The sequence below is a fragment of the Thiomicrorhabdus sp. zzn3 genome (assembly GCF_029767755.1).
Lineage (GTDB): Bacteria > Pseudomonadota > Gammaproteobacteria > Thiomicrospirales > Thiomicrospiraceae > Thiomicrorhabdus.
In genome coordinates this window covers 1-57,671 of sequence record NZ_JARUQS010000002.1, presented here as the reverse complement: position 1 = coordinate 57,671, position 57,671 = coordinate 1, and the positions used below count along the sequence as shown (strand labels likewise).

49 protein-coding genes (1 of these 49 running past the window's edge) are annotated in these 57,671 nt (G+C 50.9%); 21 read left to right on the top strand and 28 right to left on the bottom strand.

Annotated features, from left to right (window positions below; all coding sequences use genetic code 11):
* Positions 1–513: the 5' end (the start) of a transcription termination factor Rho gene (gene rho / locus QCB44_RS07910; RefSeq protein ID WP_279409289.1), read on the bottom strand. It extends 744 nt beyond the left edge of the window; the window shows 513 of its 1,257 coding nt (coding positions 1–513); it begins with the start codon at positions 511–513; its stop codon lies off the left edge, out of view.
* A gap of 165 nt (positions 514–678) precedes the next feature.
* On the bottom strand, positions 679–993 hold the full coding sequence (gene trxA / locus QCB44_RS07905; protein ID WP_279409288.1) for a thioredoxin TrxA: 315 nt from the start codon (positions 991–993) through the stop codon (positions 679–681).
* A gap of 471 nt (positions 994–1,464) precedes the next feature.
* On the opposite strand from trxA, the gene uvrD reads away from it, so the two are divergent.
* From uvrD to QCB44_RS07885, 4 genes are all read left to right on the top strand, one after another.
* Positions 1,465–3,699 carry a DNA helicase II gene (uvrD, locus tag QCB44_RS07900; RefSeq protein WP_279409286.1) on the top strand — a complete coding sequence of 745 codons (2,235 nt, stop codon included), beginning with the start codon at positions 1,465–1,467 and terminating at the stop codon, positions 3,697–3,699.
* A 9-nt stretch (positions 3,700–3,708) separates the two neighbouring features.
* Complete coding sequence (locus QCB44_RS07895) at positions 3,709–4,332, top strand: ATP-binding cassette domain-containing protein (protein ID WP_279409285.1); 624 nt, start codon at positions 3,709–3,711, stop codon at positions 4,330–4,332.
* On the top strand, positions 4,329–5,123 hold the full coding sequence (fetB, locus tag QCB44_RS07890; RefSeq protein ID WP_279409284.1) for an iron export ABC transporter permease subunit FetB: 795 nt from the start codon (positions 4,329–4,331) through the stop codon (positions 5,121–5,123). The genes QCB44_RS07895 and fetB overlap by 4 nt, the downstream gene beginning before the upstream one ends.
* 81 nt (positions 5,124–5,204) lie before the next feature.
* Entirely contained in the window at positions 5,205–5,657 is a 453-nt protein-coding gene (locus tag QCB44_RS07885; protein ID WP_279409283.1) for a rhodanese-like domain-containing protein, read from the top strand.
* 58 nt (positions 5,658–5,715) lie between these two features.
* Here QCB44_RS07885 and QCB44_RS07880 read toward each other — a convergent pair whose 3' ends face one another.
* The 3 genes from QCB44_RS07880 to QCB44_RS07870 form a co-directional block, all read right to left on the bottom strand.
* The gene (locus QCB44_RS07880; RefSeq protein ID WP_279409281.1) at positions 5,716–6,975 is read right to left on the bottom strand and encodes a GGDEF domain-containing protein; all 1,260 of its coding nucleotides are present in this window, start codon (positions 6,973–6,975) and stop codon (positions 5,716–5,718) included.
* A 158-nt stretch (positions 6,976–7,133) separates the two neighbouring features.
* Positions 7,134–10,037, bottom strand: coding sequence for a methyl-accepting chemotaxis protein (locus QCB44_RS07875; protein WP_279409280.1), 2,904 nt, complete (start codon positions 10,035–10,037; stop codon positions 7,134–7,136).
* A gap of 423 nt (positions 10,038–10,460) precedes the next feature.
* Positions 10,461–12,197, bottom strand: a complete 1,737-nt coding sequence (locus QCB44_RS07870; protein ID WP_279409279.1) for a GNAT family N-acyltransferase — start codon at positions 12,195–12,197, stop codon at positions 10,461–10,463.
* A gap of 175 nt (positions 12,198–12,372) precedes the next feature.
* On the opposite strand from QCB44_RS07870, the gene QCB44_RS07865 reads away from it, so the two are divergent.
* The gene (locus tag QCB44_RS07865) at positions 12,373–13,686 is read left to right on the top strand and encodes a TlpA disulfide reductase family protein (protein ID WP_279409278.1); all 1,314 of its coding nucleotides are present in this window, start codon (positions 12,373–12,375) and stop codon (positions 13,684–13,686) included.
* Between the two features lie 34 nt (positions 13,687–13,720).
* On the opposite strand, the gene QCB44_RS07860 is transcribed toward QCB44_RS07865, so the two are convergent.
* Genes QCB44_RS07860 through pgm form a run of 3 tightly spaced genes read right to left on the bottom strand, consistent with a single transcriptional unit; the run spans position 13,721 to position 16,646 of the window.
* On the bottom strand, positions 13,721–14,059 hold the full coding sequence (locus QCB44_RS07860) for a hypothetical protein (protein WP_279409277.1): 339 nt from the start codon (positions 14,057–14,059) through the stop codon (positions 13,721–13,723).
* Positions 14,060–14,061: 2 nt separating this feature from the next.
* Entirely contained in the window at positions 14,062–14,994 is a 933-nt protein-coding gene (locus QCB44_RS07855) for a patatin-like phospholipase family protein (RefSeq protein ID WP_279409276.1), read from the bottom strand.
* A gap of 11 nt (positions 14,995–15,005) precedes the next feature.
* Positions 15,006–16,646: a phosphoglucomutase (alpha-D-glucose-1,6-bisphosphate-dependent) gene (pgm, locus tag QCB44_RS07850; RefSeq protein WP_279409275.1), complete on the bottom strand. Its 1,641-nt coding sequence runs from the start codon at positions 16,644–16,646 to the stop codon at positions 15,006–15,008.
* Positions 16,647–16,909: 263 nt separating this feature from the next.
* Here pgm and QCB44_RS07845 point away from each other — a divergent pair, with 263 nt between their 5' ends.
* The 7 genes from QCB44_RS07845 (at position 16,910) to sppA (ending at position 25,158) form a co-directional block, all read left to right on the top strand.
* Positions 16,910–17,161 (top strand): hypothetical protein, encoded by a 252-nt coding sequence (locus QCB44_RS07845; RefSeq protein WP_279409274.1) that lies wholly within the window; start codon positions 16,910–16,912, stop codon positions 17,159–17,161.
* A gap of 82 nt (positions 17,162–17,243) precedes the next feature.
* Positions 17,244–19,457 carry a TonB-dependent receptor gene (locus tag QCB44_RS07840; protein ID WP_279409273.1) on the top strand — a complete coding sequence of 738 codons (2,214 nt, stop codon included), beginning with the start codon at positions 17,244–17,246 and terminating at the stop codon, positions 19,455–19,457.
* A gap of 215 nt (positions 19,458–19,672) precedes the next feature.
* Positions 19,673–20,614, top strand: coding sequence for a J domain-containing protein (locus QCB44_RS07835; protein WP_279409272.1), 942 nt, complete (start codon positions 19,673–19,675; stop codon positions 20,612–20,614).
* 178 nt (positions 20,615–20,792) lie between these two features.
* Complete coding sequence (locus tag QCB44_RS07830) at positions 20,793–21,908, top strand: TRAP transporter substrate-binding protein (protein ID WP_279409271.1); 1,116 nt, start codon at positions 20,793–20,795, stop codon at positions 21,906–21,908.
* Positions 21,909–22,016: 108 nt separating this feature from the next.
* Entirely contained in the window at positions 22,017–23,186 is a 1,170-nt protein-coding gene (locus tag QCB44_RS07825) for a GGDEF domain-containing protein (RefSeq protein WP_279409270.1), read from the top strand.
* Positions 23,183–24,187 carry a 2-hydroxyacid dehydrogenase gene (locus QCB44_RS07820; protein ID WP_279409269.1) on the top strand — a complete coding sequence of 335 codons (1,005 nt, stop codon included), beginning with the start codon at positions 23,183–23,185 and terminating at the stop codon, positions 24,185–24,187. The genes QCB44_RS07825 and QCB44_RS07820 overlap by 4 nt, the downstream gene beginning before the upstream one ends.
* Before the next feature lie 11 nt (positions 24,188–24,198).
* A complete protein-coding gene (gene sppA, locus QCB44_RS07815) occupies positions 24,199–25,158 on the top strand; it encodes a signal peptide peptidase SppA (RefSeq protein WP_279409268.1) in 960 nt (319 codons plus the stop codon).
* Between the two features lie 71 nt (positions 25,159–25,229).
* Here the strand turns inward: sppA and QCB44_RS07810 are convergent, their stop codons facing one another.
* From QCB44_RS07810 to selD, 14 genes are all read right to left on the bottom strand, one after another.
* A complete protein-coding gene (locus QCB44_RS07810) occupies positions 25,230–25,985 on the bottom strand; it encodes a flagellar motor protein MotB (protein WP_279409267.1) in 756 nt (251 codons plus the stop codon).
* Positions 25,985–26,785, bottom strand: coding sequence for a MotA/TolQ/ExbB proton channel family protein (locus tag QCB44_RS07805; protein WP_279409266.1), 801 nt, complete (start codon positions 26,783–26,785; stop codon positions 25,985–25,987). Before QCB44_RS07805 ends, QCB44_RS07810 begins: the two co-directional genes overlap by 1 nt.
* 108 nt (positions 26,786–26,893) lie before the next feature.
* Complete coding sequence (locus QCB44_RS07800) at positions 26,894–27,961, bottom strand: ChaN family lipoprotein (protein ID WP_279409265.1); 1,068 nt, start codon at positions 27,959–27,961, stop codon at positions 26,894–26,896.
* Between the two features lie 18 nt (positions 27,962–27,979).
* Complete coding sequence (locus tag QCB44_RS07795; RefSeq protein ID WP_279409264.1) at positions 27,980–30,076, bottom strand: bifunctional diguanylate cyclase/phosphodiesterase; 2,097 nt, start codon at positions 30,074–30,076, stop codon at positions 27,980–27,982.
* Between the two features lie 37 nt (positions 30,077–30,113).
* Positions 30,114–31,364 carry a malic enzyme-like NAD(P)-binding protein gene (locus tag QCB44_RS07790; RefSeq protein WP_279409263.1) on the bottom strand — a complete coding sequence of 417 codons (1,251 nt, stop codon included), beginning with the start codon at positions 31,362–31,364 and terminating at the stop codon, positions 30,114–30,116.
* A 94-nt stretch (positions 31,365–31,458) separates the two neighbouring features.
* Complete coding sequence (locus tag QCB44_RS07785; RefSeq protein ID WP_279409262.1) at positions 31,459–31,896, bottom strand: hypothetical protein; 438 nt, start codon at positions 31,894–31,896, stop codon at positions 31,459–31,461.
* Between the two features lie 24 nt (positions 31,897–31,920).
* The gene (locus QCB44_RS07780) at positions 31,921–32,592 is read right to left on the bottom strand and encodes a nitroreductase (protein ID WP_347710094.1); all 672 of its coding nucleotides are present in this window, start codon (positions 32,590–32,592) and stop codon (positions 31,921–31,923) included.
* An 11-nt stretch (positions 32,593–32,603) separates the two neighbouring features.
* The gene (locus tag QCB44_RS07775) at positions 32,604–33,314 is read right to left on the bottom strand and encodes an SDR family NAD(P)-dependent oxidoreductase (protein ID WP_279409261.1); all 711 of its coding nucleotides are present in this window, start codon (positions 33,312–33,314) and stop codon (positions 32,604–32,606) included.
* Between the two features lie 138 nt (positions 33,315–33,452).
* A complete protein-coding gene (locus tag QCB44_RS07770; protein WP_279409260.1) occupies positions 33,453–34,082 on the bottom strand; it encodes a DUF47 family protein in 630 nt (209 codons plus the stop codon).
* The gene (locus tag QCB44_RS07765) at positions 34,075–35,121 is read right to left on the bottom strand and encodes an inorganic phosphate transporter (protein ID WP_279409259.1); all 1,047 of its coding nucleotides are present in this window, start codon (positions 35,119–35,121) and stop codon (positions 34,075–34,077) included. Before QCB44_RS07765 ends, QCB44_RS07770 begins: the two co-directional genes overlap by 8 nt.
* 150 nt (positions 35,122–35,271) lie before the next feature.
* Positions 35,272–37,344: a [FeFe] hydrogenase, group A gene (locus QCB44_RS07760; protein ID WP_279409258.1), complete on the bottom strand. Its 2,073-nt coding sequence runs from the start codon at positions 37,342–37,344 to the stop codon at positions 35,272–35,274.
* Positions 37,345–37,464: 120 nt separating this feature from the next.
* Complete coding sequence (locus QCB44_RS07755; RefSeq protein WP_279409256.1) at positions 37,465–37,860, bottom strand: hypothetical protein; 396 nt, start codon at positions 37,858–37,860, stop codon at positions 37,465–37,467.
* Positions 37,861–38,068: 208 nt separating this feature from the next.
* Entirely contained in the window at positions 38,069–39,184 is a 1,116-nt protein-coding gene (mnmH, locus tag QCB44_RS07750; RefSeq protein WP_279409255.1) for a tRNA 2-selenouridine(34) synthase MnmH, read from the bottom strand.
* Positions 39,184–40,254, bottom strand: coding sequence for a selenide, water dikinase SelD (gene selD / locus QCB44_RS07745; RefSeq protein WP_279409254.1), 1,071 nt, complete (start codon positions 40,252–40,254; stop codon positions 39,184–39,186). The genes mnmH and selD overlap by 1 nt, the downstream gene beginning before the upstream one ends.
* A 400-nt stretch (positions 40,255–40,654) precedes the next feature.
* Between selD and soxY the strand changes: the two genes are divergently transcribed.
* Together soxY and soxZ are read left to right on the top strand one after the other, a co-directional pair.
* Positions 40,655–41,122, top strand: a complete 468-nt coding sequence (gene soxY, locus QCB44_RS07740) for a thiosulfate oxidation carrier protein SoxY (RefSeq protein WP_279409253.1) — start codon at positions 40,655–40,657, stop codon at positions 41,120–41,122.
* A 55-nt stretch (positions 41,123–41,177) separates the two neighbouring features.
* Complete coding sequence (gene soxZ, locus QCB44_RS07735; protein WP_279409252.1) at positions 41,178–41,489, top strand: thiosulfate oxidation carrier complex protein SoxZ; 312 nt, start codon at positions 41,178–41,180, stop codon at positions 41,487–41,489.
* 100 nt (positions 41,490–41,589) lie between these two features.
* Here soxZ and QCB44_RS07730 read toward each other — a convergent pair whose 3' ends face one another.
* From QCB44_RS07730 to gpmI, 5 genes are all read right to left on the bottom strand, one after another.
* The gene (locus QCB44_RS07730; RefSeq protein ID WP_279409251.1) at positions 41,590–42,999 is read right to left on the bottom strand and encodes a glutamate synthase subunit beta; all 1,410 of its coding nucleotides are present in this window, start codon (positions 42,997–42,999) and stop codon (positions 41,590–41,592) included.
* 24 nt (positions 43,000–43,023) lie between these two features.
* Positions 43,024–47,514 carry a glutamate synthase large subunit gene (gene gltB / locus QCB44_RS07725; RefSeq protein ID WP_279409250.1) on the bottom strand — a complete coding sequence of 1,497 codons (4,491 nt, stop codon included), beginning with the start codon at positions 47,512–47,514 and terminating at the stop codon, positions 43,024–43,026.
* A gap of 233 nt (positions 47,515–47,747) precedes the next feature.
* Positions 47,748–48,491, bottom strand: a complete 744-nt coding sequence (locus tag QCB44_RS07720) for an endonuclease/exonuclease/phosphatase family protein (RefSeq protein WP_279409249.1) — start codon at positions 48,489–48,491, stop codon at positions 47,748–47,750.
* Positions 48,492–48,502: 11 nt separating this feature from the next.
* Positions 48,503–49,900 carry a cardiolipin synthase gene (gene cls / locus QCB44_RS07715; protein ID WP_279409247.1) on the bottom strand — a complete coding sequence of 466 codons (1,398 nt, stop codon included), beginning with the start codon at positions 49,898–49,900 and terminating at the stop codon, positions 48,503–48,505.
* A gap of 212 nt (positions 49,901–50,112) precedes the next feature.
* Positions 50,113–51,684 (bottom strand): 2,3-bisphosphoglycerate-independent phosphoglycerate mutase, encoded by a 1,572-nt coding sequence (gene gpmI, locus QCB44_RS07710; RefSeq protein WP_279409234.1) that lies wholly within the window; start codon positions 51,682–51,684, stop codon positions 50,113–50,115.
* Between the two features lie 104 nt (positions 51,685–51,788).
* Between gpmI and QCB44_RS07705 the strand changes: the two genes are divergently transcribed.
* The 4 genes from QCB44_RS07705 (at position 51,789) to QCB44_RS07690 (ending at position 54,196) form a co-directional block, all read left to right on the top strand.
* A complete protein-coding gene (locus tag QCB44_RS07705) occupies positions 51,789–52,229 on the top strand; it encodes a rhodanese-like domain-containing protein (protein ID WP_279409232.1) in 441 nt (146 codons plus the stop codon).
* 50 nt (positions 52,230–52,279) lie between these two features.
* Positions 52,280–52,534, top strand: a complete 255-nt coding sequence (gene grxC, locus QCB44_RS07700) for a glutaredoxin 3 (RefSeq protein WP_279409230.1) — start codon at positions 52,280–52,282, stop codon at positions 52,532–52,534.
* A 162-nt stretch (positions 52,535–52,696) separates the two neighbouring features.
* Complete coding sequence (gene secB / locus QCB44_RS07695) at positions 52,697–53,155, top strand: protein-export chaperone SecB (protein ID WP_279409228.1); 459 nt, start codon at positions 52,697–52,699, stop codon at positions 53,153–53,155.
* Between the two features lie 21 nt (positions 53,156–53,176).
* Positions 53,177–54,196, top strand: coding sequence for an NAD(P)H-dependent glycerol-3-phosphate dehydrogenase (locus QCB44_RS07690; RefSeq protein WP_347710093.1), 1,020 nt, complete (start codon positions 53,177–53,179; stop codon positions 54,194–54,196).
* Positions 54,197–54,268: 72 nt separating this feature from the next.
* On the opposite strand, the gene QCB44_RS07685 is transcribed toward QCB44_RS07690, so the two are convergent.
* Positions 54,269–54,733: a tRNA (cytidine(34)-2'-O)-methyltransferase gene (locus QCB44_RS07685; protein ID WP_279409223.1), complete on the bottom strand. Its 465-nt coding sequence runs from the start codon at positions 54,731–54,733 to the stop codon at positions 54,269–54,271.
* Positions 54,734–54,758: 25 nt separating this feature from the next.
* Here QCB44_RS07685 and QCB44_RS07680 point away from each other — a divergent pair, with 25 nt between their 5' ends.
* The 3 genes from QCB44_RS07680 (at position 54,759) to QCB44_RS07670 (ending at position 57,245) form a co-directional block, all read left to right on the top strand.
* Positions 54,759–55,706 carry a dihydroorotate dehydrogenase gene (locus tag QCB44_RS07680; protein WP_279409221.1) on the top strand — a complete coding sequence of 316 codons (948 nt, stop codon included), beginning with the start codon at positions 54,759–54,761 and terminating at the stop codon, positions 55,704–55,706.
* A 39-nt stretch (positions 55,707–55,745) separates the two neighbouring features.
* Positions 55,746–56,915: a tyrosine--tRNA ligase gene (gene tyrS / locus QCB44_RS07675; protein ID WP_279409219.1), complete on the top strand. Its 1,170-nt coding sequence runs from the start codon at positions 55,746–55,748 to the stop codon at positions 56,913–56,915.
* 159 nt (positions 56,916–57,074) lie between these two features.
* Complete coding sequence (locus tag QCB44_RS07670) at positions 57,075–57,245, top strand: hypothetical protein (RefSeq protein ID WP_279409216.1); 171 nt, start codon at positions 57,075–57,077, stop codon at positions 57,243–57,245.
* The last annotated feature ends 426 nt before the right edge of the window (positions 57,246–57,671 follow it).

Sequence of the window (57,671 nt, the reverse complement as noted above, 5' to 3'; positions counted from 1 at the left end):
CCCTTTACCGAAAGGCGCGGCGATATCGATAATCCGCGGGGTAATGTCTTCGGTACTACCGTTGCCGATTTCCATCTTCAGACGTTCCTGAGCATGCAGTGGCGTCAGGTTTTCGAAAGCGATCTTTTTGCGCGCCACTTCCGGCTCTTCAAAGTTGATTTTTTCAACTTTAAGCAAAGCGAAATAGCGCTCATTGTCTTTGGGGGGACGGATCTTTCCTTGAATGGTATCCCCTTTGCGAAGGCCGAAGCGGCGAATCTGACTTGGAGAAACATACAGATCGTCCGGGCCGGCCAGATAGGAACCGTCAGGGGTTCTTAGGAAACCGAAACCGTCTGGCAGGATTTCTAATACGCCCTGTCCGTAAATATCTTCTCCTTTCTTGGCATGGGCTTTAAGAATGGCGAAGATAATGTCCTGTTTGCGCTGACGGGCGACATTGTCAAGCCCCATGCTGTTGGCAAGATCTAGCAGAGAAGAGACGGATTGTTTTTTTAAATCGCTTAAATTCATAATGTAAATCTGAAATGTTGACTATATCGTTGTTTGACTTCTGTTTTGACGTTGTTGGCTAGGCCAATGAGATTCAAAAGAAGTTATAAGAAGATGGAAAAAAGAAAGAGAATGTGGGTGATGAAAACCGGCACTCTGAATCGGCTCAGAGTGCCTGGAACTGTCTTATAGGTTTCCGTCTAGGAAAGCGCACAATTGCGACTTAGACAGGGCACCGACTTGGGTTGCATCCACTTCACCGTTTTTAAACAGCATTAGAGTCGGGATGCCACGAACACCGTATTTTGGTGGAGTTGCCGGGTTTTCGTCAATGTTTAGCTTAGCGACTTTGACTTTGCCTTCGTATTCACTGGAAATTTCATCCAAAATCGGCGCAATCATTTTACATGGTCCACACCATTCTGCCCAAAAGTCGACAAGAACCGGGATGTCAGATTGCAATACTTCAGCTTCAAAATTTGCATCGCTGGTTGAGATCATGTTTGTACTCCTAATTATTTTTTTATTCTATACGAGTAGGTTGACACATACCCTGCCTGCGTCGGCACGGATAGAAGTCGTAGTAGATTCGTATGGAAATTATTTTTTGAATCGATGATGGACGCCCACTTTTTAAAAAGCTGGGTTTTAAAAAAGGCTATGGACGAACCCAAAAACTGTGTTTGAAATTTTGAATTTGGCTAATTATTACATTAAGAGAAAATAGATTGCAAGGTCTGTGTTAAAAAAAAATCTAAAAAATATCGGCATGAAATGACCAGGCCTGGTCATTTTGGGGAGACATGATTGTGTGGCCTCTTACCTCTGATATAGGCGCATTCAATGCGTGGCTTGCCAATGAAAAACGCCACAAAAAAGCCAAATTAGCGTAGGATATTGCACATTAATCTATTTTGCAGGCAGTGATGGTTTTGCTGTCTGATCGCACTGACTATTTCATATAAATGTTCTATGGATATTTCCTATATATTAAATGACTTAAATGATGCACAGCGTGAAGCCGTGACTGTTGAAGATGGCCATGCCCTGATTTTGGCGGGCGCGGGCAGCGGAAAAACGCGCGTGTTGGTCCATCGTATCGCCTGGTTGACCGAAGTGATGGGCCTGTCGGCCTACAATGTATTGGCGGTGACCTTTACGAATAAGGCGTCGAATGAGATGCGTGGGCGTATTGAAGCTCTGATCGGCCACAAGGCGCAAGGCCTGACCATGGGCACGTTTCACGGCATCGCCTATCGTATTTTACGGCAACACTATCAAGAAGCCGGGTTGCCGCAGAATTTTCAGATTTTGGATTCGGACGATCAGAAACGAGTAATTAAACGTTTGTTGAAAAGCATGGAATTGGATGAGGCCCAATGGCCACACCGTCAGGTTCAGGCGTTTATTAATGGTGAAAAGGAAGAAGGGCGCCGTTCTCAGCATATCGATCCCGGACACAATCCCTTTGTGGCGAAAATGGTACAGATTTACGCCGCCTACGAAGAGCAGTGTCAGCGTTCCGGGCTGGTGGATTTTGCCGAACTGTTATTGCGTGCCCATGAGTTGTGGCTCAAGCAGCCGCAGCTTTTGGCCCACTATCAAACACGCTTTCAGCATATTCTAGTCGACGAGTTTCAGGATACCAACAGTCTGCAATACGCCTGGTTGCGCGTGTTGGTGGGCGGGTCTGGCCGATTGTTTGTCGTTGGCGACGACGACCAGTCGATTTACGGCTGGCGCGGTGCCAAAGTGGAAAATATTCGCCAGTTCGATTCCGATTTTGCTGGCGTGAAAACCGTGCGCCTGGAACAGAATTACCGTTCTACGGGGACGATCCTTAAAGCGGCCAATGCGTTGATCGCACACAACACGACGCGTATGGGCAAGCAGCTATGGAGTGCTGGCGAGGATGGGGCTCCGGTGCGCGTGTATGAAGCCTTTAATGAACTCGACGAAGCCCAGTACGTTTGCAATCAGATTCAGGCGTGGTGTGATCAAGGCGGTTCACGCAGTGATATTGCGGTGCTCTACCGTTCCAATGCCCAGTCGCGAGTGATGGAGCAGGCACTGATGCAGGCGCAGATTCCCTATCGAGTCTATGGCGGATTGCGCTTCTATGATCGCGCTGAAATCAAAGATGTTTTAAGTTATCTGCGTTTGTTGCTCAATCGCGATGACGATGCCGCGTTTGAGCGTGTCTATAATCACCCGCCGCGCGGTATCGGTCAGAAAACCGCTGACAGTATTCGTGACCGTGCGCGCGAGAAACAGGTTTCTATGTGGCAGGCGGCCAGTGATTTGGTTGACGATGGCTTGACCGCCCGCGCCAAAACCTCGGTCAAAGGCTTTCTGGATTTGATTGACGATTTGGCAACGAGCAGTGCCGATAAAGATCTTCAGGATCAGGTGATGCAGGTGATCAGTCGATCCGGTTTGCAGACCCATTTTGAAAAAGATCGTTCTGAACAAGGGCAAAGTCGTCTGGAGAATATTGACGAATTAATCAACGCGGTGAGTCAGTTTAAGGCAAGCAAGCCGCAAGACGCCATTACTGAGATCGAATCTGAAGCGGCTGCGGCCGGTCAGGAAGAGTATGAATCGCCATTGGCAGAGTTTTTGGCTCAGGCCGCTTTGGAGGCGGGCGAGCAGCAGGCCGATCAATGGGAGTCATCCGTACAGTTGATGACGTTGCATGCCGCTAAAGGATTGGAGTTTCCTTTGGTGTTTATGATCGGAGTGGAAGAGGGATTGTTCCCCTCCCAACAGTCTCTGGAAGATCCGTCGAGACTGGAAGAGGAGCGCCGTTTGGCCTATGTGGGGGTGACGCGTGCCGAACAGCAGTTGATTATGACTTTTGCTAACCGACGCCGTTTGCACGGCTCTGAGTTTTACCCTTCTCCATCCCGTTTTATTAAGGAGATTCCGGCGGAGTGTGTCGATTTTGTCCGTCTGTCCGGCTCGGTGAGGCCGACGCTGGAGGGCAGAGATCATTCGGCTTGGGATAGTAATCTGGATGCGGTATTGGCTGCGGAAGCCGGCGGTCATTATCAGATCGGTGATCGAGTCCGTCATGAGAAATTTGGAGAGGGAATGGTGCTTTCAATTCAGGGAAGTGGCGACCATGCCAGTGTCAATGTGCACTTTGATGATGTCGGTTCCAAATGGCTGGTCATGGCGTATGCCAAATTAACAAAGTGTGGATAACGACGAAAAGTGACTTTATTAAAAGCGACTGCGGTGAAAGCCGCCGGAATGCTTGAAGCTGTAAATATGGAACTGGCACCCTATCAATTAGTCGTGCTGCATGGGCCTTCGGGAAGCGGGAAATCTGTGTTGATGAAAGCGCTTGCCGATTTGATTCCGCATGAAGGCGTCATCTCTTTGCATGGCGAAGAGCAGATGACCATGTGTCCGGAGCATTGGCGCAGACAGGTGATGTATTTTTCCGCAGAAACCGCCTGGTGGCGTGATACGGTAGAGGCGCATTTTGAGCAGGCCCCGTCTTCGGAGCTGTTGGCGCAGGTGGGGTTAAAAAGTGATTATTTGCAGCGCACGGTGAATAGCCTGTCCAGCGGTGAGAAACAGCGTTTGGCCCTGTTGCGAGGTTTGGTTTACCACCCCAAGGTTTTGTTGCTAGACGAAATTACCGCCAACCTCGACCAGCAGACCACCTTGCAGGTTGAGCAGTTGTTGCGTGATTATCTGGATCAGCATCAGGCGGCCATTTTATGGGTGACTCATGACGAGTCTCAACAGAAACGCTTGGTCGATGAAACCCATTGCTGGAGCATTGAGCAGCTCTACCAGCACAGTGTCGGTGAGGAGGAGAGGCTATGATTCATTTAAGTTATTGGGATCTGGTGACCCTTTCCGTTTTAGTGATCATCCTCGGCGGTTTGCTTTGGCTGAATGGGTTTACCCATGTTAAGCAGTACTGGTGGGCCAATGTGCGCATGGTTGCACAATTGTTGTTTATGGGGGTATGGCTTAGCTGGGTGTTTTATGCCGAAAACTGGATTTGGGTGGCCTTGGTGGGGCTGATAATGCTATTGGCGGCCGGGTATGAAATTGCCAAGCGGCAACATTACCGTTTTCATAAAGGGTTTTCTATTTGGATCGGACTGTTTTCCATCTCTTTGACGTCATTGTTATTATTGATTGGCGTGCTGACGATCGTCATTGAGCCGCAGCCATGGTATCAGGCGCAATATGCCATTCCATTGCTGGGAATGCTGCTCGGCAACAGCATGACGGCCATTGGCCTGGGGTTGGATACGTTGACGCGCAATTCGGTTCAGCTTAAAGCTCAGATAGAGGCCCAGCTGGCGCTGGGTAAGACCGCTAAGCAGGCGATGCAGTTTGTGCGTGAACAGAGTCTGCATACCGCGATGATGCCGGTGGTGAATATGCTGGTGGCCGCCGGTATCATCTCCTTGCCGGGCATGATGACCGGGCAGATTCTTGCGGGTGCCGATCCGGCCGAAGCGGTAAAGTATCAAATTATGGTGATGTTTTTGGTCGCTACCTCAACCGGATTCGGTACCTTGATTGCGGTGCATGTAGCCAGCCGAAGATTGTTTGACGGACGTCAGCGCTTGCAATTGGATCAACTTTATTCTGCTAAGTAATACCCAGTATTTTCTTGCTAATAAGCGATGGTTTCTGCTACATTCAAGCTTTGTTCAATCTTAAGGTAAGAGGAGGGGCAGATGCCTTTAAGATTAAAAGAGATGGTCATGGCGGCCAAAGCGAATATTAAAGAGATCGACTGTAAAGAAGCGCAGGATCTCTTTAAATGCGGTGGCTACAAACCGCTGGATGTGCGAGAAGCAGCCGAATATTTAGAGGGTACGATTCCTATGGCGGTGCACATCCCGCGAGGGATGTTAGAGCCTATTTGTGATGCCAATTATGCTTGCCACAAAGGGGAGATGGCGGATCTTGACCAAGGCTGGGTGGTTTTTTGTGCCGCTGGCGGTCGCGGCGCTTTAGCGACGGATACCATGCAAAAAATGGGCTACACCAATGTCGTGAATCTGGCCGGTGGCTTTGCAGCATGGAAAGAGTGCGAGGGGAATATTACGGTTCCGCCAGTCGAAGGTAGCTTAATGCGCTGCGATCATCCTTGGAATCCGGGTTATCAGGACGCATCCGAATCCTAAAGCCGAATGAAGCCTAAAGCCGAATTGAATGTTGCTGTGCTTTAGTCGAATTGTTCCATCAGCCGTTGCTGCTGGTACAGCAATTTCGTCCCGCATGCTTGGCATCGTATAGCGCCATATCCGCACGATGTAGAAGTTCCGATATGCTTTCGTCGGAACGCGCACACGCCAAGCCACTGCTTAATGTTATCTGTTCAACTCTCGGGAAGGTGTGCTGAGCAACCAGTTGGCGAAACCCTTCCGCCAGTTGTTCGGCGTCATGGATGTCGCCTTCAGGCATGACGACAATAAACTCTTCCCCGCCCCAGCGCCCGATGGCGTGCTCTTTTTGAAAGTAACTTTGCAGCAGCTCCGAGAAGATCTTCAAAATTTTATCGCCGGTGTGATGTCCAAAAGTGTCGTTAATGGCTTTGAAATGATCCAAGTCAATCAGCAGGACGCAGTAAGACTTGCGGTCTCGACTGAGGCGCTCGTGATGTTTTTCTAAAATCTGCTCGATTTTGAGGCGATTGAACAGTTGGGTTAATGGGTCTGAAATGGAGAGTTGTTCTAGCTGTTGGTTGCGTGTCAGTAATTTTTCCTGCGTATTGAGCAGGGCTTGAGTCCGATTCTTGACCGTGTTTTCAAGGTTGTCATTCGTCAGTCTGAGAGCGTGGTTAACCTGAGAGAATCTGCGGGCCAATAAAATGGAAAACAGCATGCTGACAATGATCAGTACCGCGGCCAGCAAGATGACTTTTTCCATCAGGGCATTAACTTGTGAACTCGCCAAGTCAATGGATTTCTGAATTTCTTTTGCCTGATAGAGAGAAAAATCATTCACCTTTTGGTTGAAGCGCTTGAGTTCATCCAGTGTCTGTGAAAACAGTAGCTCGGTTGCCGTTCTCTCTTCTTCATTGATGGCCAGGGTTGCGATTTGATCTTGAATCGGACCAATATTGCGGGCCATTTGATTAAGGGTTCTCAACCAGTTTTTCTCGTATTCACTATCGTTAATCAGAGCGCTTAATTGGTCACGATGGTAGGCGTACTCCTTTTCATTGCGATAAAAACCCATTAACGCTTCATCTTTGGCAAAAGGATCCTCTTCCAAAAGCATGGTTTCCAGAGCCACTGTCCGGTTTGATCCCGCCATATACATGTTCATTAAATGGTGCTGTTTTTGATACTGGCTCTCGACAAACTTGGAGGCTTTTTGCAGGGTGGCGTTGCTAACGATGTCCGCAAACAATACCAGGCTTCCGACCAGAAATATCGTAAGAATGAACGCGACGGCAATGATACGGTTGGTTGAGATACTTGACGGCTTCGTCTTCATTCTGGGCTTTTAAGAGGTTATGCGAATGGATTGCGATAAAGATCTAATACTACAGTACAATTTCTTTTTAAGTCAAGCAGTTACTTTAGGCTAATCATCACCAGTCCTGTTCAGAGTGAAATCGTAACAGGCCTGGTGGTGTTCTCGGATAACGGGTTTTAAGAACGCGGTGGCGCGGCCAATCGGAACTGGCTGACCGATTCTTGCAGTTGCTGTGCCGACTCCAGCAGAGCCTCGGTGGTGGCCGTGGTTTCTTCTACCAAAGCCGCATTTTGTTGAGTCGTGCCGTCGATTTGAATGATGGCACGATTGACTTCGTCCACACCGTGAGATTGTTCCTGAGAAGCCCGGGAGACTTCATTGATGACGTCGAGCACTTTTTGGGTTTCTCCGGTTACCTGCCCCAGAGCGAGGCCGACTTTATCGACCTGAGCAACGCCAATATTGATGGCTCCCGAGGTTTGTTCAATCAGTGTGCTGATCTCTTTCGCGGCTTCCGCGGATTTGGCGGCCAGGCTGCGCACCTCACCGGCTACGACCGCAAATCCCCGGCCGTGTTCACCGGCCCGTGCGGCTTCAACTGCGGCATTGAGTGCGAGCAGGTTGGTTTGGAAGGCGATGGTATCGATCATGGTGGTGATTTCTTTGATCTTGTCGGACGCTTCCTGAATATTGTTCATTGACGTTTTTGTTTCTTGCATGACTGTGTTGGCATCTGCCAGCAGCGAGCTTTGCGTCTGGGTGATCTGTTGCGCCGCGTGCGTGTTATCCAGATTGCTGCGAATTTGCGCAGTGGTTTGTTCCATGGCGGCTGACGTCTCTTCCAAAGAAGCGGCCTGTTCCTGAGTGCGCTGATTCAGGCTTTGTGTGCCTTCCACGACACTGTGTATGCCTTCTCTGACCAGGTTGGTTACCGAAAGTACTTGGGACAGGGTGTGGGTGAGGCTGCTGATGCTGTCATTGATGGCCTGTTTTGCTTCATTCAAGGTGTATTCATAGGGACGGGTAATTGGCTGGGTAAAGTCGCCCGCCGCGATGCTTTGCGCGGCAGAAACAATTTCTGAAAACCCGGATTCCAGTGTCTCTAGAGATTGGTTGATGGTGATTTGCAACTGTTTAATGTCACCGGAAGAGAGGGTGTGAATGCGTTCGTCGAATTTACCGCGAGCCGCATAACTCATCACCTGGTTGATCTCTTTAAAGGCTTGTGAAAGGCTTTGCATCGCAAAGTTGCAGTCCTCAATGACGCGCGCATATTCGCCTTTAAGTGTGTTGGTCAGCGGCGTGTCAAACTCACCATTACGCAAGTTGTCCATGGCGTGGCCAATGATGTCGAAGGTGGATTTCAAGCCGTCAGCCGTGGCGTTGATGCGGTCTTTCAATAAGCCAAAATCCGATTCGAATGGAAAAGAAATTTTGTGGCTAAGGCGTCCGGACACCACTTCTGTCATAGCGGTATTGACCTCGGATATCACGACCTGCGCCATCATTGACTGACGATTATAGGCCTTGGCCATTTGGTGGATTTCGTCGTTGCCATAGGTGTGGATGCGGGCAAACAGGTCGGTGTTTTCTACGGCGTTTTCCATTGTTCGCTGAGTGCGGCGAATCGGGTTGATGACTTGCATCATCAGCAACAGCATAAACAGCGCAAACATGGCGACAATGCTGATTAAAATGCCTAGAAAGGTGTTTTCAGCCACTTCAAATTGTTTTGCAATCATCGCCCGGTACTCGGCGACAGGTTCAGAAATGACATGGTAGCCGATCAACTGCTTATCAAAGTCATAAATCGGTTGCGAGTAGTGGAATTGCTCAGGGGTGATCAAGTACCCCCGTTTGAATAGCTGATTAAGGTCGAGTGTCCGCAAGGTTTCGATTTGCGCCCCTGACTTTTCCATCGAAAAATGTTGGTTATGTCCCACTACCCACTTCTTATCTGCAGAAACCGGAATGTTGTTCGCGTTTTGCGCCCGGTACTTGTCGCCGGCCAAAGCGTAATCGGCAGAGACGGCGAGCAAATACTGCTGGCCCTGACGTGCAAAATCACGGCGAATGGAGCCCAGCCCCTGGATAAATTCGACCGCGCCTTCATAACGCCCGTTTTCGATCAGGGGAACAATCGATTTGATGTTAAACCCTGCCGAACTGACGGCATTGACGACCATCGGTTTTTGCTCTTTGGCGATGGCTTGCAAATAGGGGCGGTTAGACAGGTCATCAATGACCTGTCCATCCAAAGGTTTCCAGGACTTGTAAAACGACTGCATTTTTTCATTGGTAAAGTGCAGCTTGATGTTTTTTAAATCCGATAGGCTACGGTAATGTTGGCCGATATTGGCTAGGTTGTTGGCCAAAACGGTTTGGTTTTCTGCCGCCGCCGCCCGACGGATCTCTGCGGCAAAGGTTAAGCCAACGGCATTGGTCAGACCGATTTCCGACTTTTTCATCATGAGTTTGTTTAAGTAAGCGGCCAACAGTTTACTATGCTGTCCGGCGGCCTCTTCTTCAATCAAACGCTTTTCATTCTGTTCGTATAGATAGGCGCCGCCCAAAATCAGCAGCGCAATAAGCAGCAGGGCGCTAAAAATTTTTTGACTTAAAGTGGCTTTGTGCAGTCCCAGGAGGGAGTAGAGTCGGTGCTTGGTTTTTGAAACCCATTGGCCGTTATAGTAAACCATTTTGCCCTGGTTGATTTTGCGGTAAAGGGCTTGGGCCTGGCGGATTTGCTTTGGGTCTTCGATCAGGCGTTTGACAGAGGTGTATCCCTGGTATTGTTTATTTTCGAAGACTGGCTGAATGGTCATGTTGACCCAGAAGGTTTCTCCGTTGCGTTTTTTTTCATGGATGACAAAATCCAGCGTTCGATTTTGCCGGCATTCATGGCGAATGGTCTTTTGGATGATTTCAGGCACATTGTCAGCGCGTAAGATTTGGGTGGGTTGGCCCTTGATCTCATCAAGCGAGTAACCGAGCCATTGCTGGTAGTCTTCGTTGATAAAGGTGATATGGGCATTCGCATCCACGTTGGTGATAAAACGAAGATTTTCTTTGGACGTCATATTCATAGTTTTTTAGATCATATGTCATACAAGCGGCGCGCTGCTCAGGCGTTTTTATGAGACAGGGCTCTGTGTTAAGGAATTCCATCAATTTTGTATAAATATTGTAGCGGTTTTTTAGCGGATTGAAAGTCGGGCTTTTAAATTTATTAAAAGTCCGTAAAGACAATTAATTACAGTTATTTCGGTCGATTATTTTTTTGAAGTTCTGTTGGGGGGCGTCAGATCAGTGGTGTGTTAATCCGTATTGATGGTTTATCTGTATAACTCTTTTGTACATTAAGATGGGCGATCACGTTTGCAACAGAAGTGCGATTTAATGTAGCGCTGTCAGGAGGTGCGCTCAAGAAAACCCGGCGCGGCGCTTTTGTGCGCGCCCCGGGTGGCCGTCATCGTGAACAAGTTATTGGAGTGACGCTTGCTTTAGACGCCGATGGGTGTCAGGTAACGCTGCTTTTTCTTCGGCTTGATTTTATCGAGTTCCACTAGAATTAGGCTGTCAATGCAGTCGCCGAATTCGGGGTCGATGCTGAAGTCGATAAAGCGACAGCCTTTGTCGTCACATAGTTCGGCATACTGTTTAAACAGCGTCGGCACCTTCACCCCTTCCAGATCCAGCAGGGCGTTGAGTTTTTTAAAGCTGGCTTTGTACTCCTCGCTGAAGACGCTTTCAGCAATTTTTCGGTTCTCTTTGCTCAACTTAACCGGGCGTTTTCCTTTGGCCAGATCCTGGTGTGAACCGAACTGTTGCTGATAAAAGCCGATAATCAGTTCTTTGGCGTTTTGCGGGTAAGCGTCGCTGAGCGAGACCGGCCCGAACAGATATTTAATTTCCGGGTGTTGGGCAACATAAGCACCGATGCCGTACCACAAATAATCCAGGCTGCGTTTGCCCCAGTAGCGCGGTTGCACGAAGCTTCGCCCCAATTCAATCGCTTGCGGCAGGTAGGGTTTGATTTCCGGTTTCAGGTCAAACAGGGTGCTGGTATAAAGGCCCTCGATACCGTATTTTTCGACCAGGGCCTTGCCTTCGCCGATTCGATAGGCGCCGACGATCTCCAAATCTTCATCGTCCCACAAGACCAGGTGGCGGTAGTCGCGATCGTATTTGTCCAGATCCAGTGGTGCTCCGGTGCCTTCTTCTACTGAACGGAACGTCAGTTCGCGCAGCCGCCCGATTTCATGCATGACTGGAGAGTCGTCTTCAAAATCATAGAGATAGATTTTTTTGCCATCCTGAGTCTGACCCAGCAGTTGCGCCTGCTTAAGCGTTTTTTTCAGTGCTTTTCTGTCTACCGGATGCGCCACCGTTTCCACGGTCTCAAACAGCGGTTTTTTGCCTTTTTTCGCCGCTCTGGCTTCCTTGTCGAGTTTATAGAGGTGCTTGCGGAAACGGTTCGCCAACGCCTTCGCGGGCATGTCCATTTTGGCGATCGATTTCCACGGAATCGGTTTGCCGATGTGGAACTGAATTTCCTGATGATCCTTGTTGAACATTTCCTGCACCAGCATCAAGGTGCCTAAAGGTTTGTATAGCGCCGACAGGCTGTAAAACAGCGCCGAATTACGCGCATCCACATAGATCGGCACAATTGGCGAGTTGGATTTTGCCGCCAGTTTCAAAAACCCGGCTTTCCACTTGCCGTCGCGCACCCCGTTAGGGCGGATGCGCGAGACTTCGCCGGCCGGAAAAATAATCACCGCTTCGTCGTTTTCCAGTGCCTGTAAAATCGCTTTAAACTGGGTCTTGTGCGAACGTTTGCCGCTGATATTGTCCACGCCCAGAAACAGATTTTGCAGAGGTTCGATATGGTTAAGCAGATCGCTGGCGACAATGCGCACATCCGGGCGCACGCTGCGTACCATTTTCAACAGGGCCAGACCGTCCAGGGAGCCGATCGGATGGTTGGCGGCGAGGATGACCCGACCTTCGGCCGGAATGCGGTTCAGCGAGCGCGAGCTGACTTTGTAGCCGAAGTTGAAATGCTTGAGAACCTGATCCAGAAACGCAAAACCGCGCAAGTGCTGATGGCTGAGAATGAACTGGTTGATCTCTTCTTCGTGGGTCAAGGCTTTGATCAGCTTAATAATCAATTTGCCGCCCATTTTATTTGGCAATTCCGGAAATTTTTCGACCAGGGCTTTTTCTAAATTCAGCATTCGCGTTCTCATACTTACTTGAAATCACTGTGTATTATTTCGGTCAAGTTTGAATCTAATGTGACACTGTGGTGATGTTTTTTTGAAATAAGCGAATTTTCGTAAGGTGTTTTTGACGTACAATCACCAGACAAGGACAACCAGATGAAAACAGCAAGGCAAAGAGAGGCTGGAGATGAGTGTATTGGCACAATCACGCACCTGTAGAACCGAGACAACAACTCAGAGTGAAAAACCGTTGGTTGTGTTGCTGATGGCTTGGGCGATGAGTCTGTTTGCCGTGTTGATGGCGACGCCTTTATGGGCCGACGAGTCGCTTGAACTGGAATCGGTCTCCATGCCGTTGCAGATTGTGCCAGCCTCAAACAACGCTCAGGCGCGCCTGTTGTGGTTGCCTTCCGAATATGGCGGTTTGCCTGAAGAAAAACAGATTGCGCAGCAACTGGCAGACTCCGGTCTGGAAAGTTGGTTTCCTGATCTGTATGAACCGCTGTTTTTGCCGCCGACCCCGAGTGCGGTGGACAAGGTGCCACAGCAATGGCTGAGCGAATTAATGATTAAAGCGTTGGAAGACGGCAAGCCGCTGTGGATTGTGGCGCCCAATAAAGCCGCGCAGCTGGCTGTCAGAGGCTTGACCGGTTTGAACAGGCCTGTTCAGAATCTGGCGCTGTTGATGATCAACCCCAATCTGTATGTGCAGACCCCGCAGCCGGGCGAGACGGCACAATATTGGCCTCAGACTAAGACCATCAATCTGCCGGTGGCGGTTCTGCAAGCGGAATTGTCGCCGTGGCGTTGGCGTTTAGACGCGCTGTCTGCTGAATTTCAGCAAGGGGGCAGCGAAGTGTTTATGCAGGTGTGGCCCAAGGTGCGCGACCGCTTCTATTTCCGTCCGGACGCTCTGCCGGTGGAGCGTCAGGCATCGATGCAGCTGGCGGATCGGATGCGTCGTTTAATGGCTTTGCAACTGCCTTATCTGTCTCATCCCAGAGAGATGGCCAAGATTCAAATCCCTGCGCCAGCATCCCCTAAAGCTCCGCGTTCAACGCAATTACAGCCCTATCAAGGCAGTCAGGATCGCATTCTGAAATTGCACACCTTAGAGGGAAATCCGGTCTCTTTGGAGGATTTTCAAGGCCAGGTGGTCCTGCTGAATTTCTGGGCAAGCTGGTGTCCGCCCTGTGTCCATGAAATGCCTTCCATGGCGCGTTTAAAGGAGGCGTTAAAGGAACAGCCATTTGAAATTCTGGCGGTCAATTTGGCGGAAGAGGCCGCGGCGATTGACGCGTTTTTACAGCAGCGTCCGGTGAACTTTCCCGTTTTGCTTGACCCGTCAGGGAGTGCGGTACAGTCCTGGCAGGTGTTTGCTTACCCCAGCACCTATCTGATCGATAAGCAGGGCCGGATTCGTTTTGCCTTGTTCGGCGGCACCGAATGGGATCAAACAGAACATCTGCAGGTGATTCGTTCATTGCTGCAAGAACCGTAAGCGGAATGGACGGGGCAATCTTTATGAATAAGTGTTAACTATCAAAACCGTTTAGATTTTTAATTGGCTTACCCACCCTTTTTTGGGTAAGCTGACGCGGTAATCTGAAGCCTGTTTGGCTGATTACAGGTTTGGCAATATTCGGTAGCTGCTCATGTGAAGAAGCTGGACGCTTCAGGAAGCATAGTGTTGCCGAAAAGAGATGGTTTGGCCGGCTGTTAGCCAAGGATGCGTTTTCTGTCCATGTCTCTATAACACCCAGTGTCCAAGGTTGTATGGCCATCATCTCAAATCCCCAGTTTTGGCTCTGTGATACAGAGCCTTTTTTATTTGTGGGATCGGAAAAAGACAGAGAACAGGCGGTGCGTGCCACCCCTATTCGTTGTTGGACAGGCCTGTTGGGTTGGTGTGATTCAGGGTCTGTTCCGCCATTTGGTATCCCAGCGCCACCATTTGATTGACCTGGGTAAACTCCAGCATGCCGCAGGCATTGCGGGGAATGTCGATGGTGATGTCCGGCGGATAAGCGGCCAGTTTCTGGCGGGCAATGGTGTTTTGCATGCTGTCGAACGCCTTGTTGCTGATCTCGTAAACATCCCAGTCAAACGGTGTTTCCAGTTTTTCCTTTGAGCTGAGAAAGCGCGCCTTTAGATCGTCAAACAGTTCGCTCAAACTGTTGAGCCATGACGCGTCACCATCGTTCTTTGCCGGTGTTTTTAGCAGCTCTTTGGCGATGTGCGCGGGTTTGGCTCCGAGGTTAACCGCGATTTTCAAGTCGGTATGATCTCGGAAAGTGGGTGCGATCGGCACCGGATTGAGTACGCCGCCGTCAATCAGGGTGCGCCCCTGACGCAGGTGCGGCGTGAAAATCATCGGCAGTGCGATGGAGGCGCGGATCGCTTCAAGCATGGGGCCAGATTGAAGCCATACCTCTTTTTCCTGTTCAATGTCGGTGGCCACCGCGGTAAAGCGGATCGGCAGGGAATCGATCTCGGGGTCACCGATCATTTCCTTGAGTATCGAGAATAGCTTGTCGCCCTTAATCAGGCCACTGCGATCCCAAGCGATGTCCAGCAGGCCGAGAATATCGGTATTGGTCAGGGTTTTGAACCAGTTTTCAAACTCATCCAGTTTGCCGGCGGCATAGACACCGCCGATCAGCGCGCCCATGGAGCTGCCGCTGATGGAGGCAATGTGATAGTTGTGCTCTTCCAGCCAGCGAATCACCCCGATATGGGCCAGCCCGCGGGCACCGCCGCTGCCCAGAATCAGTGAGACGCTTTTTGATTGATCGGAATCCTGAGTCATTTGGTGCCTATTTATTTCAATGCGTCATCGACGATCGCTTGCGCTTCTTCCAGCAGAGTGTGCAGATGGGCGTCGTCTTTGAAGCTTTCGGCGTAGATTTTATAGATGTCTTCGGTCCCGGAAGGACGGGCCGAAAACCAGCCGTTTTCGGTGGTGATTTTCAGACCGCCGATCGCCGCACCGTTCCCCGGGGCATGGGTCAGTTTGGCGGTAATGGGTTCGCCAGCCAGGGTGTCGGCGTGGACTTTATCAGCGGACAGAGCACTGAGAATGGCTTTCTGTTCGCGGTTCGCCGGGGCATCAATCCGTTTGTACACCGGGTTGCCGAATTGTGCGGTCAGATCCGCATAAAGCTCTCCCGGGTCCTTGCCGGTCACGGCGGTGATCTCTGCCGCCAGCAGGTTCATAATGATGCCGTCCTTGTCCGTGCTCCACGGACCACCGTCAAAGCGCAGGAAGGAGGCACCGGCGGACTCTTCGCCGCCAAAGCCGAAGGTGCCGGTGTGCAGGCCGTCTACAAACCATTTAAAGCCGACTGGCACTTCGCATAGGTTGAGATTCAGGGCTTGGGCAACGCGGTCAATCATCGAGCTGGAAACCAAGGTTTTACCCACCGCGGCATTTTGCGGCCAATTCGGGCGGTGTGTGAACAGGTATTGAATCGCCACCGCCAGATAATGGTTCGGATTCATCAGTCCCGAGGAGCGGGTGACAATGCCGTGGCGATCCACATCTGGATCGTTACCGAAAGCCAAGTCGTACTGGTCTTTCAGGTCGATCAAGCCGGCCATCGCATAAGGCGAGGAACAGTCCATGCGGATTTTGCCGTCCTTATCCACCGACATAAAGGAGAAGGTCGCATCCACTCTCGGGTTGACCACGGTCAGATCCAACCCGTAACGCTCGGCAATCGGCTTCCAGTAGTGCACGCCCGCACCGCCCAGAGGATCGACGGCCAGCTTCAGTCCGGCGTCTTTGATTGCCTGCATATTGATGACTTTGTCCAGATTGTCCACATAAGGGGCAACCAAATCGGTTGGGGTCACAAAGTTGCTTTGCATCGCCTGACTCAATGGCTGACGCTTAACCTCTTTCAAGCCGTCGGCGAGGATGGCATTGGCGCGCTGCTGAATCCAGTTGGTGGCGTCGCTGTCGGCCGGACCGCCGTGCGGCGGGTTGTATTTGAAGCCGCCATCCTGTGGCGGATTGTGTGAAGGGGTGATGATAATGCCGTCGGCCAAACCGCCTTGGCGACCTTCGTTGTAGCTCAAGATGGCGTTGGAGATGACCGGGGTCGGCGTATAACGGCCGTTGCTTTGAATAATCAGTGAAACTTGGTTGGCCGCCAGCACTTCGATGGCGGTGGCATGCGCCGCTTCGGACAGCGCGTGGGTATCCATGCCCAAAAACATTGGGCCAACGGTGTTGTTGAGGTGGCGGTATTCGACAATGGCTTGGCAGATCGCGGCAATATGATCTTCGTTAAAGGTGGTTTGGCTGGCACAGCCACGGTGGCCGGAGGTGCCGAAGCTGACCGCCTGCTCCGGATTGTTCGGGTCTGGTTTCAAGTGGTAGTAGTCGGCCATCAAGTGCGGAATGTTTTCCAATAGATCGAATGGAGCGGGTTTTCCGGCGAGGGGTGAAAGTGCCATAAACAGTTCCTTTTTTGCGAGATGCTTGGATTCAAAAGCGTCGATTTCGAGTACAGTTATTAACTACGATTATAAACAGCCCGCATGATAAAAAAATGAAAATTCTAAAATCAGCAGGCCTGTTAAGTGCGGAATGACAGAAATAGTTGATAATGAGCGGTTCCTGTTGGCGATAAGTTGTCTATAATTTAACGATGTTTGCGAATCGATGGTTTGATTGGAGTCTGTTTGGCCTGAAGGGTTCTTTAAAAAGTACTCTTGCCGTGGCCGTGCTATCGCTGTTTGTCTGGGCACAAACAGCGACGTTGCTGCATGCTGAAATTCATCCATTCCATCAGCACACCGCCGAGTGTGATATTTATCAATATCTGGGCCAGCCGAGCGCCGCCTCTTCCGATACGGTTCCGTTGGCGGAAACCGTCTGGATTAGCCAGCAATTGCCGGTGCTGGCGCCATCGTATCCCTTAGTCGCCTACCAAACGGTTTATTGGGGACGCGCCCCGCCTCAAGCCTGATTTTTTCGTTATTACGTTTATGTATTCGTTTTCGCCCGATCCGTCGGGATGAGATGCAATTGTTTAAAATCAGGAACAAACTATGAAAATTAAATCTTTAACGCTGGCTATTTGGGCGGCCAGCGGCGTGCTTTCCGTGCACGCGCAAACCGATCAATCCGCTTCTTCTACTTCTCTGGCACCGGTCACGGTGTCGGCTTCGCCGATTCATGAGCATGAAACCTTTGAGGTCCCGTCGCAAATCGATGTGTTGTCGGGTCAGGAAAAAATGCAACGCGATAGCGGTTCCCTAGGGGAGATGCTCGATGGCATTCCCGGTGTGAACAATATGTCGGCCGGTACTCAGTCGGGCAAACCGGTAATCCGAGGGTTGACTGGTAATCGCGTCAAGGTATTGTCCAATGGCCAAACCACTGATTATCAGGCGTACGGTACGCGTCATCTGCCTAACGTGGATCCGTATCTGGCCGAGCGGGTTGAAGTGATTCGCGGCCCGCAGAGTGTATTGTATGGTTCCGAAGCCATGGGCGGCGTGGTCAATGTCATTCAGTCAGACATCCCGTATGGTCGTGATACCCACGGGGAGGTGGCCGCAGAGTACAACACCAATAACCGTGAAACCCAAGTGGGCGCCAAGGTCGGAGCCGGTTCGGAAAAGTTTGGTGTCACCGCCGGTATTTCGGTGCGTGAAGCGGATAATTTTCGTGTGCCGGATGTGAGTTCGGCAGAAGGCGCGACGCCATCCTCGGCGGTGAGTGACAAGCCGCTGTTTGTCGGAGAGGTGCCGTTTACCAATTTCGAGAACCGTTCGGCGAATATCGGCGTGGGGTATCAGGACGATTGGGGGCAAATCGAACTGCGTCATACTCAATGGCTCTCCAAGCAGAACTATCTCGGCATTGAAGCCGAAAGTGCCGTTTCGGAATATGGGCCGGTGGCCGCCGGTCAAAAACTGCAAAACGATGAAACCCAATTGAGTGCGGAATTTTTCCTGGATGGCGACTGGGTGCTGAAACCGAGCTGGACGCATACGCGCAATAGTCGCGAAGCGACGCACGATTTGCCGTATGAAACCATGAGCGAAGACGAAGGCACCGATCACTATCTGGATCTGGTCGTGCACCGCGATGACGTCAAACTCGCGTTGGAACATCCGAAACTGGGCGATTTTGAAGGGGAGATCGGGGTTGAATTGTCCGAAAAACAGCAGACATTGCGTTCCGGTCATCTGACGCCGTCGGCGGATGTCAGCAAGCGCGCGATTTACCTGTTTGAAGAGGCGGATTACGACCGCTGGCTGGTACAGTTCGGTGCGCGTTACGATACACACACGGTTGAAGCCCCGATCAATGACGACAATGAGCATTTTGAGGAACTTGGCTTCTTTGATGAGACCAATAACGAGCGTGACTTCAGCGTTTTCAGCGGTTCTTTGGGGGCCACTTATCGCTTGAACGAGGAGTGGAGTCTGGCGGCGAATCTGGCACGCGGGTTCCGTGCGCCGAGCATTTTTGAGTTGTATGCCGGTGGCGAGCACGGAGGGGTGCAGGCCTTCCAGATCGGTAATCCCGATTTAAATGAAGAGATTTCGTTGAATACCGACCTCTCTTTGCGCTGGCAGACGGACAAAGCGCAGATGGTGGCGACGGTGTATCAGAACCGCATCAGTGACTACATCTATCTGGCGAACACCGGTAAATACCGTTACAGCGAAGCGGCGATTGAAAGTAATGATGCGCTGGACGAGGAAGATCTAGCCACGCAGTTTGATACGCAGGTACCGGGAACCTTGCCGGAGATGCAGGCGCAGCAGACCGATGCGGAAATCCGCGGGTTGGAATTGAGTTATGCGCAGCGCTTCAATGCGCGCTGGTCAGGCGATCTGGCCTTGGAGATCATTGACGGTCAGGACGTATCCAATGATCAGGAGCTGCCGTTGATTCCGGCCAACAACCTGACATTGAACGGTCACTATCACCCGGTTGATCAAGGTAACTGGCACAACCAGAAGGTGTCGCTGGGGGTCAAACTGGTAGCGGAAAACGATGCAGCCGGGCTGTATGAGCCGTTCTCGCAGTTTGACAATATGCCGATCGGTACCGCTTCCACCGACGCTTATGCGTTGTGGAACCTGAGTTATGTGGCGGATGTGAAACTGAATCAGCAAACCCTCAGATTGGGTGCCGCGGTGGAAAACCTGTTTGATACCGCCTATGTGGATTTCCTCAACACCTACAAGGGTTATACGTTGAATTCGGGGCGCAACTTCAAACTGACGGCGAGAGTCGATTTTTAATCGGCGAGAGCTCGAATGCAGGTTTGGCGAATTCTGACCAGGCCTGTTCAGTTTGCAAAAACGTTAAGGCGCGAAGAGTACAACTCTTGGCGCCTTTTTGTTTTCAGAGGGTTTGATAAATTGCTACGCGGCTTGAAATCGACCAGGCCTGTCCCTATTTGAATTACAATAAGTGACTATAACCAAAGGTGAGTTGAAAGGATTATTAAAGCGTTATGAGCAAAGATTATTACGCGTTATTAGGGGTCGGTCGCGGCGCGGACGAGGCGGAAATTAAAAAGGCCTACCGTAAGCTGGCGGCCAAGTATCACCCGGATAAACCGACGGGAGACGAAGCCAAGTTTAAAGAGATCAGTGAGGCTTATGAAACCTTGAGCGATCCGCAAAAACGCGCCATGTACGATCAATTTGGCGCCGATTATGAGCATCACCGCTCTTCCGGTTTTGGCGGCTATGGTGGCGAAGGGCCGGATTTTTCCGATATTTTCAGTTCCATGTTTGGCGGCGGCCAAGGCTTTGGCGGTCAGGCAGGAGCCGATTTTGGCGGCTTTGGTGGAGGATTCGGTCAGCAGCAAGCGCGTCCGCAAAAAGGGGACGATCAGAAGGTTGCGGTGATGGTCACCTTGCAAGAAGCGATTGAGGGGGTCGAAAAAACCATTAATGTGCAGACCGGTGATCCGCGTTCACAAAGCTATTCCTATGATACCAAACCGATTAAGGTGCGTATTCCGGCCGGAGTGATTCAGGGACAGAAAATTCGGGTCAAAGGCAAAGGCTTCAGCGGGTTTAACGGTGGGCCGAATGGGGATGTGATCATTGAGATCAATCTGCAGAAAGATCCACGTTTCCGTGTGGAAGAAAAGGATCTGTATCTGGATCTGCCGGTGACCCCTTGGGAGGCGGCTTTGGGTGCCAAGGTGGCGGTGCCGACCCTGAAAGGCAAAGTCATGCTGTCGATCGCTCCGGGCACGCAATCCGGCGCCAAGTTGCGCATTAAAGGTCGGGGTTTAGGCGGCGCTCAAGGCAAAGAGCCGGGCCATCAGTATGTGATTGTACAAATTCACACGCCGCCGGCGGAGACCGATGAACAAAAAGCGTTTTACGAACAGATGGCGCAACAGATGGCATTTAATCCACGCGAGCTTTTAGAGGACTAAAGAGCAGTTGCGTTGAGGCCGAAAATAACCCGGTTAATTTGAGATTGACCGGGTTTTTTTATGTCTGTTTGCAAGCGATGACATAAAACACAAGAATCCCTCCAGCTAAAAAAATTTTATTGAACGCAGGCTTTTGCATAAAATGGTGGTCAATATTTTTACTTAAAGAGCATAAAACATGAAACAGAGTTTAGGACGCAGAGAATTATTGGGGGCGGTGGCCGGAGCAACGGCGGCCACCGCTTTGACGGCATGTGGTCAGCAGGACGAAAACCAGCCAGCGGCTGCGGCACAACCGCAGAAAACCTATGAATGGAAAATGGTCACCACTTGGCCGAAGAATTTTCCGGGATTGGGAACGGGAGCCAATAATGTCGCGCGTTTGATCAATGAAATGTCCGGCGGGCGCATTAAAGTCAAAGTGTATGGTGCCGGTGAACTGGTCGGTGCGTTTGAAGTGTTTGATGCGGTCTCCCGTGGTAATGCGCAACTGGGGCATGCCGGAGCTTACTACTGGAAAGGCAAAATTCCATCGGCGGCGTTTTTCTCGTCGGTGCCGTTTGGCCTGACCGCCAACGAAATGAACGCCTGGCTGTACTACGGCGGCGGCATGGAATTGTGGGAAGAGGCTTACAAGCCGTTTGGCCTGATTCCAAACCCGGCGGGAAATTCCGGTACGCAGATGGGCGGTTGGTTTAATAAAGAGATCAACAGCCTCAAAGATCTTGAAGGTTTGAAAATGCGCATCCCGGGACTGGGCGGTGAAGTCTTCAAACGTGCCGGCGGTGTACCGGTAACGCTTCCGGGCGGGGAAATTTTCCCGTCATTGCAGTCTGGCGCCTTGGATGCGACCGAGTGGGTTGGACCTTATAACGATCTGGCATTTGGTTTGTATAAAGCGACTAAATACTATTACACACCGGGTTGGCATGAGCCAGGTACGACGATGGAGTGCATGATTAACGAAAAAGCCTTTAATGAATTGCCGGCCGATCTGCAAAGCATTGTGCGCAATGCCATCAAGGTGGCAAATCTGGAAATGCTTTCCGAATATACCGCGCGTAATCAGCAGGCGTTGCAAACCTTGATTAAAGAACATGGCGTGGAATTGCGCCGCTTCCCGGATGAAGTGCTTAAAGAACTGAAAGCACTGTCGGAACAAGTGGTGGAAGAGGAAGCCAAGCAGGATGAACTGTCCGGGCGCGTGTGGGCGTCGCAAAAAGCGTTCCGCGATCAAGTGGTGCAATGGACAGAAGCCTCTGAGCAGGCCTATTTGCAGGCTCGCGAGCTGTAAGGTCTGGCCTGTTGTGTTGACCCAGAAAAAAGCACTGAATCTCAGTGCTTTTTTTGTGTTTGGCCGCTGTCAAAGCGTATACTCTCAGTAAAAGGAACTGAGTAATTGATGAAAAATAACTCTCCTCAAAACAAAATGGAACGTTTGCGCTCGCAACATTCCAGGGGTGAAGACCTGCACCGCGCATCAAGGCTTTTCTTATCCAAGATACTGCTGTCGACTGTGGTGGCCGTTTTGTTCGGTTTTGTGCTGTTCCACTATTTTTATACCGGCAACATGGCGATTTTGAGTGCCGATTTGGTGGCGTTGATGATCACGGCGTTGCTGTTATTGGATCTGTTCAAGCGGCGCAACTGTGTGCTCACCGGACATGTCGCCAGTATCGCCGTCTTGCTGTTTTTCCCGGTGTATATGCACCTGAATCAAAACCAGGATTTTGGCCTGCTGTGGTTGATGTTTGTGCCTTTTGTCATAGTGGCGCTTAATGGTTGGCAAGTGGGAGTGCGTTATCTGTTAGTGTTCTATGCGGTAGTCTTTTCTCTGGCTTATTACGGCATTGACCATTGGCAACAAAGCTGGAGCGAACTCAGTTTTGTGCGTTTGGTAATCGCCTCGATTTGGGGGGCTATGATTGCGGTGGTGGTGGATATGACCCACAGCCGTTTAAATGAACAGATTCAGCTGCAGCGCAATAAAGAACAGCGCTATATGCAGGAATTGCAAAGACTGTCGACTACCGATGGCTTGACCAAGCTCTATAACCGCCACTACTTCAATAAAGTGGTGGTGCAGAAGTTGGCCGAATATAAAAACAGTGAGCTGTATTTGGTCTTTTTTATTCTGGATATTGACCAGTTTAAACTTTATAACGACTATTTTGGTCATGACAAAGGCGACGAGGCCCTCAAGAAAGTGGCCAAAACCGTGCGGAATTACATTCGCCGACGTGAGGATTTGGTGTTTAGGCTTGGAGGTGAAGAGTTTGCCGGCTTGCTGTTTTCGGAAAACCCGCATGAAAGTGCCCAATGGGTTGCGCAGATGGTTCAGGAGATAGCAAGCCTGAAGATTGAACACGCCCCGGACGCTTCAAAACCGTATTTAACCATCTCGATGGGAATCCATTTCATTCGGCTGAATCAACTGCGTAGTTTTAGAACGCTGTACAGCATGACCGACAAGGCGTTGTATCAGGCTAAACATTTGGGACGCAACCAGGTTGTCATTAGCCAATCCGAACCTTCTTCATCCCCCCAATTACTAGAGCAGGTAAATGTATGAAAACGGTGGTTTACAGTACTAAAATCTATGACCGTCAGGCGTTGTGCCGAACCTTTGAACCGGAATGGAATCCGCTGTATCTGGAAGTGCCGCTTGATTTGAATACGATCGCCTATGCCGAAGGCGCCGAGGTGGTCAGTGCGTTTGTTAATGACCGCCTTGACCTCAAGGTACTGGAAAAGTTGGCTGAAGGAGGCACCAAGCTGATTGCTCTGCGCTGTGCGGGGGTTAACCATGTGGATCTCAAGGCTGCACGCTTGTTGGGGATTCAGGTAGTGAACGTGCCCGCCTATTCTCCTTATGCCGTGGCTGAACATGCCATAGGGATGATGCTTGCACTGAACCGGAAACTTTATCGCGCCTACAACCGGGTCCGTGAGGGCAACTTTTCGCTAAACGGCATGCTGGGGTTTGATATGCACGGTAAGACGGTTGGGATTATCGGCGCCGGTAAGATCGGGCGCATTGCCGGTCAGATTTTAAAGGCGTTTGGCTGCCGGGTTCTGGTGTATGACCCATACGAATGTGAAACCTGCAAAGAGTTGGGTCTGGAACAGGTGGAGCTGGATACCATCTGGAGTGAATCGCATATTATCTCCTTGCACTGTCCATTGACTCCGGAAACGACGCATATGATCAACGCGGTGACCATCGATAAGATGAAAAAAGGGGTGATGCTGATCAATACCGGCCGCGGTGCGCTGGCGGAAACTCAGGCGTTGATTGACGGGCTGAAGTCCAAGCAGATCGGTTATCTGGGGATGGATGTCTACGAAAAAGAGGGCACGCTGTTTTTTGAAGATCACTCATGCGAGATCATTGAGGATGACCAGTTTGAGCGTCTGCTGACCTTCCCGAATGTGCTGGTGACCGGCCATCAGGCTTACTTTACCGAAGAAGCTTTGAGCCACATTGCCGAAACCACCACGGAAAATATCCGCGCCTTTATGGGCGGTGAACTGCTCGTCAATGAGGTCAAAATCGGGGAGGAACCCAAGTGAGAGTGGTCGCCATGAAGCCGCTATTAGCACTGGTGTCAGCGCTTCTGTTTTCTGGCTGCGCGAATATTCATTTAGGTCCCGATTACGGCAAGCCGTTTAAAGAGCAGGTGGTGTCGGAAACGCCAGGTGCTCAGGCCAAGGTACTGTTGATTGAGGTGCGCGGCAAGATCAATGATCAACCGGATTCTGGCTTGTTTTCCAAGGCACCGAGCCTGTTAGATTCAGTCTTGATGCAGTTGAAAAAAGCCGAAGAGGATGAGCAGATTAAAGCGGTGGTGCTTAAGCTCAACACGCCCGGTGGCGGCGTCACCGCCAGTGATATTCTCTACCATGAACTGCTCGCCTTTAAAAAACGCAGCGCCAAGACGCTTTATGTGCAGATGATGGATGTGGCCGCATCCGGGGGCTACTATCTGGCGATGGCCGCAGATCATATCCAGGCACATCCGAGTACGGTAACCGGATCGGTGGGAGTCATTTCGGTGACCGCCGATCTCTCCGGTACCATGGAAAAGATCGGTGTCGGCGTGAATGTCTATAAAACGGGGGTCAGTAAGGACATGGGGTCTCCTTTCCGCCCGGCTAATGAGCGCGATCGCCAATTATTTCAAAATTTGGTGGATGAAATGGCACAGCGCTTTTATCAGTTGGTGCAACAGCACCGCCAACTCGATAATCAAACGATGAAAGCGGTGCAGAGCGCGCGTATTTACACCGGGATGGCGGCTAAAGAGATCGGTTTGGTGGATTCTTTAGGGTACCTTTCTGACGCCACCCAGCAGGCCTGTGAGCTTGCCGGAGAGAAGCAATGCAATGTGGTGACCTATCGCTATAACCGTAATGCCAATGCGTCGGTCTATTCGCCTAATATGTCGGTCGAAGTCGGGCAGACGCAAGCGCTTGTTGATACGCCGTTGCTAGGAAACGCTTTGCAGCTGGAACCAGGACTTTACTATCTCTACCTGCCTTGATGTTTTCGGGAAGAAATCGGCCTGTGCAGCCAGGCCTGTTCACGTTATTTGAAAAGGTGACCAAGCCCTTTTTACTGGGCAATCTTAGCGACCTTGATCTCGACCCGGCGGTTTTGAGCGCGATTGGCTTCGATAGGCAGGCCTCTAAGATCACGGTTTGGCACTTTCGGGCGGGTGTCGGCATAGCCCACCGCTTTGAGACGATCGCTGTCGATTCCAGCCTTAAAGAACAGGCTTAAAACGGAAATGGCGCGCCCTGAAGAGAGTTGCCAGTTGGAGGGGTAGCGCAGTGTGCTGATCGGCACATCGTCCGTATGGCCTTCGATTTCAATGGCGTAGTTCTGTAATGGAAACTGTTTGATCTTTTGTGCCAGCGCTTCAATCAAGCGCACCGATTCGGCCTCCAAATCGGTGGAGGCGCTTTTAAACAACAATTCGCCCGGCAGATCGATTTTCAGTTCATGGTCGGTGACCGTAACCGCCTGTAGCGGATCAATGCGGTGTTCCTGCAAGATGCCTGAAAGTGAAAGCTGCAAATCATTAAGCGGGTTTTTAACCTCTTTTTTATGCAGCAGCGTCTGTCCGAGTGAGGTTTGCAGGGATTCAAACTGCTGTTGCCGGACCTCGGACACGGAAAAGATCAAGACAAAAAAGGCGAGAATGATCGTGACCGCATCGGCATAGGTCACCAGCCAATCATCGCCGTTTTCTTCAGAGGGACGTTTGCCTGGATTCAGAGGCGTCGGGCGGAGCGTTTTTTGCTCCATCCAGCGCTCCAGCTCTTCCGAGGTGGGCGGCTGCATGGCCTTATCTGTATGGGTTTCCATTATCCGCGCTCGGCTCGTTTAAATTGAAAGTTGGGTTCCAAGAAGGCGTTCATGGAATCCTCAATACGCGATGGCGCGACCCCTTCGGACAGTAAGACCACGCCTTCGGTAAGGACCTGGTTACGATAGGCTTCCAGATCCTGCTTGTGTTCGACTTTTCTGGCGGCCGGTTTGAAAATCAGCTGGGCCATGAGCACGCCGTAGAGCGTCGTTAATAAAGCCACCGCAAGTCCGGAACCGATCTTAGAAGGGTCGCCGTTCATGTTGTTAAGCATAATAATCAGCCCGACCAGGGTTCCGATCATGCCAAATGCGGGCGCGGCGGAAGCCATGGTCATCAAGACCTTTGACGGTATCATATTGCGTTCGTAAATTGAGTTGCGGGTATGATTGAGTAACAAACGCAGTTTGTCACCGCGGTAGCCGGAAAGCAGATACACGAACGATTGACCTAAAAAGTTCTTGTCATCGTAGGAAGAGAGCGCGACTGAATTCTCCAGTTTTTTCAGGCTTTCCCGGCGCACGATCTTCGACCAGTCAATCAGGACGCCGACGTCCTCGTACAAGGTGCGTAAGTCGACTTTGGCGGAGCTCAGGGTGGCCACAATTTCTTTGACCGCCTGCAAGACACTGCGGCCGTCATAAGAGATCATGGCGGCGGCAAGCGTCCCTCCCAAAACCATAAGCAGGCTGGAAAGACTGAAAAACATCAAGTAATTATCGGTGTTCAGGTAAACGGCCAAGGCAAACAGGCCAAGTCCGAGAAAGAACCCCATCAGGGCGGTCATAGAAATACGCATCGTTTCCTCAAATGTGATTTTGCATACTACGATATGCAAGCAATAACTGAGCCGTTCGGCCTCTGTTTCTGTTTAGCTTAACGGCCATGTTTAAAATAGGTTGAATATTTACTCTTTACAGGGTTTTTCTTTGGCCTGTTTAAACAGGCGTGTCATGACTTTTTGTCGGTATGGCACCGAACGGTATTTTTCCGGTTGTGGCTGAATCAGATAAAGGTAATCCCCTTTGTTTAACTCTATCTGCGGGTAATTCGGTTGTTGAGGATTGTCAACCGCGATCGGACTGATCACGGTAATGTTTAAGTCGGGACGCAAGCGTTTCAGCGCAGCCACCGTTCCCAAACCGTAATCACTGTGAAAGGCGCCATTAAGATGAATGACTTGGTGATCCGGGTGATCTGCCAAGGCCCTGGCGATGCTTTCCGCCATGGTGTTGTCACGGCTCAACTGCGCCAAAAAACTGTTATGCATCCGGTTGCCGGAAAGGTGACGCGCGCCGCTTAACCAGGCCTGGTAAGTTTCTTGGTAGCCGGGAATGTCCGCAAAAGGTCGGTCTGCAATGGAGCGGCGCTCCGTGGCATCCAACTTGGCTAAATAAGCTTCGCCCTGGCGGCCAATGCAGCGCACAATGCTCACCGGGGCATTGGCGGCGACGACAGGAAGCCAGTGCTGTTTGGCAAATTCCACCAAGGGGCGGTAGGAAGCGGCATAATTTTCCCAGGCCGGTGCCTCATTAATGAGGTGAGCTTCGCCGATTTCGTTATCGAGATAACGGTTGAGAATGGTCTGCTGATCGCGCTCAAACTGTTCCATGGAAAGAATCTGTTTGGGGTTTTGTTGGAATAGCCGCGCTTGCAGCTGAGCTTGCAGAAAATGAGAGGCGTGGTTGCCGTGAAACTCACCGATAAAGATGACATCGCTGTCTTTTAGAGCTTTTACCAGATCGGGCAGTGAGATGGGCGTTTTACGATGAGTATCGATAAGAATGCTGTCATACAGCGTCGTCAGCGTAGGCGCTTGAGCTTGGGAGGTTGGTGCCGGGTCTGAAGTCTCCCCGGTTTTGAGTGGGCTGGCGCAGCCGCTTAACCCCAAAAGGACACTCAATGCGAGCGCAGAAACGAGCGAGTGGCGGCGGCATCGGTTAGGCATATTGAGCGTTGAGCGACATCGGTTCATGGTTTCTACCAGGCCTGTTTATTCCAAATGAGGTAATTGCGTCAGTTCCTGAATTAATTCGTTAAACGCTTTCGGTTGGCTAAGCAGGTAACCTTGGAAATACTGGCACCCTAAATCGGCGAGGGTAGAGAGTTGTTCCTGTGTTTCTACGCCTTCGGCGACCACCCTTACCTCAAGTGCACGGACGATTCCCAAAATGGAAACGGTAATTTTGTGGGCTTTATGGGAACGGATGTGCACATGATCGATAAAGCTTTTGTCTATTTTGAGCTCATCAAACTCCAGTTCTGTCAGGTAAGAAAGCGAGGAGTAGCCGGTTCCAAAATCGTCAATCGAGAGTTTCATCCCCATCTCGCGAATCGCGGAAACCTGCTGTTTAACGAGCGCGATGTCCTCGATAAAGGCCGTCTCGGTAATTTCCAGCTTTAGGTGTTCGGCCACCCACGGACAAGGGGCGATCAGGGTTTTCAGATCGCTAATAAAGTTCTCTGAAACGAGCTGTTTAGGACTGATATTGACGGAAACTTCGGAGTAGTAAGCCAATAAGCCTTGTTCTTGCAGCTCGACAATTTGTTCAATGGCTTTTTTCAAGACCCAATGACCGATCTTAGGCATCAGCCCCGCCGATTCGGCAAAAGGGATAAACACATTGGGCGGAACATAGCTGCCGTTATGCTTCCAGCGAATGAGGACTTCACCCCCCGTGATCTGATGGCTGTTGTTAAACTGCGGCTGGTGGTACAGCTCAAATTCTTCCATGTCTTGGATGGCGCGGCTCAGCGCTTGTTCCAATTTGTAACTTTCCTGAGCGATTTTTTGCGATTCTTCGGAGTAGAAGTGGTATTTAAGTCCCTGGTCGATTGCCTCAAAACTGCTTAAAAGTCCGTGCTCCAGTAGTGTTTCGGCACGACCATGAAGATCCTCTTCTTCTGCTGAGGGGTAAAGTACAATGCCTATTCTCGGATCTAAATCGGTGATTTCGTGTTCCTGCGAATGGTTCAGGGTTTGGGTGGTTTGAATGATTTTTTCCGCTTGTTCCTGAGCGAACTTAACCAGGTTTTGACTTTTAGGGTGTTCGATGACGATAGTAAAGTCCGAGCCAGAAGTGCGTCCGGCAATAAACGTTTGCTGATTTAATAATTCCGTCAAGCGCTGAGTAAATTGAGTCAGCATTTGATCGGTGGTACTGATGCCCAGTTGGGTATTGAGTTTGGACAGTTTATGCAGACGGATGTGCAGCACAACGAGTCCAAAAGACGACTTGTGCGGTTTATCGATCAGTGTGCGCAATAATTTAATGAAATAGGTGCGGTTTGGCAGGCCGGAAATAAAGTCGTAATTGGCCAGGTACTGTACCTGACGTTCGGCGTTCTTGATTTTGGAAATATCGGAAAAGCTGGCCACATAGTGAGTGACTTCGTGATGATCGTCATATACGGCACTGATTTTGAGGTATTCCGGATAAATTTCGCCATTTTTGCGTTTATTCCAGATTTCGCCGGACCAGAACCCCCGTTCGGACAAGCCTTCCCACATCGCTTCATAAAACTGAGCGTCATGTTGTCCAGAGCTGAACAGGCGCGGGGTTTTGCCGATGACCTCTTCTTCACGGTATCCGGTGACCTCGGAAAAAGTCCGGTTGGTACGGATAATGACCCCGTTTTTATCGGTAATAATCAAGCCTTCGCCGCTCTCCATCGCCTTGGCGGAAATCGCTAGATATTCATTGGTTTCCACCTGTTCGGTAATGTCGGTTCCGGTGGCGACCACATATTGAACCTTGCCATCGGCGTCGGTGATGACGCTGTTGTTCCATTTTATGGAGCGCGTTTGACCGTTTTGGGTGACCCAGTGATTAATGCGCGTATTAGGAAAGTCACCGGCTTTAAGTTGATTAAAGGTATCAAAAACTTGAGGGCGTTCATCTTCCGGCACCAACATGCTCCAATGGGCATGTCCAATCAGATCTTCCGCATGGTAGCCGGTTAACTTTTCTGCCGCCGGGTTGAATTGGCGAATAATGCCCTCTGCATCAAGCAGGATAATGATGTTTTCCACGGTTGCCATAATTTTCTTGGCAAGCTGGTTCAGGGTCTCATTGGGCAGTGTATTCATAACAGGTAATATCGAGTCCGTTTTTGTGTTTAGTATTTTAAATAAAGTCTTCTGTCGGTGAGTGTTGCAAATGAGTGCGTGCGACGCCCGAGCGAATGGCCGCTTCGCTGACCGCCTGAGGAATCACATTGATGAGTCTCGGATCGGTGGGTTTGGGCAAAATATAATCGGTGCCAAACTCCAAAGTCTTCAGGCCGTAAGCGTGTAATACTTCTTTGGGTACATGCGTCTGGGCCAGCTTTTGCAAGGCATAGACCGCGGCCTTTTGCATTTCCATATTGATTTCACTGGCACGCACATCCAAAGCGCCGCGGAACAGATACGGGAAGCCCAGCACATTGTTGACCTGATTTGGAAAATCGCTGCGTCCGGTCGCAATAATCAGATCCTGACGGGTATGAAACGCCAATCTTGGATCAATCTCCGGATCGGGGTTGGCCATCGCAAAGACAACTGGGCGGCTTGCCATGCTCAACAGCATTTCCGGGGTTAGAACATCCTTTTCCGAGACCCCAAAAAAGACGTCGGCGTCCTTTATGGCCTCCGCCAAAGTCTCGCATTCGGTCTCCCGCGCAAACGGTTGTTTATAGATATTCAAGTCGCGACGCCGTGTGCTCACCACGCCTTCGCGATCCACCAAAAGAATGTTTTCCGGTTTAGCCCCCAGTTCAATCAGCAAATTCATGCTTGCCAGACCGGCGGCGCCAGCCCCCACGCAGACAATTCTGGAGGTTGACAGTGTTTTGTTTTGCAGTTTGAGGGCGTTGAGCAGTGCAGCCGCGGCAACAATGGCGGTGCCATGTTGATCGTCGTGAAAAACGGGAATGTCGAGCTTTTCCTGCAGGGCTTTTTCCACTGCAAAACACATCGGAGCGGCGATGTCTTCAAGGTTAATGCCGCCAAAAGTCGGGGCAATGTTCACGATCGTTTGAATCAGATCCTGCGCGTTATCCGCGTCGACTTCGATATCGAACACATCAATATTGGCAAAACGCTTAAACAGCATCGCCTTGCCTTCCATTACCGGTTTGCTGGCCAAAGCCCCCGTGTCGCCGAGTCCCAGAACGGCGCTGCCATTGGAGATCACCGCCACCAGATTGCCTTTATTGGTATAACGGTAGGCGTTTTCCGGATTGGTTTGAATTTCGCGTACCGGTTCGGCCACCCCCGGGCTGTAGGCTAGGCTCAAATCGCGCTGGGTATCGCACGGTTTGGTGAGGTGTATTTCCAATTTTCCCGGATGGGGGCGTTCATGGTAATGCAGGGCGTCCTGGCGTAAATCGCTCATAATTTGCTCGCTTGGTTACTTAGGCCGGTTTTCTGATTGTAAAACAAAATGGTTAGCATGACACGCTATTGTACGTATTCTGTGGCCGCCAAAATCAGGGGGCGCTTTGTGAAAGCTTTACGTCTTTCATGCCTCCCGACAGCCAGCCATGCATTGTGGTGCCGGTGAGCTGAATGCAGGGCCACTGCAGCAGCAACAGATTGATCAGCAGCAAATCGCCGGGAAACCAGACCCAGAACAGCAGGGTCGAAAAACTGGCGCTATAAAGCAGCGCATGCACTAGTTGATTCGGCAGTGGATAGGGGTGTTTCCATTGGGTGTTTTGTACGACCATGCCCGGCAAACGGTAGTCAAAGAAGCTGATGGCGACGAGGTTTTGCAGCAGAAACAGGCCGATAAAAATCCACTTCAATTCTAAGGCGGAGAAATCGACCCAGAAAAACGGCACTAGAAATACCAGTGCCACAGCCACATTGATGGCCGAGGTGAACAGTTTTTCTAAGGGCCGTGTGTCTCGCAGGCTGATCGCCATCGGTGAGAGCTATCTTATGTCCGCTTATTCAAAAAAGCGGGTAAAGGTTTCCACCGGTTCACGGTCGGTGCGGTATTGATTCACCGGATGGTTTGAATCCTCGTACCCCAAGGCCATGCCGCCGAGCAGAATTTTGTCGTCGCCATAACCCAACTGTTGCCGCGCAATGTCCGGGTATTCGCCAAGTGCGCCTTGCGGGCAGGTGGCCAGGCCTTGTTCCACCGCCAGCAGCATAATGTTTTGCAGAAACATCCCGTAATCCAGATAGGAACCGGTTTGCAGGCAGTCGTCCAGCCAGAACAGCAGCATTACCGGCGCATCAAACGCGCGGTAATTCGCCGCCCATTGCGCCAGTTGGCGTTCTTTGTCCTGACGGTCGATCTGCAACGCGCCGTAAAGCTGTTTGCCGGTTGCGACGCGGCGCAATTTGTAGGGCGCTTTCCATTCGTCGGGGTAGTAGCTGTAATCCATCTTGCCGCGCTCTCCGGCGTGGAACTTATCCAACATCGCCTGTTGCAGACGCTGTTTGCTTTCGCCTGTGACCACCGACACCTGCCACGGCTGCATATTCACGCCGGACGGCGCCCAGCGCGCGCATTCCAGAATGTTGTGAATGGTTTCTTTTTCAACAGGCCTGTTCAAAAAGGCCCGCACCGAATGACGTTTGTGGATGGCTTTTTGTACTGAAATGGACATTTTTAATTTCCCTATCTTGGTAAGGACCCATTATTGATGTCAATGCAGACACCGTTAATGTATTCCGGCGAGTCGGTGGCGAGCCAGAACATGGTATCGGCGACTTCCTGTGCGGTGGCGAAACGGCCGCTGATGGTGTTTCTCAGAAACGCCTTCTGACGGTGTTCGGGAATGCTTTGCAACAGGTCGGTTTCGGTCGGGCTGGGGGCGACGGCGTTGACGATGATCTTGCCCTGGAACGCTTTTGAGAACGCTTTGGTGGCGTTGATCAGTCCGGCTTTGGCGATGCCGTACCAGATGTCCGGATGGCCGATCTGGCCGGCGATGGAGGCGTTGTTGACGACGCGCGGCGTATAGTCGGACGGTGCCGTCAATTTGGCTTCGAGCATGGTGGTCAGTTTGACCGGTGCGATCAGGTTGAGGTTCAAGGAATAATCCATGCGGTCGTCGGGATAGTTCTTGTAGGTGATCGGTTGCAGCAGTCCGGCGTTATTGATCAGGACGTCCACTTGGTCGATCTGTGCCACCAGTTGCGGCAGCTTTTCCACTTCGCTCAGATCAAAGGCAATGCATTGCACTTGTGGGTGGTTCTGGTAATCAAAGCGTTCCTGGTTGCTGAAATCGCGCGCCACAATGATCACGCGATCGCCGTTGTCCACAAATTTCTGGGTTAACGCCAAGCCAATGCCTTTATTGCCGCCGGTGATCACCACATGTCTCATTGTCTGTTTTCCTTGTTGCTGAAGTGAGATGCCTGAATTAGACATAGATAGTAACAAAAAAGCCCGCAAAGGCAATTGCTCGATGGGCGCAGAGTTTAACGTTTGCGGTTGGTCATCAACAGCGCTTTTCGCCAAGGGTCAGCTCATTTTGACCAGAATGTCTTCCAGCGAATTGGCGCAAATCTGCAGGCGTTTGCCGATTTCTTTAAGCTGCAGCAACAGTTCGCGGTGAATGAACATCTCCTGCAGGTTGTTGCTTTTGGAGAGCATGGCCATTTTTTCGACATAAATATCCACCAGCGCATCGTAGCTGTCCCTAACATTTTGCGCTTGAGCGGCCACTTCCAGATGTTGTTTTTCGATCAGTTTTTCGAACCCGTTGGCGAGATAATCCGCGCTTTGACAGATTTGGTGAAAAATCTCGCTGTAGCCATTATGCAGTTGTTCCACCTCATAGGCTTTGGCTTCGATAATGAAGTGGCGAATACTCACCGCCAGCCAATCCAACTGGCTGATGACGCGAAAAATCGATTCACGGTCGACCGGGGTGATGAAACTGTTGAGCAACTCGTTCATATTGCTCTCTTTGATGCTTTTGGCCTGATGCTGGTCTTCGACGACCGCCTGGCAGCTGGTTTCATTGCCCTCGACAAAGCAGGCCTGCAGATCATGGGTGATGCGTTTGATCGCCTGGGCGTGTGCGTTGAGTCCCCCAAGAAAGTCGACCTCTGCGGGTAACACATACTTTTGTAACAGAGACTTAAACATGATGACCTCCAATCAGGTAGAAAATAAGCGTGGCGTAGAACGCGCCCAACACCATGGAAATGGGGACATTGAGAAACCAGCCGAGCACGATCCCTTTGGCTTTTAGCCAGTTAACGTGTCGCGGTTTTTCCGCCGCACCGTTACCAATTAACGACGCGGTGACCACCTGGGTGGTGGACGTGGGGGCGCCGATTACGGTTGCCAGCGTGTTCACCACGGAGGCACTGATCTGGTTGGCGACCGAGTGCACCACGCGCACCCGGTAGATTTCAAATCCCAGCGTTTTGATGATACGCCAGCCTCCGAAAAAGGTGCCCAGGGTGATCGCGCCGGTGCACAGCAATACGGCCCATAGCGGAACTTCGAAACTTTGGGTTTGCCCGGAGGCGAGCAGCATCATGCCGATAATCGCCATCCCTTTCTGCGCATCGTTGGCGCCGTGCGAAAAGCCAAGCCAGGCGACACTGAAATACTGCGAGACGACGAACAGGTTGCGGATGCGGTAGGTGAAGTTTTTAAACAGAGCCAGAATCAGTTTCATCAGCAGAAAACCGATCAGCAGCCCCAGAAAGGGAGAGGCAAACAGCCCCGCTACAACTTTCATCACCCCTTCGAGATGGCCGTTAAGCAGGGCTTCCAGCCCCCAGTTGATCTGTTGGCTGCCGAGCAGGGTTAATCCGGCGCCGACCAAACCGCCGGCCAGTGAATTGGAGGAGGAGGAAGGGTAGCCCAGCTTCCAGGTGATTAAATTATAGGAAATGGCCGCCAGCAGGGCGCCAATGACCAGGCTTTGCGCAAGGTGAATGTGGCTGCCTTCAATATCGACAAAGGTTCCAACCGTATCGGCCACCGCCAGCCCCATTAACAGCGGTCCCAAAAAGGTAAAGAATCCGGCGATGATGATCGCCACCGACGCCTTCATGGCGCCGGAGGCGATCGCGGTGGCCACCATGTCGGCGGCATCGTGAAAGCCGTTGGTAAAGTCGTACAGTGCGACGGCGACCACCACTAAAATCAAAAGAAAAAGGCTCAGTTCCATAAGATGCAATTAGGTTGGATTTACTCGGGTTTTAGATCATTGACGAGGAATTGGCGCAGTTAAGGTGCGAATGACACCCATAGTAACAAAAAAATACTCTGAAAAACCGCACAGGCCTGTTCAAAACTCACTGAGTTGAATCGGCCTTCTTCAGAGCGCTTCTCGCACCAGTTTCTTGATCACCGTTTTGGATTGGGCGCCAGCTTGCAGGGTGGCGGTTTCCATGGTAAAACGGCAGCGCTCTCCCGCAGGGGTGATCACCGTCAGGTCGTCAATGTCGGCGGCGGTTTGCATGCGGTGACGGGCATAGTTCGGCCCATATTGACGGGGTGGCAAACGGTCTTCAATAAGCGCTTTGATCTTGGAAACTCCATGAATATCTCCGAACGGCGAGGCGGTTGACCATACAGCGTCCGGATGAAACAGGCTAGCGGCTTCTGTGGCATCCCGTCGGTCAACACTGTCAAGAAAGCGCATTAAGAGTAACCGTTTGGAGTGGCGAGCGGCATAGGTGGTATGCAGGAGTTTGTGCGCCTTTTCGGAATTCGGTGTGTCGAGTTCGGTCGCATACAGTTGTTGTACGTCGCGGTTTTCATAGGAGCGTCTTCGTGGTGCCTGTTTGTCGATTGCATAGATGGCCTGCATGCGTTTTTCCAATACCTGCGGATCCATCGACTTGGGTTCTCCGCCGCCGCCTAAGCAGCCGCCCACGCAAGCCATGACTTCAATCGCTACATACTCGTCGCGCCAGCTCTCTGTGGCCAGCAGGTTTTGTGCGGCGGCGATGCCATTGCAGATCGCGATTTTGCCGATGCCGGGAATATCAGCGGTTTTAATGCCTGTACTGACGCCGCGCAGCTGATGCCATTCCAGTGGCAGATCGTCCTCTTTGCCAATGAAATGGGTGGCGGTACGCACCACGGCTTCCATGACGCCGCCGGAGGCACCGAAGATTTGTGCCGCGCCGGTGCTTTCCCCTAGTGGGTTGTCGAATTCGCCGTCTTCCGGCAAGGCGTTGAAAGCGATTCCGCGAGCCTTAATCATTCGCGCGAGCTCGCGGGTGGTCAATACGTGGTCAATGTCTCCAGCCCCGCCTGGCCGATGCGCTTCGTCTTTTTTTGCGGTACACGGCATGACACTGACCACATAAGGTTCTTCCTTGCCCTCTACAAATTCCTGGCCGAGCGAACGCGCAAAAGCCCCGCGTTTGGTTAAGGCTCCATGCATTTGTTGTGGTGATTTGGTGGTGCTCAGGTGCGGTAAGAGGTCGGGGCGGTTGATCTCCACCCAGTTGACCCACCCCGGGCAGCAGGAGGTAAACAGCGGCAGATTTTTTTGCGCGTTAAGGCGCGACAGAAATTCAGTGCCTTCTTCCATAATCGTCAAATCGGCCGCAAAGTTGGTATCAAACACATAGTCGAACCCGAGTTGTCGCAGAGCGTTGACCATTCTGCCCGTGCTGATGGTGCCGGGTTTCATGCCAAACTCTTCACTGATGGCCACGCGCGTGGCCGGGGCCACCTGTACTGCTGAGACGCGGCGGTGGGCATCCAGGGTATGCAGCACGTCGTGCCAGTGTGGCGCTTCAATCAATGCGCCGGACGGGCATGCCAGTGTGCACTGGCCGCATGAGATGCAGTTGGTCTCCGCCAGGGATTGATCGAAAACCGTCACCGGCAGTCGTCCTGAGCCATGTTCGGCAAAGCCAATAATGTGTTGCTGCTGTCCGGCGTCACCGCAGGCTTCAACGCACAGGCCGCATTCGATGCATTTGGATAGGTCGCGCCAGATGCTTGGGGAGGTGTGATCCGTCAATTTGTGTTCGGGGTGTGCTTCCGATCCTCTCGGCAGTTTTTCCCAACGGTCTTCCAATTGGTATTCACAGACGAGGTTCTGAAACTGGCAGGAGCCGTTGACTTCGCAACGTATGCAGTCGTTGGGGTGGCGTGCCAGCAGCCACTCCATATCGGCTTTGCGAAACGTCACGAGCTCATTGGTATCGGTTTCGACGCTGTCACCGTCTTTGGCGACGGTTTTGCAAGCGGGTTGTGGCCTGACGGCACTGCTGACATTCACCAGACACATGCGGCAGACGGCGTGAGAGGGCAGACGAGGATAGTAGCAGAGGGTGGGAATATGCACACCGGCCTTTCTGGCGGCATCCAGCAAGGTGGTGCCTTCCTCTACCTGAACAGAACGTCCATTCACTGTCAGTTTGATCATGACCGCGTGCCCTATCCCTTTAAATGATAAGGTTAATCTAACACTCGCGCGGGGTAGAAGCAATTGGGTTTGTGTCAGCGGGTGTCAGTAAAAGATGAGTTCGATTGTTTACAGCGTGATTCAAAGCAGGTGGAATTCGCGCAGAAATTCTTTTCTGGTCTGCGCGAATTTACGATGTTCCGGGTGATTTAAGGGGCGTTTTTTCTCGGTAAAGGCCGGAGCGATGACGCCCCAGTTTGAGTTTCGGGCAAAAAAGATGACGACATCCACATGGCTGTTTTCCCAGGCATTATGCACGCTGTGATCGTCGCCACTGGCTTCAACCGTTTTAACTTGGATGCGATAGTAGCTTGGGCCGTCGGAAATCAAAATATCCGTTTGATGTCCATGATCGAGAATGGGGAGAAAAACCTGCCAGCCGTCCTGCATCAGCCAGCTCACCACCATGCTTTCGTAGGAGGTGTTTTTCATTGCCCGGTGCGTGCCGGGCAGGGTTTGCGTTTGACGACGTGGCATAGGCTTCATCCTCTTGCTGGATAACCAACATAGTCGCGTTGGAAATAGAATGAAAACAAGGTAAGTCCTTGATAATAAACTATCTTATCTTAGCGCGCTAGGTCATTAAACTAAATTTGCGCAAAACGGACCAGGCCTGCTCAGAATTGAGTGACCGTTTTCAATATCAGACTTCGCAACGCCCCGGCTATAGGCTGTGGCCGCGTTATCAGTGTTTATGTTTCAGGTATTCGATGACCTCTTCCTTAGAGCCGCTAAAGGTCACCTTGTGTTGGCGTTTTTGCATCTGATAGTCGTACATCGGGTCATAATATTCCAGCAACAAGGTTTTGATCCAGCTTCGATGAAACTCGGTCGAGCCGGTTTGGCGCTGCTGCTGCAAGGCGTCATTGAATTGTGTCGCCACGCGTTGATAGCGTTCGCCACCCAAGCGCTTTTGAATGCGTGCCAAGGCGGATTGCATAAAGGCTTGCCAGTCGTCGATAGAGGCATATTCCTGTTGCGCCTGTCGCACATATTCGTCGAGTGTAATGGCGATCCGTTCGTCGAGAGGGGTCTCAAGCACGATTCGTTCGCCACTTTTGAGAAATTCAAACAGTCCTTTAGACAGATTGACCGTACCGATGTTGCGCCCTTCATCTTCGATGATCAGGTGTTGTGCTTGCGTTTCCAAAAAGCGAATGAAGGCCATGGCGAGAGTGTTTTCAAAATTAATCTGCGTCGGCTGGGGGGTGGCATGCCGGCCAAATGCGGAGCCACGGTGATGCGCCAAACCTTCCAAGTCGATCGTATTGTGCACTTGTTGGAGAACCTGGGTTTTGCCTGACCCCGTTCGGCCTGCGAGTACGATGGGCTGAATGCCTTTTTGTGTAAAGACGTCAGGAACGGAATCCAAGCGATCGATCAGGTAACGTCTGAAGGCCTTATAGCCGCCTTTTAAGCGCACAATGGAGCGGTTATGGTCACGTAACCACTGCTGCGCGATTTTGGAGCGCATGCCGCCGCGAAAACAGTAGAGCAAGGCACCGGGATGGGCGTCGATAAAATCGATCCAAGCCTGAATTCTGGGTTCACGCACCTGTTCGTTGACCAGTTTATGGCCCAGTTTTACTGCCGCTTCGTGGCCGTGCTGTTTGTAACAGAGGCCGACCTTTTGGCGTTCTTCGTCATTCATCAGCGGCAGATTCGTTGCCGTAGAAAAGGCACCTTGGTTGAATTCCACCGGCGCACGCACGTCAATCAGTGGCGTGTGATTGAGAACGATGGGTTTAAAATCGTCGGTTTGCGGCAATTCGCTTGCAAATCGGGTTATGGTGACCGCCATCAGACCACCTCGATGATGTGCGGGTGGCTACCGGCAGGCAGCGTTCTGCCGATCGGTTCCAGCTCCAGACCGTGTTGTGCGGCAAGGGTCTTAAAAGCAGTTACCGCCTCCGGTCTGACCGCGGCCAGCAAGCCGCCGGACGTTTGTGGATCGCACAGAATCATTTTGTGTGTTTCGGAGAGTGGTTGCCCACCATGCGCAGCCACCTTGTGACCGTAACTGCTAAAGTTGCGGTCGGTGCCGCCGGGAGTGCAGCCCTGTTCAAGGTAGTTCAAAACATGCGGCAGCACCGGGATCTTGTCAAATTCGAGCTGTGCGCACAGGTCGCTCCCTTCGCAGATTTCGATCAGGTGCCCCAAAACGCCGAAGCCGGTGACATCGGTCAATGCGGTGACGCCGTCCAGTTTGGCAAATTCACTGCCGGCTTTATTCAAGGTCGTCATCGCCTCAATGGCCATTTGCAGGTGTTCGGGTTGAATCTTTTTCTGCTTTTGTGCGGTGGTGAGTATGCCAATGCCGACCGGTTTGGTGAGGAACAGCTCGCATCCAGCCTCGGCACCGGCGTTTGTTTTGAGATGTTTATTTTCGACCAGGCCTGTTACCGCTAAACCAAATATCGGTTCTGGCGCATCGATTGAGTGACCGCCTGCCAGTGGAATTCCGGCCGCTTCGCAGGTAGCGCGGCCGCCTTCGATCACCAATTGACCGATTTCGGGTGGCAGTTTGTCGATCGGCCAGCCAAAAATCGCAATCGCCATGAGCGGTTGACCGCCCATGGCGTAGATATCGCTGATCGCATTGGTGGCGGCGATTTTTCCAAAGGTAAAAGGGTCATCCACAATGGGCATAAAGAAGTCGGTGGTGCTGAGTACCGAGGTGCCGTTGCCCAGGTCATACGCTGCGGCATCGTCTTTGGTGTTGTTTCCCACCAGCAGTGCCGGGTTGGGGACAATGTCCATTGAGGTTTTCAGGATACTGTCGAGAATTTTCGGGGAGATTTTACACCCGCAACCCGCGCCGTGACTGTATTCCGTAAGCTTGATCAGAGGTTCCGTGCGTTGTGGCTTCATTCACTCGATTTCCTTATGTTTTTGCTGTGCACAGTATAGCTTGAGTCGCCTTTTAATGGTGTTCTTAACTGTGTTTTGCCTATTTTTTAACCTGTTTTTTCCATTTAAGCCCGAATGACCCCCGGTTCATTTCTTAACGAAGAATGACAATAGTTTGTACGCAGAGAAAACCTTAGCGGCAAAAAGGGTTTTATAACATTATGAAAAATAAGGATAAAGTGTTGTGTATTTCGTCTCAATACTTTTTGTGGTGCAAATGACAGCAACTAATTTGTGCTTGTTTTACGAAATTAAATCACTAATCTGGAGTTAAGGAATTATTAGTCCTTCCTGATATGAACGAATCTGTTATGGAGGCGTAAATTCCGCTTAACCAATGATGCTAACTAGGAGTTTTATTATGAAACGTCGATTATTTCTTAAAAATACCTTGGCCACCGGTGCGGCCGTGGTGGCGGCTAACGCCGGTCTTTTAACCCCAACCAGCGTGTTGGCTGATTGGAACAAAGCGGCGTTTTCCGCAAAAACCACCGACGAGGCCTTGAACGGCGCATTCGGTTCTGCCAATGCGACCGAATCAGGTGATATCAAACTGAAAGCACCCGCGATTGCGGAGAACGGTGCGGTCACTCCGGTGACGGTCGATGCTTCCGCCATTGACGGGGTGGAATCGATTGCCATTTTGGCCAGTAAAAACCCTCAGCCGCTGGTGTGCCAATATAACTTTGGCGCGGCTGCGGAAGGCTATGTCTCAACCCGCATTAAAATGGGTGAAACCATGAACGTCATTGCGGTTGTCAAAGCGGGCGGCAAGCTATTGAAGGCGCAGCAAGAAGTCAAAGTCACCATTGGTGGATGTGGCGGTTAATTAACTCGAATCTTACTGAAAATGAAAATATAACGATTATAAAAAGGATAATGACATGACTATCAAAATCAGAATGCGTGGCAAATCAAAGAATGGTATCGCTGAAGTGAAGGCGCTCATTAAGCATCCGATGGAGTCCGGCGTGCGTATGAATAAAAAAACGGGTAAACCTTATCCTGCCAAGTTTATTGATACGCTGGAAGTGTTGGTAAATGACGCCAAAGCGGTGGATGCCGAATGGTCGGGTGCGGTTTCCGCTAACCCCTATATGGCGGTAAAAGTCAAAGCCAATGCCGGAGACAACGTCACGGTGAACCTCACCGACAATACCGGTGAGACAGGCTCCGAAACCATTACGCTTAAGTAATATACGTAAGCTTAATAAAAAAGCCCGCTAAGGTCTCAATCCTTGCGGGCTTTTTCAGTTTTACCGGCCTGAAAAACTGACCAGGCCTGGTCGGATGGATTTAAACTTCGAGGAAGTCCAAAATGCCTTCGGCGGCTTTACGGCCTTCGGCGATGGCTTCCACCACCAGGCTTGAACCGCGAACCATATCCCCGCCGGCAAACACTTTCGGGTTGCTGGTTTGGAACTGGTAAAGCGAATCTTCAGACGCGACGACACCGTTCCAACTGTTGACTTCGATACCGAAGTCTTTGAACCACTCTGGTGGGTTCGGTTGGAAACCGAACGCGACGATGACTGCATCACATGGGATGATTTGCTCGGAACCTTCCACCATTTCCGCACGACGGCGGCCGTTTTCATCCGGCTCACCCATACGGGTTTCAATGACCTTGATGCCTTCTACTTTACCGTCACCAATGACTTCGACCGGTGCCAGGTTAAACTTGAACTGCACGCCTTCTTCTTTGGCGTTTTTGACCTCAGCACGTGAGCCTGGCATGTTTTCTTCGTCACGACGGTAGACACAGTAGACTTCGTCCGCACCTTGGCGGATGGAGGTACGGGTACAGTCCATCGTGGTGTCACCACCACCCAGAACGACAACCTTTTTGCCTTTCATGCTGACGTATGGTTCCGGATCGTTAGGCATGCCCAGGACGTGTTTAACGTTACCGATTAGGAAATCCAATGCTTTGTGTACGCCAGGCAAATCTTCACCCGGGAAACGGCCCGCCATTGGCTTGTAGGTTCCCATCCCCATAAAGACGGCATCGTAATCGTCCAGCAGGGTTTGGAAAGGAACGTCTTTACCGATTTCGGTATTGCAACGGAATTCAACGCCCATGCCTTCAAGAATTTCGCGACGACGGACGACAATATCTTTATCCAGTTTGAATTGTGGGATACCGAAAGTCAGCAGGCCTCCGATCTCGGGCTGTTTTTCGAATACTACCGGCTTGACGCCGTTACGGATCAAAATGTCCGCCGCCGCCAGTCCGGCCGGACCGGAGCCAACGATCGCTACTTTCTTGTCGGTCATAGTGACGTGTGACAGGTCTGGTGACCAGCCTTGAGCGAAAGCCGTATCGGTAATGAACTTCTCAACCGCACCGATGGTCACGGCACCAAAGTTGGTGTCCTCGAGGGTACAGGCCTGCTCACAAAGGCGGTCTTGCGGGCAGATGCGGCCGCACATTTCCGGCAATGAGTTGGTTTTGTGGGAAATTTCCACCGCTTCCATAATGTTGCCTTCCGCGACCAGCTTCAACCAGTTAGGGATGTAGTTGTGTACCGGGCAGGCAAACTCACAGTACGGGTTACCGCAATGGAGGCAGCGATCGGCCTGTGCCATCGCGTCCTGCATATTGAATGGACTGTAAATTTCGGCAAATTCCTGCTTACGTTCATCCGCCGCCTTTTTTTCAGGAAGCTGGCGGTTCAGTTCTAAAAATTGTCTTACATTTGGCATTTTTTATATTCCTTCCAGTTTCGCTTAGTTGGCTTCGGTAGCAAACAGTTCAAACAGTGAATCAATGCTGATTGCACGTGATTTTACTAGCCAGAAATGGCCAATGTAGCGACTGAAGTTATCCAGTACTTCCTGACCCCATGGGCTTTGCGTTTTCGCCACATACTCTTCGATGAGTGTGCGCAGGTAAACACGATATTCTTCGGTGCATTCGGTGTCGATGCGGCAGTTTTCCACCATTTCCGAATTCAATCGATCTGGAAGGGTATTGTTTTCATCCAGAATGAACGCCATACCGCCAGACATACCGGCACCGAAGTTGACGCCGACTTCGCCCAAGCTAACAACGGTTCCACCGGTCATGTATTCACAGCCGTGGTCGCCCAGGCCTTCGACAACCGCGACGGCGCCGGAGTTACGCACTGCGAAACGCTCACCCCCCGTACCGTTGGCCAGCAGCTTGCCGCCGGTGGCGCCGTACAAACAGGTGTTACCCACGATCGGCGTGTTTTTCGCTTCAAATGCGCTGCCCTGTGGTGGGCGAATCACGATTTCACCACCGGCCATACCTTTACCAACGTAGTCGTTAGCGTCCCCTTCAAGGTGAAGGTTTAGGCCGTCGACGTTAAAGGCACCGAAAGACTGGCCGGCAATCCCGGTCAGTTTCAGGGTGATTGGGGCATCTTTCATGCCGTTGTTGCCATAACGCTCGGCGATTTCACCGGCGACACGGGTACCGATCGAACGGCCAGTGTTGACCAGGTGGAATGGGAAGGTTCCGCCTTCTTTGGCTTCAATCGCCGGCAGAACGGTTTTCACCATCTCTTCAGCCAAAGTCCCGTGATCCCATGGGTTGTTGCGATCAACCTGAACGGTTTGCGGCTTGTCAGCCGGTACGCCGCCGTCTGAGATAAACGCAGACAGGTCAATATTTTTCTGCTTTTCGGTTAGAGGTTCGTCGATCACTTTTAACAGATCGACGCGTCCTACCAATTCACCCAGTGAGCGCACCCCTAGCTTGGCCAGCCATTCACGCGTTTCTTCAGCGACAAAACGGAAGTAGTTCATAACCATTTCCGGCAGACCGATAAAGTGTTCTTTACGCAAACGTTCATCTTGTGTCGCTACGCCCACCGCACAGGTATTCAAGTGACAAATACGCAGATACTTACAGCCCAGTGCGATCATCGGTACGGTACCGAAACCGAAAGATTCCGCACCGAGGATGGCGGCCTTGATGACATCCAAGCCGGTTTTCAAACCGCCGTCTGCCTGCAGGATAACCTGACCACGCAGATCGTTGGCACGCAACGTTTGGTGTGCCTCAACCAGCCCCATTTCAAACGGGTTACCAGCGTATTTGACCGAGGTCATTGGTGACGCACCGGTTCCACCGTCGTAACCGGAAATGGTGATCAAGTCGGCGTAGGCCTTGGCGACACCGGCGGCGATGGTTCCCACACCGGGTTCCGCAACCAGTTTCACCGAGATTAAGGCTTTCGGGTTGATCTGTTTCAGATCGTAAATCAACTGCGCCAAGTCCTCAATCGAGTAAATATCGTGGTGAGGAGGTGGCGAAATCAGGGTGACGCCCGGTACGGAGTGACGCAATTTTGCAATGGTCAGATCCACTTTGTGGCCTGGAAGCTGTCCACCTTCACCCGGCTTGGCACCTTGAGCCACTTTAATCTGTAGGACTTCAGCGTTACGCAGGTAGTGCGCGGTCACACCGAAACGACCCGAAGCGATCTGCTTGATCTTGGACATTTTTTCAGTACCGTAACGCGCTGGATCTTCTGCACCTTCACCTGAGTTGGAGCGTGCGCCCAAACGGTTCATCGCCGTCGCCAGGGCTTCGTGCGCTTCTGGTGACAGGGCACCCAATGAAATTCCTGCGGAGTCGAAGCGCTTGTAAATGGCTTCAACGGGCTCAACCTCATCCAGGTTAATGCCTTGAATGTCGTCTTTGAAGGTAATCAAATCACGAATGGTCATCGCCGGACGGTGGTTAACCAGGTCACGGAACTTGTTATAAGCGTTTTGGTCATTCTTCTGTACCGCTTCTCGGATGCTGTTGACGACATCCGGATTGAAAGCGTGGTACTCGCCACCATGAACATATTTGAACAGGCCGCCTTGCTGCAGTGGCTTGCGAGGGTTAAAGGCTTCCCACGCAAGACGGCGCTGGTCTAGTTCCAAATGTGCATAGTCTGTACCTTGGATACGTGAAGGTGTGCCTTTAAAACACAAATCAACGATGTCAGAGGTCAAGCCAACGGCTTCAAACAGCTGGGCACCACGGTAAGAGGTGATCGTAGAGATCCCCATCTTAGACAGAATTTTGAAGAGACCTTTGTTGATCCCTTTACGGTAGTTTTTGATGTAGGTGCTGATCGGCGTGTTTGGATCCAGCTCTTTGGTGCGACGCATGTCTTCGATACTTTCGTAAGCCAGATACGGGAATACCGCTGTGGCACCGTAACCGAACAAGACGGCAAAGTGGTGTGGGTCGCGCGCGGTGGCTGTCTGAACAATGATGTTGGCTTCAGGACGCAGGCCTTCACTGATTAGACGGTGGTGTACCGCACCGGTGGCCATGGCCGCAGGAATGGTTACCAGGCCATCTTTAATGCCTAGGTCGCTTAGTATCAATAAGGTGATGCCGTTCTTAACGGCAGCAACCGCTTCATCGCACACGTCGATAATGGCTTGCTTCAACCCTTTCTCTTCGTGGTTGTAGTGTAACGAAATGCTCTGGTTGCGGTAGTTTGCATCGTCCAAAGACAATAGCTGATCCATCATCGACGGACTCAAGACCGGCGAAGACACTTCCAGGCGGCGTGCGTGATCCGGCCCTTCTTCAAACATGTTCAATTCACGCCCGAAACAGGTGTTCAGAGACATGACGATGTTTTCACGCAGTGGATCGATTGGCGGGTTGGTCACCTGCGCAAACATTTGACGGAAGTAGTCAAAAATAGATCGTGGCTTGTGTGAGAACACAGGTAGTGGGGCATCATCACCCATTGAAACGGTGGCTTCCTGTGCGTCTTCCGCCATGACGCGAATAACGGCATCACGTTCTTCAAACGTGACTTGATAGTATTTCTGATAGGTGTCCGCCGTCGCCGAATCCCAGCCCAAGGTTTGATCGTCTTGTTCGATCTTCTCTTCAATGTGCATGTACCCTTCGTCCATCCACTGACGATAAGGTTTGGCTGATTTGAGCTGGTTGTCGATGACTTCCGGTTTTAGAAGTGTTCCGTTTTCCAGGTCTACCGCGATCAGTTGGCCAGGTTTCAGGCGGCCTTTTTCGGCTACTTCAGACGGATCGTAGTTGTACACCCCGATTTCAGATGCGAACGTGATATGGCGGTCTTTGGTAATGACATAACGTGTTGGACGCAAACCGTTACGGTCAACCCCGCAGATCGCGTATTTGCCCGTGTTGATAACCATACCGGCCGGTCCGTCCCATGGCTCCATGTGCATGGAGTTGTATTCCAGGAAGGCACGCAGATCCGGATCCATGTGCGGCATGTTCTGCCACGCTGGCGGAATCAGAAGACGCAATGCCTGGAAGACGTGCATGTCGCCCATCATCAACACTTCCAGCATGTTATCCAATGAATTGGAGTCGGACCCTTCTTGTGCCACCAGTGGCTTTAATTCAGCCAAATCAGGCAACAACGGCGTTGCAAATTTGCTTTGACGTGCCAAGGCCCAGTTACGGTTACCGCGGATGGTGTTTAACTCACCGTTGTGCGCCAGGAAACGGAAAGGCTGAGCCAGACGCCACTGAGGCATGGTGTTGGTTGAGAAACGCTGATGATAAGAGATGACGGACGATTCAAACGCTTCGTTTTTCAGATCCAGATAAAATTCTGGCAATTCGCGAGGCATGACCAACCCTTTGTAGGACAGCAATTGGCTGTTCAATGACGCGATATAAAAAGTGCTGTCTTGCGGTTCGATGACCATTTCGGTTTTACGGCGCGCCGTAAATAGCTGGCGGTTAAAGTCTGCTTCAGACATGCCTGCTGGAGCATTGACGAATACCTGCTCAATCACCGGCTCCATCCCGGCTGCTTGCGCACCGAGCACCTCTGACTTAACCGGAACTTTACGCCAGCCGGCAACGACTAGCCCTTTGTTGGTCAGCTTTTCTTCAAGGGTTTTGCGCGCCAGGTCGGCTTTGGATGCATCCTGGTTTAAGAAGATCATCCCCGCAGCGTAAATGTCTGCCAACTCAAAACCAGCTTCTGCCGCAACATTCTGCAAAAAGCTGTGAGGCTTTTTGATCAGCAACCCACATCCATCTCCTGTACAACAGTCCGCAGCGACACCACCACGGTGTGTCATGTTGGCAAGAGACTCGATGGCCGTTTGTACGACCCAGTGGCTGGGTTTATCGTCCATATTGGCGATGAGACCAAAACCACAGTTCTCCTTTTCAAACTCGGGAGAGTAGAGGCCTGTTAGATTCAGACCGTTTTGTGATTGAAGTGGGTTCATAATTCTGTGTCCTGTCCGTCAAAATCTTATATTTTGAATTGCGTTACTATTGGTAACCAATTGTTATATAAGGGTTTTATTTGTTCTTAGCACGTCTAAAAAATAAAAATTGGTGCGAGATTATACTTTATATATGCATTTGGAATCAAATTGTACCATTGATGAAGGTGGGTTTGGCGTCCTTCTCGTTATGGGGCGGGACAATAAATATGAGACTGGATGCGGGCCGTGGTTTAAGCAACGCAGAAGGTGGCAATCAGTGGGTTGTGATCTGAAATGTCAGGGACGGAAATGACTTGCGATGAGTGTAATTTTAAGCCTCGAAAAAAGATGTGGTCGAGCGGTTTGCGCAGCAGGGTTTTAATGGCGTGACTTTCCGGGTAATCGACTTTGGTCAGTTGCAGTTGTGCAATGGCGTGCTGCAGGGTTTTAAGGCGGGTTTTATTCCAGGTGTTGAAATCGCCGCTGACGATCATCGGGCCCTCTAAGTGGCTGAGTTTGCTCCATAGAACCTGTAACTCTTTTTTGAACAAGCGGTGCGGTACGAAGTTAATTGCATGAATATTCACGTGGGTTAAGGTTTCATCATTGGCCAAACGATGCTGGGTAATCAAAGCGGTTTTATGCGTGATCCAGCCTAACTCGCGGCTATGGGTTAAGCATTGATGGTGCGCACTCATGCTGTGGCTTGACGCGGTGAGTACGCCAAAATGTTTTTTTCTGGTTTGGATGTTGGGGGCCATCACAAAGGGCAAGTCAAAAAATTTATTTTGCTGAGCCCAGGCCCCGGCTTCCTGAAGTGAGAGCAGTTGGGCTTGATCGATAGGCAGCAAGTTTTCGATGGGGCGGTGAATAAAGTGGGCGAAGTCGACTTTTTGTAAGTTCCAGCACACTAGGGTGAAACACGCCGGCAAGGGCGTTGAAACCGTTTGTAGGTGTAAGCTGTGGGAGATGGGAGTGGATTTGGGTTTGTACATGGCGATCAATGTCAGAGTATGGGAGCGATGATGCGGGTTAGATTTTCCAGCAGGCGACGGACTTTGTTGTCGCTCGGATGGTAGGTTCGACTATTTTTGAGCAGGCCTGCCGTCCAGTTCGACAGTTGCTCGATTAACTCTTTGGAGTAGATGAAATTCACCATTTCATGGTTGATGAACAGGGAGCGGTAGTCAAGGTTGGCGGAACCGATCATCATCATCTGTTGATCAATCAATATCAGTTTGGCGTGGAGCATGGTGTTTTGGTAATAACAGATGTCTCCGCCGTGCTCGGAGATCTCACGCATATAAGAGCTGCGACCCAGATCAAAGATGAGGTGGTCGGAGCTTTCCGGCGTCAGCAGAGTTACTTTGACCCCGCGTTTCAGGGCCATAAGCAAGGCATTAAGGACGGCGCTGTCGGGGATGAAATACGGCGTGACGATTTGAATATGAGAGCGCGCCTGGTGGATGCTGAACAACAGGGTTTCAAACAGGGCGTCGCTGTCAATATCCGGGCCGGAAGGGACGGCCTGCATCATTATGTCGGCATCGGTATCGGGCTTGACCGGACGGGGTTCCGGCAACTTTTTTCCGGTAGCGTAGAGCCAGTCGGCGTTAAAAATGCTTTGATGGTGAAACACGTTTGGCCCTTGGATTTTTAACAGTATATCGATCCAGTGCTGATCGGCATGCTTGGCGATACCAAGGTAGTCGTTAGAGAGGTTCATGCCTCCTGTCAGCAGGATGGTTTGGTCAAACAGGTAGATTTTGCGGTGATTGCGCAGATTGACCTGGCTGGCCATGAGCGATGACCAGATCGGCTGGAAAAAGGCGAATTCACCGCCGGCTTGACGTAAGGCATTGAGTGGTTTCGAGTTGAGGTAGAGGCGGAGAGAGCCGACCGCATCAAGCAGAAGCTTGACCTCTACGCCGGCTTGCGCTTTGTTAATCAGGGCTTGCAGGATTTCTTTACCCGTGCTGTCGAGTTTAAAAATATAGGTTTCGATATGAATGCTACGCCGCGCGTTTTCAATCTCTTCAAGTAAGTGCTCAAATGCCAGGGTACCGTCTTCGCAAAAAGTGACCTGGTTGTGATCGGTGGTGCCAGCGATTTGGTTGGCGCGTAACAGGTTGTCGAGTTCAACAGCCAGAGGGGTTTCTGGTTTGGATTCCTGGAAGGGGTGCATGGCGATCAGCGGTTTGCTGCGTTTTTGCAGCAGTTTGCGTGATCCGAAAATCAGATAAAGCACGACCCCGACATAGGGAAGTAAAAGCAGCGCTAGCAGCCAGCTCATGAGATTTTGCGGCGTTCTGCGCTGGTAGAGCATGTGCAGCAGTGCGGAGATGACGAGCACAATGTAGAGCAGATAGAACCAGAATAACGGGTGGTTGAGCGAAAATGTCATGCTGCGGAGCCGTTTTCAAAAAAACTGATGTTTAGGATAAAAGGAAAGCGGTTAAAAGAAAAGAAAAACGGTTATATGGCGGCAGCAGGCTACGTTTTGATAGTGTCGCTAGGCGGGATCAAGTGTGGTTTAGAAACTGAACAGGCCTGGCTGGAATGATTCCAGCCAGGCCTGTTCAACTTTAAAAAATGAGAAGCTAAATGCACAGAGCGTTAAACGCAAAGGCTCTTGCCGGTCATCTCTTCAGGTTGTTCAACTTCCATGATGTCCAGCATGGTCGGCATCACATCCGGCAGGGTGCCTCCGGAACGCAATGTGCATTTGCGTGGACCAAAATAGACAAACGGCACCGGGAAGGTGGTGTGCGAGGTAAGCGGTTCGCCGGTTTCCGGATCACGCAGCATTTCCATGTTGCCGTGGTCAGCGGTGACGATCGCTTGTCCATCCGCTTTTGCGATGGCAGCCAGAATTTTGCCTAACGCTTCATCCACGGCTTCAACCGCCTTAACACAGGCCGGGAAGTTACCCGAATGGCCGACCATGTCCGGGTTGGCGATGTTGCAGATAAAGGTATCGTATTTACCGGATTCGATCGCCTCGACCAGTTTTTCCGTGACTTCACCCACGCTCATTTCTGGTTGCAGGTCGTAGGTGCGAACTTTCGGTGATGGCACCAGAATACGGTCTTCACCCTTGTAAGGCGCTTCCACACCGCCGTTTAGGAAGAAGGTGACGTGTGCGTATTTTTCAGTTTCGGCGATACGTAGCTGAGTCATGCCCAGCTTGGAGACATACTCGCCAAAGGTGTTTTTCAATTTGGTTGGGCGGTAGGCGATGGTCGCGCCGAAGCTTTCAAAGTTTTTGTTGTATTCGGTCAAGGTGACGAAGGCTGACAATACCGGGGTTTTGCAGCGGTGGAAGTCACCAAAATCGTTCATGATAAACGGCTGTGTCAACTGGCGGGCACGGTCAGAACGATAGTTCATGAAAATGATCGAATCGCCGTCTTTGACTTTGGGTTTTTTGCCCTTCTTGCTCAGAATGATGGTCGGCTGAATGAATTCGTCAGTCTCTTCGCGAGCATAGGCCATTTCGACGGCTTCGGCGGCCGATTCCGCTGAGAATTCCGCTTCGCCGCAGCAGATGACCTCATACGCTTGCTGGATACGTTCCCAACGGTTATCGCGGTCAAGGGCATAGAAGCGTCCGGTTACCGATGCGATGCGTCCGCCACCGATCTTCTTCATGTAGTTTTCAATCTCTTCGATATAGCCTAAGGCGCTTTTTGGTGCAGTGTCTCGGCCATCGGTAAAGACGTGCAACAGGGTCTTGGCACCGCGCTCAACCGCCAGTTTCAAGGCGGCTTTGATATGATTGATATGCGAGTGCACGCCACCATCAGACAGTAGGCCCATGATGTGCACAGCGTGACCGCGTTCAGATGCCTTGTCAATGGCATTAAGCAGGGCGTTGTTATCGAAGAAACGACCGTCGTCAATGTCTTTTTGGATGCGTGTCAGGTCTTGGTAGACGACGCGACCGGCTCCGAGGTTGAGGTGGCCGACTTCGGAGTTCCCCATCTGGCCGTCAGGCAAGCCGACGTCCATGCCGGAGGTGCTGATAAGCGTGTGAGGATGGGTGGCAAACAAATTGTCCCAGTTCGGGGTGTTGGCCTGGGCAATGGCGTTGTCCTCCACTTCTTCGCGGTATCCCCAGCCGTCCAGAATGATCAATCCTGTCGGGCGGTGTTTAATTTGCTTTTTGGGCTTTGGTTCTTGGCTCATTGTTTCGTTTCTACCCTGAATAAAAATTTATGAAATTCGATTTATTGTAGCGAGTTTCGCTGTTAAAATCATTAGCTTTGATTGAGTCTATCAAGGGAAAATGAATGTTTGTTGAATTTATGCAAGAGCAGTTATTGCTGTTTGTCGCACTGGCTGTTATCTTGGCAATGCTGGTATACAGTTACGTAGGAGATCGTATTTCCGGCTACAAATCCATCGGTTCGGCCGAAGCAATCCGCTTGTATAACGACGATGTTTTCTTGTTGGATGTGCGTACCTCCGGAGAATTTCGTGATGGGGCGATTGGCAATGCGGTCAATATCTCAGTGACGGAACTGCCTTCTAAGATTGATACGTTGAATACGCCAAAAGATCAGCCGCTGCTGGTTTATTGCCAAACCGGCGCACGCTCGGCACGTGCCGCAGGTATGTTGGCGAAAAAAGGGTTTACCCAGGTGTATAACCTTTCCGGTGGGATGACGGCTTGGAAGTCAGCGGGCTTGCCAGTAGGGTCACAAAAGTCAAAAAAAAACCGAAAAAAGTAGCGCGTAAGGTGCAAAAGAGCGCATCCAGCACGCAAAACAAGGAAACTCTCATGCCAAATGTTGTCATTTATCTAACTCAAAGCTGTCCGTTTTGTAATATGGCCAGACGTTTGTTGGACTCTAAAGGTGTCAGTTATGAAATGATTGATGTCGGCGGTGATGCGCAAATGTGGGCGGATATGGAAGCCAAGACGGGACGTAACACGGTACCGCAAATTTTTATCGGCGAGCATCATGTGGGCGGGTTTGATGATCTGTCTGCTGCGGATAAGACCGGCCAGTTGGATGAGTTGCTAAAAGGCTGATCAAGCGCTCCGCAAACAGCCGATTTCATTTGTCTGTAAAGATTTTTCGCTATGCTTGGCGAGCGCGTTGGTTTAAACGGTTCGTCAAGAGTGATGTCAGGATGCATGCACGTCTTGCATAGCCATTTATTTTGATCGTTTCTCAAGAATTAAAGGATCCCCATGTCTGAAGCGACACAACAGAAAAAATTCATTATTCAAAAAATCTATACTAAAGATATCTCTTTCGAATCACCAAATACGCCGGGTATTTTTACGGCGGAGTTTAAGCCTAATCTGGAAGTGAATCTGAATGTAGAAAGCAAGTCCCTGGAAGAGGGTGTCTATCATGTGGTTTTGCGTGTTACCGCAACGACTAAAGTGGAAGAGCATACCGCTTTCTTGTGCGAAGTTGAGCAAGCAGGCATTTTCACGCTTCAGGGCTTCAATCAAGAAGAAATGGGGTATTTGTTAGGTGCGCAATGCCCGAATACCTTGTTCCCGTATGCGCGTGAAACTGTGTCGGATTTGGTCACGCGAGGCGGCTTCCCGCAATTGCTGTTGGAACCGGTGAATTTTGAGGCGATGTATCACGAGCATTTGCAGAGTCAGGCGGCACAGGCCGAAGAGACGGCTCAATAAATCAATTTCTGAATCATGACTATGTCTATGGACTCGGGCTCAACCATCGCGGTGATTGGTGCCGGTGCCTGGGGAAGTGCCCTGGGAATCCATCTGGCCCGCGTCGGCCACCAGGTGCATTTGTGGACGCATTCACCTGAGCAAGCGCAAGCATTGCAAACCCAGCGAGAAAACCGCCGCTATTTGAAAGGGGTGCATTTTCCTCAAAACATAACGGTTACCAGTGATTTGACGCAAGCATTAGAACAGGCCGTTGGTGTTTTGGTGGTGGTGCCGAGCCATGTGTTTCGCGCTACCTTGCAACAAATGAGAGCGCTGCTTCAAGGTCGCGAAGTGCATTTTGCCTGGGCCACTAAAGGTTTTGAACCGGAAAGCGCTTCTTTGTTGCATCAAGTCGCCGAAGAGGAGTTGGGAGGATCGCAAACAGTCGCAGTGCTTTCTGGTCCGACGTTTGCCGATGAAGTCGCACGCGGTTTGCCGACGGCGATGGTAAGCGCTTCTAAGGATGAAGCGGAATCCGCTTTTTGGGCGTCGATGTTTCATTATGATCATTTCAGGATGTACACTCAGCATGATGTGGTGGGTGTGGAAGTCGGTGGTGCCTATAAAAATATTATGGCGATTGCCACCGGATTGAGTGATGGCTTAAGGCTCGGTGCGAATGCCCGAGCGGCATTGATTGCCCGCGGGATGGCGGAGATGATGCGTCTGGGGCAGGCATTGGGCGGTCAACCGGAAACCTTAATGGGCTTGGCGGGGCTAGGCGATCTGGTGCTTACCTGTACGGATGACTTATCGCGTAACCGACGCTTCGGATTGCAGTTGGCTCAGAATCCCGGAACGGTGGATGAGGTGATTACGGCTATCGGCCAAGTGGTAGAAGGGGTAAAAGCGGTGATGGCGGTTAAGCGGATTGCTGGACGCCACCAGTTGGATTTGCCGATTATGGAGCAGGTTTATCGCATTGTGACTAATGCGTGTACCCCACAAGAAGCGGTGGAAGAGTTAATGGCTCGTGAGGGGCGTTCGGAAGACGGCTAGGTGTTTAAAAGACGGCTCTTGAGTTCCAGCAGGCCTGCTCTTTTGCAGGCCTGTTTGTTTTACGACTCAGGGTTACAGGTTCATGTTGAAACCTAGCTGCCGCCAAGCTTCATAAGCGACGACGGAAACGGCGTTGGCCAGGTTCAAGCTGCGACCGCCCGGCACCATGGGGATGGTCAAGCGTTGTTCTTGTGGGAAGCTTTCGATGACTTTCGCAGGCAGTCCGCGGGTTTCTGGACCAAATAGAAATGCGTCTCCGTTTTCAAATTCGGGTTCGGTATAATAGCGTGTGGTTTTGGTCGTCAAGGCAAACACGCGGTTGGGTTGAACCGATTTCAGGCAGGCTTGTAGGCTTTCATGCTCATGCAAATTGGCCAGTTCCGCATAATCAAGGCCTGCGCGGCGGACCTTTTTTTCGCTCAGGTCAAAAGCATAAGGCTTGATGAGGTGCAGATGCGCGCCCATGTTTGCGCTTAAGCGGATAAGTGCGCCGGTATTCTGCGGAATTTCAGGTTCGTATAAAATAATGTGCAACATATAAAGTTATTTCAAGGCGTATTCTATGATGGATTTATCGGTCAATTTGTGTGGCATTGATTTCACCTCGCCGGTGGCGATGGCTTCGGGCAATGCCGGGTATGGCATAGAATACCAGTCTGTATGTGGCTTTTCCAATCGCGATGTCGGTGCGGTGTTTTTAAAGGGTACCACGCTCGAACCGAAGTTGGGCAATAAGCCGGAACGCGTGATGGAATCGCCTTGCGGGTTGTTAAATTCGGTGGGCTTGCAGAACCCGGGTGCGCAGGTGGTGATCAAGGATTATTTGCCCAAGCTGGATTTGAATGAGTCGCGTTTTATTATTAATGTCTCAGGATCGTCAGTTGAGGAGTACGCCGAGGTAGTGCGCCTTTTTGATCAAACTGAACTGCCTGCAATCGAGATCAATATCTCTTGCCCGAACGTGAAAAAAGGGGGGGCGGCCTTTGGAAACGATCCTGAGATGGCGGCGCGCGTCGTGGAAGCTTGCCGTGCGAATACGACAAAGCCATTGATTGTGAAGTTGTCGCCGAATCAAACCGATGTTGCCGAAGGCGCGCGTCGTGTAATTGATGCGGGTGCGGACGCTTTGTCGGCGATTAATACCTTGATGGGAATGCAGATCGATATTCACAGTCAAAAACCGACTTTGGGAAATAACCAGGGAGGTTTATCAGGTCCGGCGATCAAACCGGTGGCGTTGTTGAAGGTGCATCAGGTGTATCAGGTGGCAAAACAGCACAATATTCCAATTATTGGTTTGGGCGGCATTGCGTCAGCGGAAGATGCAATTGAATTTTTCCTTGCGGGCGCGTCTATGGTGGCGATCGGGACTGCGATTGCCAAAGATCCATTGTTGATTAAAAAGGTCAATAAAGGGATTGCCGCTTATATGCGAAAACATGGCTATCAGAAGGTCTCTGAGATGACAGGCCTTCTGGAACTGAATACCGATACCGTTTTGTGCGGCTGAAACAAAATTAAGAAGATTTAAAGTTAAGTAGAAGCAAAGATGAAATCAGTAGAAGAACAGTTAGCAATCATTAAACGCGGCGCGGAAGAGATTCTGGTTGAAAAAGAGTTGATTGAAAAGTTAGAGTCGGGGCGTCCGCTCCGTGTCAAAGCCGGTTTCGATCCGACGGCGGCCGATTTGCACCTGGGGCATACGGTGCTGATTAATAAACTCAAGCAGTTTCAGGATTTGGGGCATGAAGTTCTGTTTTTGATTGGTGACTTTACTGCCATGATTGGTGATCCAACTGGTAAGAGTGTTACTCGTCCGCCATTGTCGCGTGAAGAGATTGAGAAAAACGCCGCGACCTATAAGGAGCAGGTATTCAAAATTCTGGATCCGGCTAAGACAAAAGTGGTCTTTAACTCCGAGTGGATGTCGAAAATGACCGCTGAAGATATGATCAAGCTGGCGAGTACTGTGACGGTGGCGCGCATGTTGGAGCGTAACGACTTTGATGAGCGTTATAAATCCAATACGCCGATTGCGATCCACGAGTTCTTGTATCCGATGGTGCAGGGCTACGATTCGGTAGCGATGGAGGCGGATATCGAGTTAGGCGGGACCGATCAGAAGTTCAACTTGTTGATGGGGCGTACTTTACAAGGACATTTCGGTAAACCGCAACAATGTACGTTGACGATGCCAATTTTGGAAGGTTTAGACGGTGTGCAAAAAATGTCTAAGTCTTTAGGGAATTATATTGGTATTAAAGATGAGCCGAATGACATGTTCGGTAAGGTTATGTCGATTTCAGATGATTTGATGTGGCGTTACTACGAGTTGCTCTCTTTTGAATCGTTGGAAACCATTGCCGGTTATAAACAGGCGGTAGAAAATGGCGAGAATCCGCGTAATATTAAAGTGAAGTTAGCGCTTGAGTTGATCGAGCGGTTTCATTCGGCTGAAGCAGCGCAATCTGCATTAAAAGATTTTGAAACTAAATTTTCCAAAAATGCGATTCCAGATGAAATGCCGGAGTTTGAGTTTGAAGGAGAGATGCCGTTAGCTAATCTGTTAAAAGAAGCAGGCCTGGTTGGCTCAACTTCCGACGGACATCGTATGACTAAGCAGGGTGCGGTGAAAATTAATGGAGAAAAGGTAGATGATAGTCGTAGCNCAGAAGTGAAACGTCTTAGCGCCGATGGTAGTGTGGGAGGTCCCATGTGAGAGTAGGTCATCGCCAAGCTTATATTCCTAAAACCCGCTCAGCTATCGCTAGCGGGTTTTTTTATGTCTTAAATTTATACGTTCTGCCTATGGCTGCAACTACAAAAGCAGCACTTTCATAAAACTTACTTTACCCGTGCACGGTTTGTAAGGCCGTTGATGTCGGAAAGTTATTTGTCAATTGGCAATTCCAAGCGTTATGTTGCTCCAGCCCGTCAGCTAATGCGTAATGGAGAAAAGGTAGATGATAGTCGTAGCGTGATGCCTGTGGGCACCACTTGTGTCTATCAGGTAGGTAAGCGCAAGTTTGCGCGCGTTACCTTGAAGTAACGTCTAGCCTAAATATACATAAAAGCCTCGTTGCTTCTCGGCAACGGGGCTTTTTTGTTTATAGGTTTAGAATCTAATCAGGTCTGTCTGGTTTTGTAGGGTGACGCTATGCGGATGTTGCCAAATAGAGCAATAAGTGAATAACTCTGTGGATAAGTATTGAGTAAGTGGTGGGTAAGGTGGGATAAGTTATGGCGCTTCAAAAAAGTGTCAAAAAAGTGAAAAAAAGTGCGTGTTAGGGGTTGCGGAGTTTTGAGAATTCTATAGAATACGCCTCACTTCAAGACGAGGTGCTGACGATAAACGGAAGCGGCGAGTTAAGAAGGGTAGAAGCGGTATTGATTGTGAGTTTGAACGAATTGGTCTGCTGAAAATAATTTGAAAAAATTGTTGACAGTTTGATTGATTGGTCACTATAATACGCGG

Bases quoted from the DNA above. Each gene is read 5' to 3' on its own strand.
- QCB44_RS07755 (WP_279409256.1), bottom strand. From the start codon at position 37,860: ATGCCACGTCGTCAAACGCAAACCCTGCCCGGCACGCACCGGGCAATG.
- selD (WP_279409254.1), bottom strand. From the start codon at position 40,254: ATGAAGCCACAACGCACGGAACCTCTGATCAAGCTTACGGAATACAGT.
- uvrD (WP_279409286.1), top strand. From the start codon at position 1,465: ATGGATATTTCCTATATATTAAATGACTTAAATGATGCACAGCGTGAA.
- QCB44_RS07680 (WP_279409221.1), top strand. From the start codon at position 54,759: ATGATGGATTTATCGGTCAATTTGTGTGGCATTGATTTCACCTCGCCG.
- QCB44_RS07835 (WP_279409272.1), top strand. From the start codon at position 19,673: ATGAGCAAAGATTATTACGCGTTATTAGGGGTCGGTCGCGGCGCGGAC.
- QCB44_RS07730 (WP_279409251.1), bottom strand. From the start codon at position 42,999: ATGCCAAATGTAAGACAATTTTTAGAACTGAACCGCCAGCTTCCTGAA.
- cls (WP_279409247.1), bottom strand. From the start codon at position 49,900: ATGACATTTTCGCTCAACCACCCGTTATTCTGGTTCTATCTGCTCTAC.
- QCB44_RS07790 (WP_279409263.1), bottom strand. From the start codon at position 31,364: ATGAGCGATTTACGCCAGGACGCCCTGCATTACCATGAACGCCCCCAT.
- trxA (WP_279409288.1), bottom strand. From the start codon at position 993: ATGATCTCAACCAGCGATGCAAATTTTGAAGCTGAAGTATTGCAATCT.
- QCB44_RS07780 (WP_347710094.1), bottom strand. From the start codon at position 32,592: ATGTCCATTTCAGTACAAAAAGCCATCCACAAACGTCATTCGGTGCGG.
- QCB44_RS07795 (WP_279409264.1), bottom strand. From the start codon at position 30,076: ATGAATACACTGCCCAATGAGACCCTGAACCAGCTTGCCAAGAAAATT.
- QCB44_RS07805 (WP_279409266.1), bottom strand. From the start codon at position 26,785: ATGCGTATTTCTATGACCGCCCTGATGGGGTTCTTTCTCGGACTTGGC.
- mnmH (WP_279409255.1), bottom strand. From the start codon at position 39,184: ATGGCGGTCACCATAACCCGATTTGCAAGCGAATTGCCGCAAACCGAC.
- QCB44_RS07775 (WP_279409261.1), bottom strand. From the start codon at position 33,314: ATGAGACATGTGGTGATCACCGGCGGCAATAAAGGCATTGGCTTGGCG.
- QCB44_RS07855 (WP_279409276.1), bottom strand. From the start codon at position 14,994: ATGACTCAGGATTCCGATCAATCAAAAAGCGTCTCACTGATTCTGGGC.
- QCB44_RS07870 (WP_279409279.1), bottom strand. From the start codon at position 12,197: ATGCTGAATTTAGAAAAAGCCCTGGTCGAAAAATTTCCGGAATTGCCA.
- fetB (WP_279409284.1), top strand. From the start codon at position 4,329: ATGATTCATTTAAGTTATTGGGATCTGGTGACCCTTTCCGTTTTAGTG.
- QCB44_RS07880 (WP_279409281.1), bottom strand. From the start codon at position 6,975: ATGAAGACGAAGCCGTCAAGTATCTCAACCAACCGTATCATTGCCGTC.
- QCB44_RS07760 (WP_279409258.1), bottom strand. From the start codon at position 37,344: ATGATCAAACTGACAGTGAATGGACGTTCTGTTCAGGTAGAGGAAGGC.
- QCB44_RS07690 (WP_347710093.1), top strand. From the start codon at position 53,177: ATGTCTATGGACTCGGGCTCAACCATCGCGGTGATTGGTGCCGGTGCC.
- QCB44_RS07885 (WP_279409283.1), top strand. From the start codon at position 5,205: ATGCCTTTAAGATTAAAAGAGATGGTCATGGCGGCCAAAGCGAATATT.
- QCB44_RS07825 (WP_279409270.1), top strand. From the start codon at position 22,017: ATGAAAAATAACTCTCCTCAAAACAAAATGGAACGTTTGCGCTCGCAA.
- soxY (WP_279409253.1), top strand. From the start codon at position 40,655: ATGAAACGTCGATTATTTCTTAAAAATACCTTGGCCACCGGTGCGGCC.
- QCB44_RS07875 (WP_279409280.1), bottom strand. From the start codon at position 10,037: ATGACGTCCAAAGAAAATCTTCGTTTTATCACCAACGTGGATGCGAAT.
- QCB44_RS07705 (WP_279409232.1), top strand. From the start codon at position 51,789: ATGTTTGTTGAATTTATGCAAGAGCAGTTATTGCTGTTTGTCGCACTG.
- QCB44_RS07670 (WP_279409216.1), top strand. From the start codon at position 57,075: ATGTCGGAAAGTTATTTGTCAATTGGCAATTCCAAGCGTTATGTTGCT.
- pgm (WP_279409275.1), bottom strand. From the start codon at position 16,646: ATGGCACTTTCACCCCTCGCCGGAAAACCCGCTCCATTCGATCTATTG.
- gpmI (WP_279409234.1), bottom strand. From the start codon at position 51,684: ATGAGCCAAGAACCAAAGCCCAAAAAGCAAATTAAACACCGCCCGACA.
- QCB44_RS07685 (WP_279409223.1), bottom strand. From the start codon at position 54,733: ATGTTGCACATTATTTTATACGAACCTGAAATTCCGCAGAATACCGGC.
- QCB44_RS07720 (WP_279409249.1), bottom strand. From the start codon at position 48,491: ATGTACAAACCCAAATCCACTCCCATCTCCCACAGCTTACACCTACAA.
- QCB44_RS07840 (WP_279409273.1), top strand. From the start codon at position 17,244: ATGAAAATTAAATCTTTAACGCTGGCTATTTGGGCGGCCAGCGGCGTG.
- QCB44_RS07800 (WP_279409265.1), bottom strand. From the start codon at position 27,961: ATGAACCGATGTCGCTCAACGCTCAATATGCCTAACCGATGCCGCCGC.
- sppA (WP_279409268.1), top strand. From the start codon at position 24,199: ATGAAGCCGCTATTAGCACTGGTGTCAGCGCTTCTGTTTTCTGGCTGC.
- soxZ (WP_279409252.1), top strand. From the start codon at position 41,178: ATGACTATCAAAATCAGAATGCGTGGCAAATCAAAGAATGGTATCGCT.
- QCB44_RS07810 (WP_279409267.1), bottom strand. From the start codon at position 25,985: ATGGAAACCCATACAGATAAGGCCATGCAGCCGCCCACCTCGGAAGAG.
- QCB44_RS07830 (WP_279409271.1), top strand. From the start codon at position 20,793: ATGAAACAGAGTTTAGGACGCAGAGAATTATTGGGGGCGGTGGCCGGA.
- QCB44_RS07865 (WP_279409278.1), top strand. From the start codon at position 12,373: ATGAGTGTATTGGCACAATCACGCACCTGTAGAACCGAGACAACAACT.
- QCB44_RS07765 (WP_279409259.1), bottom strand. From the start codon at position 35,121: ATGGAACTGAGCCTTTTTCTTTTGATTTTAGTGGTGGTCGCCGTCGCA.
- QCB44_RS07785 (WP_279409262.1), bottom strand. From the start codon at position 31,896: ATGGCGATCAGCCTGCGAGACACACGGCCCTTAGAAAAACTGTTCACC.
- QCB44_RS07820 (WP_279409269.1), top strand. From the start codon at position 23,183: ATGAAAACGGTGGTTTACAGTACTAAAATCTATGACCGTCAGGCGTTG.
- QCB44_RS07770 (WP_279409260.1), bottom strand. From the start codon at position 34,082: ATGTTTAAGTCTCTGTTACAAAAGTATGTGTTACCCGCAGAGGTCGAC.
- grxC (WP_279409230.1), top strand. From the start codon at position 52,280: ATGCCAAATGTTGTCATTTATCTAACTCAAAGCTGTCCGTTTTGTAAT.
- gltB (WP_279409250.1), bottom strand. From the start codon at position 47,514: ATGAACCCACTTCAATCACAAAACGGTCTGAATCTAACAGGCCTCTAC.
- secB (WP_279409228.1), top strand. From the start codon at position 52,697: ATGTCTGAAGCGACACAACAGAAAAAATTCATTATTCAAAAAATCTAT.